A 57,313-nucleotide genomic window follows, 5' to 3' on the forward strand; every position below is an offset into this window, starting at 1 on the left:
ACGTCCCGGGCCCGCGGTCCGGTCGTCCCTCAGTCGTGGGGTACGACGGCGACGGGCGCGGGGGCGTGGTGGATCACGCCGTGGGTGACGGGGCCGATGCGCATGCCGAGGGAGGGCCGGTGCGTCCTGCGGCCGACGACCACGAGTGCGGCGTTCCGGGCGGCCTGGAGGACCACTTGCCCGGCGGTCGCGAGGTCGGTCCTGTGGACCACCTCGACCTGCGGATAGCGCTCCTGCCACGGCGCAAGGGCTTCCAGCAGCTCCTTCTCGACCCGGGCCTCCACACTGCCGTCCTCGTCGCCCGTGACCACAGCCCTGTAAGCGAACACCGGTGGACGGCTCCAGGCGTGCACGACGCGCAGTGTGGCCCCACGGGCGGCTGCGGCGGTGAAGGCGAACTCCAGCAGTTCCTCGGCGGGTTGGTCCCGGTCCTGGATTCCGACGACCACCTCGCCGCCGTCTTCGCCGGCCGCCTCGGCGCCCTCAGCGGCCCGGTGCTCTTCCGCGCGTACGAGCACCACGGGGATGGACGCCCGGGCCAGCACATGCTGTCCGACCGACCCGAGGAGGAAACCGGAGACAGCGCCGTGCCCACGCGAGCCCAGCACCAGCATCTCGGCGTCCTCCGCACTCTCCAGCAGCGCCCGGGGCGCCAGATCGGACACCTGCTCGACGGTGACCGGCAGATCCGGATACTTCGCCGCGAGGTCCTGCCTGGTCTCGTTCAGCAACTGCTGCGCCCACCGCTTCTGGGCTTCCGACTCCTGGGCCGAGGGAACCTCGGCCGGCCGCCAGATCCAAGCGGTGACCAGGCTCAATGGAAGACCGCGGGGCAGCGCCTCGCGGGCGGCCCAGTCAACAGCGGCGCGGCTCTCGGGGGAACCGTCAAGGCCGACGACGATGGGGGAAAACATATCGGACACCTCCGTATCCGCTCACGTCCGATGCGAGGGCCTCAGCGCACCCGCCGGCCCGGAAGACCCGGTGATCCCCGCGGCGTCTCATCCCGTCCACGTGGATCCATCGGCCCCTCCTCTCCGATCGTCGCGACGACCGGTCCGCGAGCCCAGGGGCCGCTGGTCCTCTCCCACGGCCACTCGGCCCCCTGCCGGGACCCGATCGGTCCCTCTGCCGCCTCGCCGCGGTCCGTCTGCCGCCTCGCCGCGGTCTCTCAGCGGCCTGTCGGCCGCCCCGCCCCCGAAGCCGGGCCGAACGTCCCCGTTCCCACCCCCGTACGGCCCATGCCCACCCGGTCCCCGCGCTCGCAGACTGACCTCCGACAGCAGGGCGCGACCGGGAGGACGAGGAAGATGACCGTGCGGGTGGGAATCAACGGCTTCGGGCGTATCGGGCGCAACTACCTGCGCTGTGTACTGGAGCGCGCGCAAAGGGGCACCGGCACACCGGTCGAGGTGGTGGCGGTCAACGACCTCACCTCCCCGGCGGCACTCGCCCATCTGCTGGCGTACGACTCGACGTACGGCAGGCTGCACCGCACCGTCGAGCACGACGGCACATCGATCACCGTCGACGGGCACCGCATCACCGTGACCGCCGAACGCGACCCCGCCGCCCTGGACTGGGCCGGCCCCGGCGTGGACGTCGTCATCGAATCCACCGGCCGCTTCCGCACCCGCGAGGACGCCGGACTGCACCTCAAGGCCGGAGCCCGCAAGGTGCTGCTGTCCGTGCCCGGCAAGAACGTCGACGCCACGGTGGTCATGGGCGTCAATGAGCAGTCGTACGACCCGGACCACGACCACGTCGTGTCGAACGCTTCCTGCACCACCAACTGCGTCGCCCCGATGATGAAGGTCCTCGACGAGGCCTTCGGCGTCAACAAGGGCGTGATGACCACCGTCCACGGCTACACCAACGACCAGGTGGTCCTCGACGGTCCGCACAAGGACCTCCGCCGTGGCCGCAGCGCCGCCGTGAACATCATCCCCACCAGCACAGGAGCTGCCCGCGCGGTCGGTCTCGTCCTGCCCCGACTGGCCGGCACGCTGGACGGCCTCGCGGTCCGCGTTCCCGTCGAAGACGGCTCGCTCACCGACCTGACCGTGGTGCTCGGCAGGGAGGTGACCGTGGACGAGGTCAACTCCGCGTTCCGGGATGCCGCCGCCAGGTCCCTGAAGGGGATCCTGCGGGTGTCCGACGCCCCGATCGTCTCCCGTGACATCGTCGGCGACCCCGCCTCCTGCGTCTTCGACGCCCCCCTCACACAGGCCCACGGCGACCTCGTGAAGGTCTTCGGCTGGTACGACAACGAGTGGGGCTACACCAACCGACTCCTCGACCTCACCGAGTACGTCGTCGCCCGACTCCCGGAGAGGTGAGACCGTCCCCGCGGGCGCGCAGGTGGCCGTCAGCGGAAGCCGCAACAGCAGCAGGTGGGCATCAGCCGTGCCCGGTCCTCCCGGACCGCTGCTGATTCCTGAGGATGTTGTGGTACGCGCGTCCCGGACGGGACCTTCAGCAGCAGGAGCGGGGGATGTGCTCCTCCCGGTGCCACCAGAAACGGTCGCGGGCCGGTTGTTGGGGTACGTCGGGCAGGGCGGCGTTGCGGACGGTAGTCCCGCTCGACTTCGTCGCCGCTCCCGTAGCCGCTCCCGTCGCCGTCAGGTCCGCGACGGTGTGCGGGACACCGCCGACGACGACCTGGCGTACGGCGGCTGCGGCGGCGATGTCCGTCGTCGGATCGCCCTCGACCAGGACGAGGTCGGCGAGCTTGCCCGGCTCCACGGTGCCGAGTTGGTCGGAGAGGCCAAGGGTGCGGGCTCCGTGCACGGTGGCGGAGCGCAGTGCCTCGTACGGGCTGACGCCGTAGCGGACCATGGTCTGCAGGTTGAGGTGGTAGTAGACGGCGGGCGGTACGAGAGGGCTGTCGGTGCCGACGGCGACATGGGCGCCTTCTTCGACCAGGCGGCGGACGGTCGCGCCGTGCCGGGCGACGAAGGCGAGTTCGGGGGCGGGCTCGTCGGCCAGCGCCGCCTCGATGCCCTCGCGCAGCTCCGCGTACTCGGCGGCTGTGAGGAGGGATGTCAGCCGCGGGTCGTCCAGGGCCCACTCCGCGTAGCGGTACAGGGCGGCCCGTACGGCGGGCAGGCCCAGGCCGGACAGGGCGAAGGTGGGTGTGAGGGCCATGCCGGACGCGGCCAGCGGGCCGGTGACGTCCTGGTAGCTGTGGCCGAGGTGGGTCTCCTTCTGGCGGCGGCCGTAGCGGCTGGTGCCGCCGAGGTGCTCGACGCCGTCGGCGCCCATGCCGAGCGGGCCGAACAGGTAGTGGGACGTGGTCCGCAGGCCGCTGCGGTGGGCGGCCCGGATGGCCTTGCGCTGCATGGGATAGGGCAGACGGACGTACGTCTTGACCATGTCGTGGCCGAGGGCCCGCGCCTTGTCGATCTCGCGTTGCAGCTGCTCGTCGTCGGTGATGGGGCGGCCCGAGGAGTAGTAGATGCGGGAGCCGTCGACGAGATCGCCGGCGGCGAACACGCGCGGACCGGTGCGGCGGCCGGAGGCGAGGGCCTCCTTGGCCTCGACGGCCCCGTAGTGGGCGGTGCCGGGCGAGCGCAGGGCGGTGACGCCGAAGGACAGCCACAGGCGCAGGAGTTCGCCCCGGTCCCAGGGGCCGTGCTCGTGGACGGCGACGAATCCGGGCAGCACCGTCAGACCGCGGGCGTCGACGACCTTGTCCCCGGGCCGGACGGAGCGCTCGCCGCGCGGAGTGACGGCGGTGATGTGGTGGCCGTCGAGGACGATGTCGACGTCGCGCCGCAGGCCGGGGCCGGTGCCGTCCCACAGGGCCCCGGCCTGGACGACCGTACGGCCGGTGGGGTGTGCCGGGCGCCAGCTGAGCCGGAGCGGTACGGCCGAGGTCTTTCCGGTGGGGGTCGTCAGGCGCAGGCGGCCGTCGGAGAGATAGAGCAGGCTGGCGGAGTCGGCGCTCCAGCTGGGCGCGTCCGCGGTCTCCGCGTTGACCTGCCGGGCGGTGCCCGTGGTGCGGCCCTCGGCGTCGAGGTCGCTGATGTGCAGGGTGCCGTTCGCGATGTACGCCGTCCTGGTGCCGTCGGGTGAGTGGACGGGCCCCGCGTCGACGCGGTTGGTGAGGGAGCCGCCGGGGACGGGCTCGCCGTAGTGGGCCTCGCCGGTGGCGAGTTCAACGGTGAGAATCTGGTTGTGGCCCTCGCGGTAGCGCGGGGTGACGGGGACGAGGACGGCGGTGGACAGACGTGTGCCGTCGGCGGTGAAGGTGGGGCGGCCGGGGGCGTTCAGCGGGCCGACGACCTTGCGGACGGCGCCGGTGGCGAACTCCAGGGTGGAGAGGGTGCCGCCCTCGGAGATGAAGGCGACGGTCGTACCGTCCGGGCTGACCGTCGGCGCGGAGGCCAGGAGGGCGGTGTCGGTGAGGCGGTGTCGGTCACCGGTGGCGAGGTCGTACCGCCACAGCGCGATGCCGCCGTCGCGGTCGCTGACGTACACGAGGCCACGGCCGTCCGGGAACCAGGCCGGGTCGGTGTTGCGGTGACCGTCGGCGACGACCGCCTCGGGGGCCCCGCCGCGGCGCATGATCCACAGGTCGCCGAGGGCGCCGAAGGCGACGCTGCGGCCGTCCGGGGAGAGCGCGGGACCGACGATGCCCTTGACTTGGCGGCTACCGGTGCCATCGAAGTCCCGTACCGTGGCGGGCCGTTCGGCGACCCTGGGTACGGTGACGCGGGCACTGAAGGGGACGTCCTCGACGGTGCCTTGGAGGGTACGGCGGCGAAGGCGGCCGTCCGCGGTGTAGAGCAGTTCGTCCGGGCCGGCCCAGCGGGCGGCGAAGGGGAACACGTCCTCGCCGTCGCCGGACACGGTCTCGCCGTCGACGACGAGTGCGGTGCCGGTCGTGGCGAGGTGGACGTAGGCGAGGTGGCTGCCGTCGGGCGAGAAGGAGGGCCCGGCGACGCGGCCGGCGGTGACCTTGGCGAGGGTGGTGCGGGTGCCGTCGGCGGTGACCTGGGCGATGGCCTGCGGCGCGTCGTTGGTCCCGCTGGTGAAGGCGATCGCCGTGCCGTCCGGTGTCCAGCAGGGCTGGCCCTCCTGGGCGGTGCCGGTGGTCCAGACGGTGGTGTCGCCGCTGTCGACGGCGATGACGTGGATCGCGTACCGGCCGTCTCTCTCGGCGGCGCAGGCGATGCGGGTGCCGTCGGGCGAGAAGCGTGGCTCGCGGTGGTCGGCGTCACCGGAGGTGAGTTGCCTGCGCCCGGTGCCGTCGGCGTTCATCAGCCAGAGGTGGAAGGTGCCGTCGGTGTAGGCCTGGTAGACGATCCGGCGGCCGTCCGGCGAGAAGTCCGGCTCGCTCGCCTCCTCCTCGACACTGGTGAGCGGCACGGCGTCACCCCCCTCGGCGGGCAGCGTCCACAACCGGTTCACCAGGTCCAGGACGACGGTCCGGCCGTCCGGGGCGAGCGCGGCGGAAGCGTTGGTGGCCTCCGTGACGCTCAGGATGACGGTCTGTGCGCCGGCCTCGCGGGCCACGGCCGGCAACGCCCCCGCCGGAGTCCCCTGACTGCCCAACACCCCTGCACCCGCAGCGAGTCCGGCTCCGCGCTTGATGAGCGCACGACGCGTCAGTCCCATGAGTTCACACCTCTTCCGCAGATTTCAGTGCACCCTACAGATGAAGACGGGCCCGCGGAATACCCGCTTCCGCTCGGTTCGCGACACGCAAAGTCCCGTTTACACAACGGAATTGAAGCTTTTACGGCAATCCATCAGGAGCCGCGCCCGATCATGATGACGCTGGCGACGACGATGACGGCGCGGAGGCCGGCGGCGATCAGCACGACCGCCGCCCCGTCGACCTCGGGAGCAGGCCCCGGTTGCGGGCCGCCGCTGCCCGGCCGCGGTCAGCGGCTCGGCCGCCCGCCGGCGCGACCACCCTCCAGTGCGGTGAGGTCGTCGCCGCACCGCCGAGCTTCGACGACCGCTTCCTGGTGGGGACGGTGCCGCGGGTCAGATGGACCGCGCTGCGATGCAGCGCCTCCCGGCCGGCCAGGCGCATCGTGGACCACCAGTGGGCGCCTGCCCGGTCGCGGACCTCCGCCCAGCCGCCCGTCAGGAACTCCTGCTCAGAATAGGAAGCGATGCCGCTGCTGCCGCCCGAGCCGGCCGTGCGCTCAACGGGGTCGAGATTGGCGTCGACCAGGACCAGGCGGGAGACCAGACGGGGGTGCCGGGCGGCCAGCACGATGGCGACCGAGCCGCCCATGCTGTGCGCGACCAGTTCGGCGCCGACGACATCCGCGCGAGCCAGGGCTGCGGCGAGCGCATCGGCATGTGATTCCAGCGTGTAGTCGAAGCCCGTCGGCCGGTCGCTGAGGCCGTGACCCAGCACATCGATCAGCAGTGAACGGCGGCCAGCCAGCAGAGGATGGGCCACGACCTCCGCGAAATAGGCCGGCGACGTGGCACCCAACCCGTGCACGTAGACACGGGGCGGCTCCTGCCCAGGCAACTCCACCACCGGATCTGGTCACCCTCGGGTGTCACAGCGGCGTTGCGCACGGTCGGCTTCCCTGCAATCACGATCGATGGAGTGACGAGAGTAGCCACCGTCTCCGCACTCACCCGATTTCGCTCACGACGCCGTCACCCTGTGACACGTTGCTCTGGAGCGATGAGGCACGGATCCGGGGAGAGAACCATGACCACCGCCCGCACTGTGGACGTGCCCGAAGGCACCTTCGGCGTGCTGGACGCCGGAGAGATCCCGGTTCAAACGGCAGACTGGAGTAACGACCTCGTAGCCCCCATGTCACACGGCGCTCTCGTCGTCACCGGCATCCACACCGGCCCCGTCCGCGTGGCTGCCGAAGCCCTCAGCGGCCCACCGAACACACCGACGGATGCCGAATGGGAGGAGGTCGTGGAAATCAGCGTGCACGCCCCCTCCGGCCGCCTTCGCGTCGATTCCCTTCAGCACGGGCCGACCCCTGGCCACCCCCTTCTCAGTCCGTCCGGACCGGGTTGGTACCGGCTCCGCGTGCATGCGCGAGGACGAGACATCCTTCCCGACAAGGCCGCTACCTCACCGGTGGAGGACTATCTCCTGCTGACCTGGCCATCCTCCCCAGCCGGCGTAGCCGTCCTACGTCCGAGGAGCCGCGTCGAGCAAGGGAAATCGATCCGTCAGAGCGGCGAGCCGGGGTCGCCGGGGCGGATGCGGCCGCGCCAGCCACCGCTGTCGCCACCGCCGCTCTCCACGTAGTCCTTGAACCGACGCAGATCTCCCTTGACCCGTCGGTCGATCATGCCCAGTGCGTCCGCGCCCTTCTCGGCGACGCCGGCGGGCTGGACGTCCATCGTCAGCTCCACCCTGGTGTGCATGTCGTCCAGCTGCTCGAACCGGACGGATCCCTGCTGCCGGGTGTCGCCACCGACAGACCGCCAGGTGATCCGGTCGTCCGGCAGCTGATCGACGATCTCGGTGTCGAACTCGCGCCGCACCCCGCCGATACTGGTGACCCAGTGGTTGTGCCGGTCGTCGAGTTGCCGGACCTCGTCGACGCCCTCCATGAAGTTCGGGAACTGCTCGAACTGAGTCCATTGGTCGTACGCCGTGCGGAGCGGAACCTCCACCTCGACCGCTTCCTTGACCGTACTCATGGGTTCCTCCTCGTCCAGTCCTCGCCTGGGCCGACCGCACCGGTGCGTGTGGCCGCCTCCTGCGCGTTCACCGCGCCGAGTACCCGAGAAAGCAGCACGGAGACATCTTTCAAGGGACGCGCGCCGGAGGCGTCGGGCTGCCGCCGCAACCCGCCGTCACCGGACATCCGTCCGCACGACCGGGCACATCACCGCGGTCGCGTGGTCAAGGGGCACGTGTGGCCGACGCTCGGAGTGAGGGCGCGGGACGGCCCTGCGGCGCTGGCGGAGATCTACCGCTCCGACAACGGCCGCGCGCTGTTCGGCCCGGAGTGACGGGCAAGGCAGCGCGCCGCTGACGAACGGGGCGTGGAGCGTCCGTGCCGACCTGCGGCTCCCCTGGTGGCGCCGGCCACGTGGCACGGCCAAGGCCCGAGCCGTTGAGGGCCGGTGGTTCGGGTACTCGAACCACCGGCGCGTACCGAATGGACGTGCACGACATGGCGAGGGGATGAATCATGACAGACCCCCACTTCGAGAGCGGTGCGTCCGCGGTCCAGCAGGCGCTGCGTACGGTTGTGGAGAAGGGTGCGGACGACGCGGCGCTGAGCACGCTGGCGAAGAGCGAGGTGCTGGTGCCCGCGGCGACGGACGCGGAGGGACCCGCTCCCAAGGCGCTGACTCTTCCCGTGTTCGAACAGGAGGACGGGACCGAACTGGTGCCGGTGTTCACCACGCAACAGCGGATGGAACAGGCTCTGCCACGGATGCGGCGGCATCGTAGCGTGCTGCTCGGCGCCCTCGCCCACGGCTGGCCCTCCGACAGCCTGTCCCTGGTCATCGACGCCGGCACACCCGAACAACTGGCGCTCACCGCACACGGTGTCAGGGCGCTGCTGGACCGCGACGACATCTGACGCGCGGCTGCGGCGGGGCCGCATCGCGGGGTGGGTCGCAGCGACGCGTTCACAGCCCGGCGAGTGGCCGGTTCGCAGACGGGTCGTAGACCGCTGGGTGGCCGGTTCGCAGACGGTTCGCAGACCGCTGGGTGGCCGGTTCGCAGACCGCTGAGTCGCCCGCTTTTCGGTCGGTGCGTGGCGGGAACCCGGTCACCGTCCGTGCCCGCCAGCGGCCAGGAGGCCGTCGTGACCGATCCGCAGCAGACCCAGCAGAACCCGGCCACCCAGCACCCGCGCCCCGAGTTCCGCTCGCAGGACCAGCCCCATCCCGGATGGACCGGGCCGATGGACCCGCCACCCGATCACGGCGAGGAGAGCTACCGCGGGGTCGGCCGACTGGAGGGCCGCAAGACCGTCATCACCGGCGGCGACTCCGGCATCGGGCGGGCGGTCGCCCTCGCGTTCGCCCGGGAGGGTGCCGACGTACTCTTCACCCACCTTGAGGAGGAGGCGGACGAGGCACGCGAGACATCCCGGCTCGTCGAGGACGCCGGCCGCAAGGCCGTCGCCGTCTCCTGCGACATCCGCGAGGAGGACAACTGCCGCGCCCTGATCGACCGTGCGGTCGCGGAGTTCGGGCGCATCGACATCCTGGTGAACAACGCCGCCTACCAGATGTCCCAGCCGGACGGCATCGAGGCGATCACCACCGAACAGTTCGACCGGGTCATGCGCACCAACCTCTACGGCATGTTCTGGCTGACGAAGTTCGCGGTACCGCACATCCGCGAGGGCGGCAGCATCATCAACTCGACGTCGGTGCAGGCTTACAAGCCCAGCCCGCACCTGCTGGACTACGCGACGACCAAGGGCGCGATCGTCACCTTCACCCAGGGGCTGGCCCAGATGCTCGTAGACCGCGGTATCCGCGTCAACGCGGTCGCCCCGGGGCCGGTGTGGACGCCGTTGATCCCCGCGACCCTGCCCGACACGGTCGAGTTCGGCAAACAGAGCCCCCTCGGACGCCCGGCCCAGCCCGCCGAGCTGGCTCCGGCTTACGTCTACCTCGCCTCCCAGCAGGCCGGCTTCGTCACCGCCGAGATCCTCAACGCGACGGGCGGGACGCCACTGCCGTAGACGACTTGCCGCCTGAGGTGCCGCCCGGCACTCGAACTCCAACGCCTCCGCCACCATCTCACCGGGTACGGCGACGGCTTCCCGTACGCCGAACCCAAGTACCCCTTGCATCTGCTCTGTTGAGTACAGGCGCGGGCACGAACTGAGTACGCGTGCTCAGGATCCGACAATCGTCGCCCAGCACAGTGGAGGCAGACCGAACCAACCGACAGGAGACGACCGTGACTTCCAGCAACAGCCGCCCTCGCCCCGCCTTCCGCCGCCGGGTCGGCGCCGCCGCGCTCATGGGAGCCATCACGGTTGTCGCACTCACCGGTTGCTCCGGTCTCTCCCTCCAGGACGCCATCTGCAGCGACGGCGAGTACCCCGTCATGACCGTCGGGGGCACCGGCTCCGCGTGCGTCAAGGACAGCGAGAAGACGCCGGAGGGATACACGCGCTACCCCGAGGGCAAGGTGCCGCAGCAGGTCGACGACGAGTGGGACGTGTACTGGCGCACCCACACCGTCGACGAGAAGGGCGGCATCGTCGCCGCACCGGACACGGAGTGAACACGGCGTGAACGCCGCCCCGCCCTGAACGCGCCTCGTCGGTGGTAGGGCGGGGGTCGGGACGGGGCGGCGGGGTGGCCTCGGCACCTCGGTTTCAACAGCGCGAAGTACGGCGGCACAACCGGCCGGAAAGCGCTTTCCCCACGCACCGGGAAACCTTAGAGTGTCCTGCGCATGCCAATGACAGCGGCGATCGCAACTCGTGTTCGCGGACTGATCGATCACGCTGCGTCTTCCAGGCCCCTCGCCCCCCACCCCACCCCCACATTCCTCTCCCCCACATTCCTCTCCCCCACATTCCTCTCCCCCACAGGAGGACCCCCAATGAGTCCACTACGGACCGAACGGACCCAGGTGCCCGCGCAGGGCGCACGCCGGCCCTGGCGCACCAAGGTGATCACGGCCGCATTGGCCGCCGCCGTACTGTCCGGACCCGGCATCGCGCAGGCCGCGCCGCAGGACCCACGTGAGGGTGCGCCGGCATCCCAGCAGCAGGTGGCGGCGGCCGAGATCACGTGGACCCTCGAACGGGCGAGCAACCCCACCCAGGACCAGCTGACGGCGTACGACCTCATCACCAGGGCCATGAACGCCGCGGTGGCCCGGTACAACAGCCTCAGCGACCTGGGCAAGAGCATCACCGTCCGCTACGACCCGGGCGTACCCACCGCCGATGGCAACATCAACGGAACCATCCGCTTCGGCAATCGCAGCTACATGACCGAGCGCACCGCTCTGCACGAGATCGCCCACACCATCGGCGTGGGCACGAGCTCGGGCTGGTCCAACCTCGCCGGTGGCGGAACCTGGCGCGGCGCACAGGCCACGGCATTGGTGAGGCAGTTCGACGGGTCGAGCGCCACCCTGTCCACCGGTGGCGGGCACTTCTGGCCCTACGGCCTGAACTACGAAAACGAGTTCTCGAACACCGCGGCCGACCGCCACGTCCAGATCGTCGCCGCCATGGTTCGCGACGGCCTCTGATCCGCAGCGCGGGTGCCTGAGGCACTCCCGTGCCCAGACACCCGCCCTCCCGCTTCGGCCCCCGCCGGGTGACGTGATCTACGACCCACTCCTGACCACGACCAGTCTGACCCGTCGGAAGAGCCGAGCCCTGTTCGCCGCTTTCACGCACCTGACGAACGGGGCTCTCCCGGCCGGACGCCTTGCGCCGGAGACCCGCCCACCTCCAGGCGCGGCCAGTCCGCGAGGTCCCGCAGCAGCTGGCGGTCGTGCGTGGCGACGACGGCGGCGCTCGTGTGGCGGATCGCGTCGGTGAGCTCGTCGACCAGTGCCGGTGACAGGTGGTTGGTCGGCTCGTCGAGCAGGATCAGCCCGGGCCGCCCGGCCAGCGCAAGTGCCAGGTCGAGACGGCGCCGCTGCCCCTGCGACATCCGCCCGACCGGCGTGCGCATCGCCTGCGGGTCGAGCAGTCCGAGTGCCCCGAGTGGGATGGCGTCGGCCTCGTGGAGCGCCCCGTGGGCCACCAGCCGTCCCACATGGTGAGCGTGCACCTCGTGCGCGGTGAGTCCGGGGTCCTGCTCGGCGGTCTCCTGGGTGACCCGGACGACCCGTGCGCCGTTCGCCGTCCGGACGTACCCGCCCGTGGGTTCGAGCGAACCGGCCAGCACGGCGAGCAAGGTGGACTTCCCGGCACCGTTCGGTCCGGTGACCAGCAGCCGGTCACCGCCGTCGAGGGTGAGGTCGACCGGATCGGCCAGCCGGCCTTCGACAGTGATGCCGTACGCCCGCAGCTGCGGCGCACCCGGACGGAGGCCGAGGTCCGGCCACCGCAAGGACGACGGTGGCTCCGGTACGTCGATCCGGTGCGCCTCCAGCGCTTCCTGCTGCCGGTTCAGGGCCTGTACGACGCCCGGTGCGCGGGACTGGCGCTGGTGCTTGCCGGTCCCCTTGTCCGGCCGCCAGCCGGTGGAGAGCCGGTCGCGGGCCTTCGACACCGCGTCCTTGAGCCGCCGGCGTTCGGCCAGCTGTTCCTCGTGCTCCTGCTCCCAGCGCTCGCGCTCACGGCGGCGGGCGTCCTGCCAGGCGTTGTAGCCGCCGGCGTACAGGCGCGGCCTCCCGTCGCGGGTCGGGTCGAGGTCGAGGAACCGGTCCGCGACGTGGCGCAGCAGCGCCCGGTCGTGGCTTACGACAGCGAGGCCGCCGTCGTGCTCACGCAGCCTGCGGGTCAGGAACTCCAGCCCGTCGGCGTCGAGGTGGTTGGTCGGCTCGTCGAGCAGCAGGACGTCGTGCCGCGCGCCGAGCAGGCACGCCAGACGGACGCGGTAGCGCTGTCCGGCCGACAGCGTCGACAGCGGACGGTCGCGTTCGGCGCAGGCACGGAGGGCTTCGAGGGCGACGTCGACACGGCGTTCGGCGTCCCACGCGTCGAGCCGGGTGGCGGCGTCGAGCGCGGCGGCGTAGCGGTCGTCGGCAGCGGGATCGCCGTCGGCCATGGCCAGGGTCGCCTCGTCCAGCGCGGCGAGAGCAGCGAGCGACGCGGTCAGCGCCTCCGATGTCAGGGTGCCTACGGTCGCGCCGTCCGGCACGGACAGTTCCTGGCGGGCCAGGCCGGTGGTACCGGACCGGTGCACGCTGCCCTCGTCGGGAGTGATCAGTCCGGCGAGGACGTGCAGCAGTGTCGTCTTCCCACGGCCGTTCTCGCCGACGACGGCGACCCGTGACCGGGCCGAGACGGTGACCGAGACGTCGTTCAAGACGCGCCGGGACCCGCGGGTGACGGTGACACCCTCGACGCGGATGTGCGCGCTGTCGCCCGCCTCGACGGACAGGGAGATGGCTTCGGGGGTGGGGTTGAGGTTCAACGGGTGCTCCGCAGCTCGCAGTGGAGCCGGGCAGCAAGGAAGGGCCGCCCGGCGGGAACCGGGACGGCGAGCGCTGATTCAACAAGGAGAAGGCGCCGCCGTCAGCGGGCGGAGCGAACCTTCTGCGACCAGATGCCTCGTGCCATGACGATCACGATAACAACGTCGGCGCCTGCGTTCCTCCGGATTTCTCCGGCGAGCGGAACCCCGTGCGTCGATTGCCGGGCTTCGGCTCCGCAATGCGACCGCCCTCGGCGCGCTTGTTCTTCCGCCGGCGGATCCTGCGAAGCCTCGTCATACGGGGCGGACGTGATCGGAGCGGTCGAGGATCTACTGGCCCACCCTTCCGTCGATGCACTCCCGCAACAGGTCGGCGTGGCCGCAGTGGCGGGCGTACTCCTCGATCCTGTGCACCATCAGCTCCCGGACCGATGTGCCGTCCTCGCCCAGACGCTCGCCGAGATCCGGGTGCCCGGCCAGCGCGGCGTCGGTCGCGGCCTGCTCACGCGCCAGGTCGGAGTACGCGGCGTCGACCTGGGCCTGGTCGGCGACGGCTCCGTCGAAGTCCGCGTCGCGCTCCCCGTACAGCTTCGGCAGCGGATCACCGTCGCTGATCCAGTTGCGCCAGTCCCGTTCCACCTCGGCGAGGTGCCGGAGCAGGCCGAGGAGGGACATCGTGGACGGCGGAACCGACCGCCGGGCCAGTTGCTCCGGGTCCAGGCCCTCGCACTTCATCGTCAGGGTCATGCGATAGCCCGTCAGGAAGTCCAGCAGCGTCGCCAACTCCCCGTCCGGACTGGCTCCTTCCTTGTCGCGGGGGTCTTCGTCCGGGTCAGCCCACATGTCGGGGTGGATGGTTGCCTGGCTCCAGCGTTCGGGGTGGTCATTCATGGGTGCCATGATCACCGGTCAGGGTCCAAGCCCGCCAGTGCCGCGTACGTGACGTGTTCTTCCCTGAGGGCACCGGCGAGGACGAGGCCGGCCGCCGGTGTCGTACTCGCTGCCGCCACAGCCGCCGGGCTGCGGATCGGCTTCCCGCACCACACGGTGGTGGTACGGCACACCGCCCCGGTACGATCGCCCGCCCCGGCGGACGAGACCGCAGCCGCGGATCACCGACGCCTCTGACAGGGAGTTCGACGCCATGACCACAGCACGGGACCTGCTCATCGTCACGCTGGACTCCACGGCCGCCGACCGCCCCGCCGAGCAGGGCGACGTCTCGCTGGCGCTCGCCGGCGCCGAACTGCTCGACCTCGCCGACGCCCAGGCCATCACCCTGGACGACGAGCACATCGTCCCCGGTCCGCAACACGACCTGGGTGACCGCCTGTTGAACGAGGCGGTGTCGGCCCTCGTACGGCGGGCCCCGTACGAGTCCGTCGAGGAGTGGCTGTGGCGCCGGGGCCGCGGCCTGCACGGCGCGTATCTCGCGGCCCTGGAGGCGGAGGGAGACATCATCCGGCCCCGCCGTCGCTGGAGTGCCGTCCGTAGCGACGGAACAGCGGTGCTCGACTCGCCGGCCCGGAGCCGCGCGGCCGAGCGCTGGGCCTCGGGCGAGCCCGTTCTCGTCGCTCTCGCGGACGCCGTCGGGATCCGCGACGAGCCGTCCGAAGACCTCGCGGAACTCACCGACGAAGCGGTCATCACCGTATTGGCGGCCGTGAGCGACGCGGTGACGGAGCTGGCGGCCGTACGGCAGCGGCGAAGCATCGAAGATGCGGCCTTCGACAACATCTGGCGGGGGCCGTGACCGGGGCCCGGACGGTGCGGCCGGAGGTACGAGGGCGGGGACGGCGGGCACATTGCTGATCAGGTGCGCCGGCAGCCCAGCGCGGTGATGCCCGGCAGGGCGGCGGTGCGGTGCCTTCGGGCACGACATTCCTGACAGCCGCGTCAGCCGCCGCGGCCCGGCCCGAGCCGGTCCGATGCCGAGTGCGCAGGGCCCTCACCCATACGAAGCGAGTACAGGCCCACCCGTTTCGGCGCACACGAGCAGCCAGTCAGAACCTCGCACCGAGGCGTCTCCGTGTCGCACGTCACACCCGACTCCCTGTCACAGGTCGCGTGCCGCTCCGGTCAACAGTGTGTATCCGCCACTCGGCCAGGAGATCAGGAGATCGGCATGGAAGCGCGTCTCGACTACTTCGGTCACCCCCTCGCGGGAAAGGTGCTCAAGCACATCAACTCGGCCGGCAAGGTGGTTTCGGACTCCACACTGCCCACGGCGACGCAGGAACTGGTGAAGATCCGCGCGAGTCAGATCAACGGCTGCGGTTTCTGTACCGACATGCACACCAAGGACGCCGCCGCGGCGGGCGAGACCGCGCAGCGCCTGCACCTGGTGGCGGCCTGGCGTGAGGCCAAGGTGTTCACGGACGCCGAGCGCGCCGCGCTGGAGCTGGCGGAGCAGGGCACCCGCATCGCCGACGCGGCCGGCGGTGTCACCGATGAGGCCTGGCGGAATGCGGCGAAGCACTTCGACGAGGACCAGCTCGTCGCCCTGCTGTCCCTCATCGCCGTCATCAACGCGTACAACCGCATCAACGTCATCAATCAGCAGCCCGCAGGGGACTACCAGCCCGGCCAGTTCGGCTGACCGGCACCCGGCGTCATCGGTTCCCCGCAGGCCTGGTCGAGAGGCTCATCATGACGGTTGGCCGGCGCCAAGGAGCAGGCGCATCGGCACACTTCGGCTCCAGCGGAGGCGACTCGGCGGCAGGATTGCACGCCCTCCCCCGTCCCGTCGCCGTGGTGGTGGGCGCCGGTGGCGTGCTGGGGGCGGCGCATGTCGGTGTGGGATACGCGCTGGAGCAGCGCGGATTCGTGCCGGACATGATCATCGGAACCTCGGTCGGCGCCCTCAACGGGGCCATCGCGGCCGCCCATCCCGACCGGGCCGCGCCGTGGCTGGACCACGTGTGGACGCAGTTGCGCCGCCGCGAGGTGTATCCGCTCGGCTGTCTGTCCTCACGGGCCAGCATCTTCACCGACCGCGGCCTGCGCCGACTGATCGCCCGCGCCGAACTGCCGTCGCGGATCGAGCAGTTGACGGTGCCGTTCACCGCGGTGGCCATGGACCTGGTGAGCGGCGCTCCGGCGCTGCTCGACCACGGGGACCTTGAGTCCGCGCTGCTGGCCAGCGCCGCCATTCCCGGGATGCTGCCGCCGGTGGATCGTGCGGGCCGGACGCTCGTCGACGGCGGGGTGGTCGCCTATGTCCCGGTACTGGCTGCCCGGCAGGCGGGGGCGGCCAGCGTGGTCGTCGTGGCGACGGGCCCGGAGAGCGCTCCGTTGCGCCCGGTCAATCCGCGCCGACGTGCCGGTGCGATCGCCGCCAGGGCCGGGCTGCTGCTGTTGCACCACCAGATCGAGCGTGACCTGCGTGAGGTCTCCCAGCACATCCCCACCGTCGTGCTGCCGACCGGGATCGAGGCCTGGCCCGCCCCGTGGGACTTCGGCCACTCCCAGCGGATGATCAGCACCGCGTCCCGCACGGCCGGGCGCTTTCTCGACGGGCTGCGCATCGATGGTCCGGGCCTGTACCGGGCCGACGACACCGCGGTGCCGTCCGCCGGTCCGGGCGAAGCATCCACCTCTTCCGAACGGAGGGTCGGTCTGTGAGCACCATCGCGTTCCTCAACATCGCCATGCACGGGCGTGTCAACCCGACGCTGCCGGTCGTGGCCGAGCTCGTCCGGCGCGGCCACTCCGTCGCCTACCACACCTCGCCCGCGTTCCGTGCGGAGATCGAGGCCACCGGCGCGACCGTGTGTCTCTACCCCGGGGGCGACCAGCCGCTCCCCGATCCTCCGACGCCGCTCACGATGCTGGAGGGGCTCGCGGGCACGGCTGTCCACCTGCTGCCCGCTGTTCTCTCCGACCTGCGTCGCGTCCGGCCCGACTTGATCGTCCACGACAACGCCTGTCCATGGGGCGCGGTCGCCGCCCGCGAACTCAAGGTGCCGGCGGCGTCGTCGTTCACCACGTTCGCCTTCAACCGGCATGTGCCCAGCCCTACCCGCGGCTCGTGGGAGATGCTGGCCGCGGCAACCGCCCGGCCTCGCAGCCTCCAGGGCTACGCGCGGTCCCGCTGGGCGCTGCACCGCCGCTACGACGCTCACGGGCTGCCGCTGCTCGACCTGGGGAACATCCGCCAGCCGCTCAATCTGGTCTACACCTCGCGGGCGTTCCAGCCCGCCGCCGAGGAGTTCGGCCGGTCCTACCGGTTCGTCGGCCCGAGCATCGGCGCCCGTCCCGCCGACCCGTCGTTCCCGGCCGACCGGCTCCAGGACCCGGTGCTGTACGCCTCGCTGGGCACGGTGTTCAACGCCGACCCGCAACTGCTGCGCACTTTCGCGACCGCGCTGGCCCCGCTGGGCGGCACCGTGATCCTGTCCACCGGGCAGACCGATCCCGACGCGCTGGGACCGTTGCCGGTCAACGTGCTCGCCCGCCGCTTCGTGCCGCAGCCGGAGGTGCTGGCCCGCGCGGCGCTGTTCATCACCCATGGCGGGATGAACAGCGTCAACGAGGCCATGTACGCCGGGGTTCCGATGCTGGTGGTCCCGCAGGGCGCCGACCAGCCGATGGTGGCCCGCCGTGTCGTCGAGCTGGGCGCAGGCCTGTCGGTCCGTACCGACGACGTCACCAGGGGCTCTGTGCGTGCCCTCGCCCGGCGCCTGCTGCACGAGCCCGGGTTCGGGGCAGCCGCGAGCACCCTGCAGGTCGCCCAGCACGAGGCGGGTGGGTATGCGCGGGCCGCCGACGAACTCGAACGGTACCTGCGAGCGGCCGGCCCGGTCCGTGCGTCGGTTCCCGTCGATCCGTCACCGGGAGGCTGAGCGATGTCACCTGTCATCGCCCTGCTGGTGTTCGCCGGGCTGTCGGAGGCCGCCGGGCGCATCCTGCCCCTGGTGTCGCGCCGGCCCGGCATGTCGCGGACCTTCGTGGCCGGGCTGCTGGTGGCCGCGGGCCTCGTCGAGGCTGCCGTGTTCGCGCTGTGGCCGCTGACCGCGTGGACCCTGGCCGAGCTGGTGCCGTCCTCTCCGACGCCGGGCGACGAGTTGCTGTGGACGCCGGGCCTGGTGGCCCCGCTGGTGCTCGCTGCCGTGCTTGCGTTCCCCTTGCTCGGACCCCTGCTCCACCTGCTGCTCCTGGTGGGGGTCGGGGCCGGTCTGGCCGGCCCGCTCGCGGCGGCGGCCGGGCTCGGCTGGTGGGGCGCCGCAGGCTGCGTGGCCGTCGCCGGGGCCGCTCTTGGGGTCGCGGTGGAAGCCGTACGGCGTCTGGTCGTGCGGATCAGTGCGACCCGGGCACCGGAGGTGCTCGCATGAACGGCTTCGTGCTCTGGGTCTGCGCGCTGGGGCCGGTGCTGCTCGCCGAGGCCCTGCTGGCCCGCTACGAGGTGCTCGCCTACAGCGCCGGCTGGCGGGCGCCCGTCACCGAGCTCCCGGAGGGCGTGCCCTACGCCCGAGGCGCGGCCCCCGAGAGTCCCCCGGACGCGTACCTGGTCTACCTGGACGGCATCGGGAAGCGCCGGGTCCGTGACACCCGGGACGGCGGCCAGCTGGTCAAGGCCGTGCTCGCCGGAGCGCCGGAACTGCGGGTGCTGGGTCAGGTGCAGCCCTACTCGCCGCTGGCCGACCCGCTCGCCGACCGGCCGGTGTGGGCGTGGCTGCGCCACCACATCGGGCTGCTGCTGTTCCTGCACAACGTCATGCAGGTCTTCGTCGCCGCCGACCACCGCTACCGGCCCCTGTACAACCGGGCCGTCGGCTCCCAGATCGCCACCCAGCTACGGCTCGCCGGCTACCGGCCCGACAGCGGCATCCCCGTGGTGCTGCTCAGCTACAGCGGAGGCGCGCAGGTCGCCACCGGCGCGGTGGACGAACTGCACACCCAGTTGCGCTGCCCGCTCCTGCTGATCACGCTCGGCGGGTTCCACAACGGCGCCAACGACCTCACCCACGCCGCGCATGTGCATCGGCTGACCAGCGCGAGCGACCGGATCGAGCGGGTCGGCACCTGGATCTTCCCCCAGCGCTGGCGCCTGTTCCGCCGCAGCGGATGGAACCGCGCCGCCCGCGCCGGGAAGATCACCGTGCACCGGCTCGACCCGGCCACTCACCTCGGGCCGCGCGGCTACATCAGCCCCGAGGGCAGACTGGCCGATGGCCGCAGCTACCTCGACCACACCACCGACACCGTGATCTCCATCATCCGGGCCCGCCACGGTACGACCCCGGCGACGGACAGCCCGTTGACATGACGCGCTGTTCCGGATCGGAAAGCGGCAGGTCAGGCGCTGGCTTCCACCTGGAGGGCGGCGGCGCGGTCGACGTCGAGTCCCGCGACCAGGCCGCGCAGTACGGGGCCGTACTCCGGGTGGGCGAGGCCGAACGCCATCTGGGCGACCAGGTAGTCGGCCGGGTTGCCGGTGTCGTACCAGCGGCCCTTGATGACCTGCCCGTACACCGCGCGGGTGGCGGCGTAGGCGTTGATGGCGTCGGTCAGGTAGACCTCGCCGGTCCTGTGCTCGTACCAGCGGCGGGTCTGCTCACGCAGTTCGTCGATGATGCCGGGGGTGATGACGTAGCCGCCGATGGCCGCGTACGACGACGGGGCGGCGGCCGGTTCGGGCTTCTCGACCAGCCCGGTGATGCGCAGCTGGCCGTCGCCGAGGTCTTCCTTGACGATGGGCACGCCGTAGCGCTGGGACTCGGTAGGGTCCATCGGCAAGAGGGCCAGCACCGGGCAGCCGGTCTGCTCGTACGCGCGGATCAGCTGCTGGGCTCGGGGGACCTCGGCCACGAAGACGTCGTCGGGCCACAGCACCAGCACCGGCTCGTCGCCGAAGGCGCGGGCGGCGTTCAGCACCGGGGTGCCGTTGCCGTACGGGCCGTACTGGTCCAGATAGGTGATGTGGCCCCGGCGGGCCAGCTCCGCGACCTCCTCCACCGCGTCCGCGTAGGCCGTCTTGCCGTCGGCGCGGAGTTGTTCGACGAGTGCGGGGTTGGGCCGGAAGTGCTCCTGGATGAGGCTCTTGCCGCCGGAGACGACGATGGTGATGTCGGTGATACCGGAATCCACCAACTCGCGGACGGTGTGCTCGATGACCGGCTTGTCGCCGACCGGGAGCATCTCCTTCGGTGTCGCCTTCGTCAGGGGCAGCAGACGGGAACCGAGTCCGGCGGCCGGGATCACGGCCCTGCGAATCGTCGGGGACATCAGGTCTCTCTCGGTCGAGCGGCACACCGCACCGGCCGGCACGGTACACGCCGACGCTACCAACGCCTCCGCCCGCCGCGCCGATCGCCCGTCCCACCCATCGCTGCCGTGAGCTGGGGTAGTGCCCGGCCCGCGGAGCACTCGGACGGGCCCGCCGGGACGCTTTCTGTCACACATGGGCCGCCGGGCTTGTCCTGGTTCACATGTGACGCGAGCCGGATCCGGACACGCTTCGACTACCGGGTACGGGACGAGGGACGCGTGCTGCGCGAGCACAATGAGACCTTCTGGGTGTGGCGTGAGGGAGGGACCGATGGACGCCGAGGACGACGCGGGCTCCCTCGACCGGGCCGCAAGGGATTTCATCGCGGCGCGTCCCCGCCTGTTCGGCATCGCGTACCGCGTGCTCGGCAGCGCCTCGGAAGCCGAGGACATCGTCCAGGAGGCGTGGTTGCGGTGGCAGAACACCGACCGCACCGACATCCATGAGCCGACGGCGTTCCTGGCTACGGTCACCGCGCGTCTGGCGATCAACTTGGCCCAGTCAGCCCGGATGCGGCGTGAGTCGTACGTCGGGCCCTGGCTGCCCGAGCCCATCGACACCAGCGTGGATCCGCAGTTGGGAGCGGAACGGGCGGAGGCGCTCGACCTGGCGGTGCTCTTTCTCCTGGAGAAGCTCAACCCCGTGGAACGGGCCGCCTACGTGTTGCGGGAGGCCTTCGACTACCCGTACAAGCAGATCGCGGCCGTCCTGGAGACGAGCGAAGCGAATACACGCCAGCTGGTCAGCCGTGCACGGAAGCATCTGACCGCGGAACGCAGGGAGCCGGTCAGCTCTGCCGATCACCGACGTCTGCTGGAGGTGTTCCTCGCCGCGGCACAGACCGGCGACCTCTCGGTGCTGGAGGAGCTGCTCACCGCGGACGTGGTCAGCTACTCCGACGGCGGAGGGATCCGCGGGGCATCCAGGATTCCGGTCGTCGGGCGTTCACGCGTCTCCCGGTACCTCGCCGCCTTCGCCCCGGCATTCTGGCCCCCGACCACCGTCCGCTGGGTCGAGGCCAACGGCAGGCCGGCCGTCCTCGTCTCGGCCGACGGCAAAGCCGTGGCCCTGCTGTCCATCGAAGCGTCAGCACACGGTGTCGAACGCATCATGTGGGTCATGAACCCGGCGAAGCTGGCTCCCTACGCGGCTTCACTGAACAGCTGACGACAGCGTGCCCGTTCCCGACCCGGACGTGTCACAGATTCCGGGACAGCCCGGTCGTACTGGGTGAGACCCAAGGCGATCGGAGCGGACCGTGGCCATCAGCGAACAACGTCTTTCCACCATGGTGCTGGTGATCGGCACCGGAGGAGCTGGGCTGCGAGCAGCCATCGAACTGGCCGAGGCCGGCATGGATGTCCTCGCGGTCGGCAAGCGTCCCAAGGACGACGCCCATACGGCACTCGCTGCCGGGGGAATCAACGCAGCCCTGGCCACGATGGATCCCGAGGACAGCTGGCGGCAGCACGCGGCGGACACGCTCAAAGAGAGTTATCTGCTCGCCGACCCCCGCACCGTGCGGATCGTCGCCCAGGGCGCCGCTCGGGGCATCGACGATCTGGAGCGTTACGGCATGGCTTTCGCCAGGGAGGAGGACGGCCGGATCTCCCAGCGGTTCTTCGGCGCGCACAAGTTCCGGCGGACCGCCTTCGCCGGTGACTACACGGGACTGGAGATCCAGCGCACGCTCATCAGGCGCGCGGACCAGCTCAAGATCCCGGTGCTGGAAGGCGTCTACATCACCCGGCTCCTGGTGCATGACGGTGCCGTCTTCGGCGCATACGGCTTCGACCTCACCGACGGGACGCGCTATCTGATCCACGCGGACGCCGTGATTCTTGCCGCGGGTGGCCACACCCGCATCTGGCGGCGCACGTCCTCGCGGCGCGACGAGAACACCGGGGACTCCTTCCGTCTGGCCGTGGAGGCCGGCGCCCGTCTGCGCGACCCCGAGCTGGTCCAGTTCCATCCTTCGGGCATCATCGAGCCGGAGAACGCGGCCGGCACCCTCGTCAGCGAGGCCGCCCGGGGTGAGGGCGGGATCCTGCGCAATGCCCTCGGGGAACGGTTCATGGCGCGCTACGACCCTGACCGCATGGAGCTGTCCACGCGCGACCGCGTGGCCCTGGCCGCCTACACCGAGATCAAGGAAGGGCGCGGGACGCCGAAGGGCGGCGTATGGCTCGACGTCTCCCATCTGCCCCGGCAGACGATCATGTCGCGGCTCCCCCGCGTCTACCAGACGCTGCTGGACCTGCAGATGCTGGACATCACCCGCGAGCCGATCGAGATCGCGCCGACCGCCCACTACTCGATGGGCGGAGTGTGGGTACGCCCTGAGGACCACAGCACGGACGTGCGTGGGCTGTACGCCATCGGCGAGGCGTCGAGCGGGCTGCACGGTGCCAATCGCCTCGGTGGGAACAGCCTCATCGAGCTGCTGGTCTTCGGCCGCATCACGGGCCGGGCGGCAGCCGCCCACGCACAGTCCCTGACCGTGCAACGCCGGTCGCCGTCAGCGATCGCGCAGGCCCGCGCGGAGATCGACGATCTTCTCGTCGCTGATGGAGCGGAGAACGTCCGCGCGCTGCAACGCGCCATCCGCAACACCATGACCGAGCATGCCGGAGTCGTACGCGACGAGGAGGGCCTTCGCGCCGGGCTGGCTGAGCTGGGCGTGATCGAGAAGAGGATGGACGACATGGGCATCCATCCCGACATCGCCGGCTACCAGGATCTGGCCCACGCCTTCGATCCGTCCACGAGAGTTCCCAGGATGTCGAACACGACCAGATCGATGTCAGCGCGCGCGGGCATACCGCATGGTAATCCACCCCGGCCATATCCGGATCCGCACGGTCGGGACGGATGCGGAGCCCGGCTTCTCGTGATTGCAGCGGGTGTGCCAAAGCGACGCCTATTCGCTTTCCGCGGGCGACACCGTCCCGCCGGCCGATTGCTGGTCGGCGTCCATGGAAAGGACTTTTTCCAAGCGCGGAAGGTCACCGGCCTGGGCTGCCGCGAAGAATGCCTGGACGAGCCGCCGGTATGCGATGGAGTCCACGGGCTGCTTGCGACGGTTCCCGGCGAGGCGGGACTGGGCACGGGTGACCTGCTGGCGCGCATTGACCACGCTGAGGTGCAGGATCTCGGAGATGCTGCTGTAGGGGTAGCCGAATCCCTCCCGCAGGACATACGCGGCGCGTTGCCGCGGCGTGAGTGCTTCCATCAGCAGGAGGACCGCTCTTTCGACGGCGTCGCGCCCTTCGGCTGCCGCTTCCGGGGTTGCGCGGGTGTCCACCGCTTCGGGGAGCCAGGGGCCGGCCGAGGACTCTCGCCGTCTCCAGGCTCCCGAAAACTGCTCGACTCGGTCGTCACGGGTCCGCTCGACAAGCGGGTGCGCGACCGCATCGTCGCCGAGACCCGCGGCAACCCGCTTGCGCTGCTCGAACTGCCCCGCGAGTTGAGCACCCTGGATCTGGCCGACGACTTCGGGCGCCCTGACGCGACGCCTCTGGCGAACCAGCTTGAGAAGAGCTTTCTCCAGCGTGTCCGGTCGCTCCCGGCCGAGACGCAACGCCTGCTGTTCACCGCCGCCGCCGAGCCGGTGGGGGACGTGACGTTGTTGAGGCGTGCGGCGGAACTGCTGGGCGTCGCCATGGACACCGCCGCGGTGAACGCAGAAGCGTCAGGGCTGATCACCCTCGGTGCCTGGGTGCGCTTCCGGCACCCGCTGGTGCGCTCGGCGGTCTATCGCATGGCGGGCCTGGACGACCGGCGCGAGGTCCACAGAGCGCTGGCCGACGCGACCGACGCCGAACTCGATCCCGACCGCCGGGCATGGCATCTGGCACGCGCGACGGCGGCGCCGGACGAGGCGGTCGCCGCCGAACTGGAGCGCTCGGCGGGCCGGGCGCAGGCGCGGGGCGGTGTCGCCGCGGCTGCCGCCTTTCTCGATCGGGCTGCCGAGCTGACCCCCGACCCGGCACGCCGCGGCGCCAGGGCGCTGGCAGCGGCGCAGGCCAAGTACCAGGCCGGCGCGTTCGAGGCCGCGCGAGAACTGGCGGACGCGGCGGAGCTGGGTCCGCTGGACGAACTCGGGGCCGCGCAGGCGAAACTGCTGCGCGGGCGGATCATGTCCGCGGCCCAGAGCGCCAGCACCGGTCTGCCCACGCTGCTCGAAGCGGCCAAGCGATTCGAGACGCTCGACGCCAGGATCGCCCGCGAGACCTACCGGGACGCGATCTACGCGGCTCTCACCGCCGGCCGGCTGCCGAGGGGCGGCGTCCTCGACGTGGCCAACGCCGTGCTCAGCGCACCGACGCCCGGTGAACCGACGCGTGACGATCTCCTCCTGGACGGCGTGGCGCGGGTGACGACGGACGGTTACGCCGCCGGCGCACCGCTGGTGCTCCAGGCGCTGACCGTATTCCGTACCGAAGGGGCCACCAAGGAAGAGGGACTCGGCTGGCTCCCGCTCGCCTGCCGCATGGCTCACAGCACATGGGACTTCGAGACCTGGTCCGTGCTCTCGGCGCGGTTGGTCGACCTGGCCCGCGAGACGGGCGCGTTGTCCATACTGCCGTCGGCTCTGCTGCTGCGTCTGTCGAACCGGGTCTTCGCCGGCGACCTCGCCCTGGCCGACTCGCTTGTCGTGGAGGCGTCCGCGATCGGCGAGGCGATCGGCAGCAGCTTCTTCGCGCACTACGGAGCGCTGGTCGTCGAGCCGTGGAAGGGCCGGGAGTCCTCGACCCGCCGGGCGATCGATGCCATCACCCAAGACCTTCTGCTCCGCGGGGAAGGCAAGGCGGTGACCGCCACGCAGTGGGCGGCGGCGGTGCTCTACAACGGCCTCGGTCGGTACGAGGAGGCCTATGCGGCGGCGAAGCGCGGCTGCGAGAACCTGTCGGAACTCGGCCTGTCGCTGCAGTCGATGGTTGAGCTGACCGAGGCGTCCGTACGCCTCGGGCGGCCGGAACACGCTGCCGAGGCGGTCCAGAGGATCGGCGAGATGGCGCAGGCCAGCGGCACTGACTGGGCTCTTGGCACCTCGGCCTGCGCCCATGCTCTGGTGAGCGACGGGCAGGTCGCCGACGCTTTGTATCGTGAGGCGATCGAGCGGCTCGGCACCACCGAGGTGCGGATGGAGAGCGCGCGCGTCCGGCTGCTCTACGGCGAGTGGCTGCGTCGCGAGAACCGCCGTACCGATGCCCGTGCGCAGCTGGGCGCCGCCCACGACATGCTCAGCGGCATCGGGGCCGAGGCCTTCGCGGAACGCGCGCGACGCGAGTTGCAGGCCACGGGAGCCAAGGTGCGCAGGTACACCGCCGCGACAGACGTGGCGCTCACTCCTCAGGAAGCGCACATCGCTCGTCTCGTCGGCGACGGCCTCACCAACCCCGAGATCGGCGCCCAGTTGTTCATCAGCCCGCACACGGTCGAGTGGCACCTGCGCAAGGTGTTCTCGAAGCTCGGCATCTCCTCCCGCAAGGAGATCCGCACCATGCGCCTCGCGGGCGAGGCTACGTCGGCCTAGGCCCTCCGGCCGCGACCGGATCTGCCGAGCCGATTCGGTTTCCATCGCAACCGTATCGAATGAATGGGGGCGGTACCGTGGCCCCATGACCACCGACGTTCCTCCCGAGACCACCGCCTCGCGTGCGACCGACCGGCCCGGGGACGCATCGCCTTTCGCTCTCGGCCTGCTGCTGCGCCGCGCGCACTGGCACGCGGCCACGGTGATGGCGGAGGCGCTCCGGCCCCTCGGAATCGAGCTGCGGCATTTCGCCGTGCTGATCGTGCTGGTCGACCGCGGGCCCACGGTGCAGCGGGACCTGGTCACGGCGACGGGGTCGGACAAGGCGGGGATCATGCGGGTCGTGGACGACCTGGAGCGTAAGGGGCTGGCCGTGCGCAAGGCGGTTCCCGGGGACCGGCGGGTGCGCGCGGTGGAGATCACGCCGCAGGGCATCGAGCTTTTCGACGCGGCTCATGTGGCGGCGATGCCACTGGCTGAGCATCTGGTTGCCGGACTGGGTCCCGGCGAGGCCGAGCAACTGACCGACCTGCTGACCCGGTTCGCCCATCCCCCGGGTCGGTGACCGACAGGCGCACCCGGACACGGGCCGGCTGCCGGGTGAGCCATGCCGTCGGCGGCGGGAACGCCGTGTGACGCCCTGGGGCGAGGCGTCACACGGCGACCATGTCCGGGGCTATGCGGCGAAGCGCTCCGCGAACTCCTTGGCCTTGGCGGTCGCGTCCTCGAAGGCCCGCTCGCGGGAGGCCTGGTAGAGGGGGACCAGTTCGGACATGGCCGGGTTGCGGGGCGCCATGGTGAGTTCCGGGACGATGAAGTGGAGGTCCAGGCGGAGGGTGCCCTTGAGGACGGCCTCCAGGTAGTTCTGGACGAACTCGAAGCCCTCGCGCGGGGTGCCCGGCGCGTAGGAGCCGCCGCGGCTGGCGACCACGATGACCGGAGTGCCCTGGGCGGACGGTGTCTCACCCGCGGTACGTCCGAGCAGCAGCACACTGTCCAGCCACGCCTTGAGCGTCGACGGAATCGAGAAGTTGTACATCGGGGCGCCGATCAGGACGGTGTCCGCCTGCTCCAGTTCCTCGATGAGCTCCACGCGCGCGGCGAACGCGGCGGACTGCTCCGGGGTGCGCTCGGACGGGGCGGCGTAGCCGGCGGACCAGGCGTCGGCGGTGATGTGCGGGACGGGGTCGGAAGCGAGGTCGCGGTAGATCACCGTGCCTTCCGGGTGCTGCTCCTCCCAGGCCGTGCGGAAGGCAGCCGCGACCGAGCGGGACGAGGACGCCTCGCCAGGGAACACGGACGAGTCGATGTGCAGCAGCGTGGCCATGGACTTTCTCCAGAGAGCTGTGCCCCGGGGCAGGGGCCGCGGGCGATGGATGAATACTCAACGTTAGTTAAACGCGAGACTGTATTGAATGATACCATCGTGAGTGCAACGGAGGGGGGAAACGTTGAGCACACGGGAGGTAGACGATCTTGGACGTCTATGAGGCGGTCACGAGTCGGCGCGCGGTACGTGGATTCACCGACCGGCCTGTAGCGAGGGAGGTACTGGAGCGCGTGCTGTCCGCTGCGGCCTGGACGCCCTCCGCATCGAATCTTCAGCCGTGGCACGCCTATGTGCTGACCGGCGAGCGACTGGCCGAACTCAAGAAGCGCGCCTGCGAGCGCGTGGATGCAGGCGACCCCTGGGACGAGCCGGAGTACGAGCAGTACCCGCCCGCGCTGAAGTCCCCGTACGCCGAGCGCCGTTCCGCCTTCGGTGAGCAGCGCTACGGCGCACTCGGAATTCCGCGCGAGGACCTGGAGGCACGCCAGCGGGCCGCGTCCGCGAACTGGGACTGCTTCGGCGCACCCGCCGCTCTGTTCTGCTACATCGACCGCGCCATGGGTCCGGCCCAGTGGTCCGACGTCGGCATGTTCCTCCAGACCGTCATGCTGCTGCTCCGCGCCGAAGCGCTGCACAGCTGCACGCAGATGGCATGGGCGAAGTATCACAAGACCGTCGCGGAGGTCCTGTCACCCCCGGACGAACTGGTCCTCTTCTGCGGCATGTCGATCGGGTTCGAGGACGCCACGGCGGACCGCACCCGTACGGGCCGGGCACCGCTCGACGAGACGGTCACCTTCGTCGACTGCTACTAGCCCGACCCGCTCCTCCTACCCGGCCGTCACCCGGTCGGCGGCGGGCATGGTGTCACGAGATCCGGGTGTGTCCGGTCTAAGGATTGAGACGGAAGGCTCGGCCGACGGACGGAGGATGCCGTATGGACCACCCGGACGCGGTGCCGATCGCGGAGTTGCTCGACGAGCGCCGGATTCTGCTGGACGTCGCCTACTGGATGCTGGGCAGTCCGGGTGAGGCGGAGAGCGTGGTCGACGAGACCTACCGCAGGTGGTACGGGCTGTCCGACGCTGCACGACAGGAGATCAGGACGCCCCGGTCCTGGCTGGCGAGCACGGCGGGCGGCATCTGTCTGGTCCGCCTGGCCCGCCCGGGCCGGGAGCAGGCCGGCCCCAGAGACGGTCACCGCAGGGAGGCGGCGGATGCCCAGGGAGCGCAGGCGGAGCTGGAGGCCGAGGTCAGCCGGGTTCTGCTGCACGCGCTGGATTCCCTGTCGCCTGCCGAGCGGGCGGTGTTCGTGCTCAATGACGTCTTCGGGATGGCTCCGGGCGCGGTCGCCGACATCGTCGGGCGCACCGAGCCGGAGTGCGCCGAACTCGCCGAGCGGGCACGTCGGTGTCTTCGCCGGCAGCGTTCACGCCCCACGACACCGCAACGGCACGATGCCCTTGCCCGCGCGGTTCGTGAGGCGTGCGTGAGCCAGGACGCGGAGCTGCTGGCCTCCCTGCTGTGCCCGGACGCCACGGCGTTCTTCGACGGGGGCGGCAAGGTCCGTGCCCTGACCGGGCCGGTCCACGGCAGTCGGCAAGTCGCCCACAGTCTGCTCACCCTCCTGGCCCGTCGCCCACGCACCACCGTGAACACCCAGTCCGTCAATGGCCGCACCGGCCTCGTCGCCCGCTACGACCACCAGGTCGCCGCCGTCATCAGCCTCGACATCGCCGACCAGCATGTCGCACAGGTCTGGGTCGTCCTCAACCCCGACAAACTGCGTTCCTGGAACCAGCCCCCCGCCACATAGCGAGTGCCCATGCTCTTACCGCACCGTTGGGGAGCACTCTGTCCCTGCCTGAGGCTCTGGAAGGAGAACCGGAGGACCATGGACCTCGACCCGCCTCCCACGACAGACAGCCTCGACGACGCCTTGGCTGTCTTCGTGCAGCACCGACCGCGCCTGTTCGGCATCGCCTACCGCATCCTCGGCAGTGCGGTCGAGGCTGAGGACGTGGTCCAAGAGGTATGGCTGCGCTGGCAGAAGACCGACCGCTCCGTCGTGGTCAGCCCGGTGGCCTTCCTCTCCACTACGACCACCCGCCTGGCCGTCAATGTTGCCCAGTCTGCCCGTGTGCGCCGGGAAACCTACATCGGACCGTGGCTGCCGGAGCCCATCGACACGAGCTCCGACCCGGAGGCCGGCGCGCAGCGCGCGGAGGCCCTTGAACTGGCGCTGCTGCTGGTCCTGGAGAAGCTGAGCCCCACCGAGCGCGCCGCGTATGTACTGCGCGAGGCATTCGACTATGCCTATCCCGAGATCGCCGAGATCCTTCGACTCAGCCTCGTCAACGTGCGGCAGATCGTCAGCCGCGCGCGCAGGCATCTGTCGGCCGAGCAACGGGGGAGCGTGGACACCGCGGAGCACCGGCGCCTCCTCACCGCGTTCGTCTCAGCGGCTCAAACGGGAGACGTGGCATCGCTTGAGGCCCTTCTCACCCCCGATGCCGTCAGCCTGTCCGACGGCAACGGCATGCGAGGCTGCGCTCGGCTGCCTGTGCTGGGCCGCGCACGTGTGGCCAGGCTGTCGACGTACCGGCAGTTGTGGCGGGAAGCGGAGCCCGAGTTCGTGGACGCCAACGGCTGTACGGGCGTGCTGGTCCGACGAGCGGGCCAACCGGTCGCGTTCATGACGGTCGCCGCCTCGGCCGAGGGCGTCCACAAGGTGCTGTGGCTGTTCAGCCCGAGCAAGATCATCGCTTTCCTGGATTCGCGTTCCCGCTTCGCGACTCGTCCCTGACCGGGTGATGCGTGGCTGCGGCAGGGCCGCGGAATGCCACACCGGCCGGCGGCTCTGTGCCGTCGCGATGTCAGTGCCCGCGGTCAGGTTCGCCCATGTCACCGTCGGCTGTCGCCTTGGGAGGCGTGATGCCCAACCGGCCGGGTCAGCCCCTTGGAAGGAGCCGAATCCGCCGTGTGAGGCGGTGCCCCGAATGGTTCGAACCCGGGGAGCCGCTCGCCAGAGGACGGCCGCCGCACCCCTGGTGACATCCCCCGTCATCGAGGTGGTCGTCGAACACATGGGCGTCGCGGTGGACGACAACACCGTCGAAGGCCCCTTGCTCAGCGTGGCTCAGCGTGGTGATGGAGAACGCGCGGGGCGGTCCGGTGCAGACCGCTGAAGTCCCCCGGGAGCCGATCCGGCGATCAGGTGGTCAGGTGGTCAGGTGACGTGAGCGGCGATGGTTCGCGCGCACAGCAGGGACTCGGTATGCGTCGTGTCCACCTCCACGTCGTAGCGCACCCCTTCGTGCACCACATCCGCCTGCGACACGGCCATCCCACGAACGCGGTCTCCGCGTGCCACCTCACGACCCGCGGCGACCGCACTCTCACATCTGACACCGGCCCACAACACGGCCAGCCCGTCCACAGACTTCTGCCATCGCTGCTGGGACCCCGCTCCGCCGAGGAACACGTCATCGATGATGACCCTGGCGCCCGCACGGGCCATGGCCGCGACACCGTCCATCCAGGCCGCCTGCAGCGCCATGAACTCCGCCCCGACGCTCACCCCGCCGTCCGCGGCGAACACGATGCCCTCGTCCGACGCCTGCATCCTCGCGGGCAGAGCGTCGACGAACGAGTCGCACCCGAACGCCAGCCATGGATCGGGCAGTTCGGCCTGGAGACACCGTACGATCCCGGACTTTCCCGAGCTCGAACCACCGTTGAGGATGATCATCTGAGTCGTCACCACGCCACGGTAGGGCGTTCTGCGATCCGCACGAAACGAAAGGGAGCCGTTGAATGCCTGGAGTTTCGATCATCATCTCGACATGGGTCAGGGGGCAGCGACGCCCGTGGGCGGCCGAACGGATGTCACACCTTGATCACGGCGCCCGCGAAGGCTCACCACCACACATGTCCCACTGGGACATCACCGGGGTAGCCTCGAAGTCATGAAGGCGACGCAGTCCACCGCCTCTCCGCCCCGCACCGCCCCGGAACCCGCCACCCCGGAAGACCGCCGGCAGCGCAAGGCCCGCCAGACCCGTAACGCCCTGGCCACCGCCGCCCTCGACCTGATCCTGGAGCGCGGCCTGGCGGCCACCACGGTGGAGGCGATCGCCCAGCGGGCGGATGTCACGCGGCGCACCTTCAGCCGGCACTTCACCGGCAAGGAGGACGCCGCCCTGGACTTCGTCCGCGGGGACGGCGCCCGTATCAACGCCCTGCTCCGCGCCCGCCCCGCCGCCGAGCCGCCACTGCTCGCCTACCGCAGGGCGGTACGGGACTGGCTGGCCGACGAGGAGAACCCCGCCCGGCACCTGCGCCCGCGGATGCGGCGGCTGCTGGCGCTGGTGGACCGCGAGCCCACGCTGTTCGCCGCGTACGAACGCATCAGGTCGACGCCCAGGAGGAGTCGGCCCGCATCATCGCCGACCGGCTCGGCACCGACGACGTCCGGGACGTGCGCCCGGCCGTGGTCGCCGAGCTGATCGCCTTCCTGCTGTCCGAGCGGGCCTCCTTCGTCCACGGCGGCTACCATCTCGTCGACGGCGCCTACACCGCCGTATGAGATCTCCGCCCTGCCCGACTTCGCGCAGAACACCGGAACGCCGCGGCGGGCACAGGTCGCCGTGGTCGTGTGCGGGGCCTGGGTCGGGCTCGCACACGGTGAGGTCGGTGACGGCGAACCGCAACGGCAGCGAGGCGATGGGCGGGTGGACCCGCAGTGTCTCCTCGACGACAGCAGGGCGTCGGCCGCGTCGCCGATGAGGTCGACCTAGCTGGACCTGGCCGTGGAGGTGGGCGTGTTGCGGCAGGTGCCGTCGTTCATCGCGTTCGACTCCGCCACCCACTTCTCCAGCCACCCTGCGAACTCGTCGGCCCGCGCAGGCCAGTTGAGTTCGGTGAGGGCCGCGTTGCGCCCCCGTCGCGCGGCGCGCAGCCGCAGTTCGGCGTCACTGCTCAGGCGCCGTATCGCGGCCGCGGCCGCCGCCGGGTCCTCATAAGGGACGACGAGGCCACAGCCGTGGTCCCGGACGAGTTCGGCGGCGAGAGGGGTCGGCGTGGTGACGACGGGGACGCCGTAAGCCATGTACTCGACGACCTTGGTGGGGCGTGAGTGGCGGTAGTTGGGCTGGTCGTGCAGGAGAGAGAGGCCGGCCGTGGCGCCGGACAGCAGGGCGAGGGCGCGGTCGTTGGGCAGGAAGTCGTGCCAGTGCAGGACGCCGTCGCGGTCGGCCTCGGCGAGCGCGTCGCGTACGTCGCAGTCCGCTGCGCCGATCACTTCGATCCGGACCGACGGGCCGAGCAGTCGGGCCGTCTCGATCAGGTCCAGCGCGCCGCGGGCCCGAGACAGATGCCCCACGTAGACGACCCGGTCGTCGCCGGGCGGAGCCGGCACGGCAGCCGGCACGGCGGCGAGGTTCGGCACCACCGGGTGGGAGCGGCGAAAGCGCGCCCGGTAGGCGTCCTCGGCGAGCAGCAGGCGTATCCGGCGCTCCGCCAGGCGTTCCGCCGCGCGCACCGCGAGCCGCAGGGGCGGGCGCAACGGCCCCGGCACCCAGCCCTTCATAACCAGTGCCGCCGCCGTGTCCTCGTGCACGTCCCACACCGTCACCGGAGACCGGCCGGTGCGCTGCCACCGACGCAGGGCGCCGGGGAGGGCCAGCAGCAGTTCGGGGTCGTGCAGCAGCACCAGATCCACTTCGGGCCCCCGTTCGGCGAGCAGGGCGCGGGCCGCACGCAGTGCCGCGCGGCGGCTGCGGCCCGCGGCCCGCGGCAGGTCCACCCCCTCGACGAACGGCCGCGGCGCCACTGAGCGGGCGGTGAAGGGGGCCGCGTAGACGATCTCGTGGCCGCGATCCCTCAGGGCCGTTATCTCCCTGTGCAGGATGCGAGCGTCCTCGGGGTGGTGCACGACGGTGACGACGAGTATCCGCATCAGGGCGCCTTTCAACTCCGTGGGACCGGACCGTGAGGAGGAGCTGTCTAGAGCTCCTCGATCCCCGGCCGGAAGATCCGCCCCCGGGTGTCGAACAGCAGTCGGGCCTCATCGGCGAGGGCGGGCAGGTCGTAGGCCGAGTGGTCCTGCAGCAGGATCGTCAGGTCGTGGTCCCGCGCGGCCGCGATGGCGTCGCCGACACGGGGGACGGCCACGCCGTCGACGGACCACTCGGGCACGTGGGGGTCGTGGAAGGAGATCTCCGCCTCCCGTTCCCGCAGCAGCCGGGCCACCGGCACTGCGGGCGACTCGCGTTGGTCGGCCACGTCGGGCTTGTAGGTGACACCCATGAGCAGCACCCGGGAGCCGTGCACCGGCCTGCCGACGCTGTTGAGGAGGTCCTGGGCGCGGCGCACGACGTACTCCGGCATCCGGCGGTTGATCTCCTGGGCGAGCCCGACGAAGCGGAACTCGTAGCCGAGCGATGAACGCACCTTGTACGACAGGTAGTTGGGGTCGATCGGAATGCAGTGCCCGCCCACTCCGGCACCGGGTCTGAAGGCTTGGAAGCCGAACGGCTTGGTGGCGGCGCAGCGGATGGCGTCCCAGACGTCGACGTGCAACTCGTGGCTGATGATGGTCAGTTCGTTGACCAGGGCGATGTTGACGTGCCGGTACGTGTTCTCGATGAGCTTGGCCAGTTCGGCCTCGCGGGTGCCCTTCGCCTGGACGACGGTGTCGACGAGCTTGCCGTAGAGGGCGACGGCGCGTGCCGCGCATGACGGGGTGCAGCCGCCGACGACCTTCGGGGTGTCGCGCAGTTGGTGCGTGGAGTTGCCGGGATCGATGCGCTCCGGTGAGAACGCCAGGGCGAAGTCCTCACCGACGCGCAGCCCGGACTCCTCCAGCAACGGGCGGACGATCTCCTCGGTGGTGCCGGGGTAGGTGGTCGACTCCAGGACGACGAGCTGCCCGCGCCGCAGCCGCCCGGCGATCGTCCGGGTGGCGTCGGTCACCGCGCTCAGATCGGGGCCCCCGTCCTGGCCCAGCGGGGTGGGCACACAGATGACCATGTTCTGTGCTCGGGCGAGACAGAGGTCGTCCGTGTATGCCGTGAATCCTGCCGCCCGCATGCGGCGGACGTCCTCGTCGGACACGTCGTCGACGTGCGAGTGCCCGGCGTTCAGCGCGGTGACGACGTCGGCGTTCCGGTCGAGCCCCACGACTCTCAGGCCGACCGAGGTCGCCTCCCGAGCGAGGGGCAGCCCGACGTAGCCGAGTCCGAGCACCGCGAGTTCGACGTCGTCGGTCTCTTCTTCGTGCCCGAACGGTTGGCTCGCATCCCCGAGCGGTTCAGTCTCGTCGACCTGCATACGGGTTCACCCGGCTTTCAGGGCGGGAGTCGGCATCCAAGCGCGCGATAGGCATCGCGGGTCATGGCGGCGACTCGGCTCCAGGTACGCGCCCGCGCGACGATGGAGCGGGCGTTCATTCCCATTTCAATTCGCCGATTCTGAGAATAAAACAGCTCTTCGATAACTTCTGCCCAGGTTTGCGGGGATTCAGAGGGAATCAGCTCACCGCTTGCACCGGGTTCGACCAGCTCCCTCATCGCGGCGAGATCACTGGCCACGACCGGCAGACCGCTCGCCATCGCCTCGACCGGCTTGAGTGGTGTCACCAGACGGCAGACGCGCTCGTCGGTGCGCGGCACCGCGAACACGTCCAACACCGCGTGATACGACCGCACTTGGTCGTGCGGCACCCGTCCGGTGAACAGGGCGCCTCCGTCTGACAGACCGAGCCGGACGGCCAGCGCCCGCAGCGCCGCCCGCTCCGGGCCGTCGCCCACGATCAGCAGCCGTACGGGGACGCCGCGGCGGCGCAGCTCGGCACCCGCATGGAGTAATGTGCCGATTCCCTCGTATGGAGTAAGACTGCTGACGGTGCCGACGACGAAGTCGTCCGGCGGGATACCGAGGCGGGCGCGCAGCGGCGCCCCGTCCGGCAGCGGAGCCAGGAAGTCGTCGGCCACCGCGTTCGGCGCGATCAGGACCCGTTCCCCGGGCACTCCACGGGCCACGATCTCGGCGCGCATCGCCGCACCCAGCGTCAGGACCAGATCGGCCTCGCGCATGCAGTACGTCTCAAGCGCCCGCCGCGTGCGGTAGGTCGGGGCGTCCGGGCTGCGCCCCGGGGCCTGCGTCAGCCAGGTCTCCTCCAGAAAGCCCCGCACCTCGTAGACCACGGGCAGCCCGTAGGTCTCGCGCAGAGCGAGTGCGACCCGTCCGTTGCCGTGGTCGGTGGCCGCGTGCAGGACGGCGGGCCGCAGCCGCTCCACCAGCCGCCCGGCCAGCTCGGCGTTGCGGGCCAGCACGGCCTCCTGCCCGTACGGCAGCCGCGACGGCAGCAGTCGGTGCTGCGGTACGCCGCCCACGATCTGCAGCGGGCGGGCATCCAGCACGCCCTGCGCCACCGGGAAACCGACGCGCGTGACCACGTGCGGATCGAGTCCGTCCGCCCGCTGGGCCTCGGCGAGTTTCTGGGTGCGCACGGTGTAGCCGGCGTGCTTGAACGGCAGCCCGTTGGTGACCAGATGGAGTACCCGGCCCGGCACCGGAGTAACGGCCCGCCCGGTGGGGGCGGGCACCCGCGCCGTACCGGACGGAGTGGCGGTGGGCCCGGCCGTGCGGGCGCGGGCGGCGAGCCGCCGTTCGACGGCCCTCAAGCGGCCCCCGACGGGGGTCGGCAGCAGCCGCAGACCGAGCAGTGCCGCCCGGACGGGATCCTGGCGCAACTCGCCCCACGCCACGGAGGCAGCCAGACTGAGAGCACGAGGGACATGACGTGACATACCGGCACATTAGGTCGACAGAGCGGAGAACCGACACCATGACCGGCCGCGTACTCCATGTCGTCGGCACCCGGCCCAACTTCGTCAAGGCGGCGCCGGTGGTCGCCGCCCTGCGCTCGGCCGGATGCGAGCAGGTGCTCGTCCACACCGGGCAGCACTACGACGAACGCCTGTCGGACGTCTTCTTCCGGCAGCTCGGCCTGCCCGCACCGGACACCGACCTCGGCGTCGGCTCAGGCAGCCACGCCCGGCAGACCGCCGAGCTGCTGACGGCGCTGGAGGCCGAACTGACGGCCCGCGCACCCGCTCTCGTCCTGGTCTACGGCGACGTGAACTCCACACTGGCCGGCGCCCTCGCCGCCGCCAAACTGGGCATACCGGTCGCGCATGTGGAGGCGGGCCTGCGCAGCTTCGACATGACGATGCCGGAGGAGGTCAACCGGCGCCTGGTGGACCAGCTGGCCGAGCTGCTGTTCGCGACCAGCCCGGAGGCCATCGGCCATCTCACCCGCGAGGGGGTGGACGTGGACCGTGTCCACCTCGTCGGCAACCCGATGATCGACACCCTGCTCACCCATCTGGACCTGTTCGACCCGGCCACCGCGCGTGCCGCTCACGACCTCCCCGAGCGCTATGGCGTGGTCACGCTGCACCGCCCCTCGAACGTCGACGATCCCGAAGCGGCCCGGGCCGCCGCCCTCGTCCTGACCGAGGCGGCCCGCCACCTCGACCTCGCCGTGCCGCTGCATCCGCGCGGCCGGCGGGCGCTGGAGGCAGCCGGCCTCTGCGGCGCTCCGGGCGTGCATGTGCTCGAACCGCTGGGATACGTCGAGTTCATGAGCCTGGTCCGGGGAGCCGCCGCGGTGATCACCGACTCCGGCGGTGTTCAGGAGGAGACCACCATCCTGGGCGTGCCGTGCCTGACCCTGCGCACCACCACCGAACGCCCGGTCACCGTCACCGACGGCACCAACCGCCTCGTCGGGCACGCCGAGTTGATTCCCGCGCTGTGCAAGGCGCTGGACGGCGGGCAGACGGCACGCGGAGAGGGCCCACCGCTGTGGGACGGCAAGGCGGGCGCCCGGATAGCCCGGATCGTCACCCAGTGGCTGGATCACCATGACTGACCCCGCAGCCACCCGGACGGCCGAACGCATCCGCGGGTACTGGGACTCCCGCCACCGCGAGCACGACGATCTCGCCTCCGGCGGTCACATCGGCCTCGACCACGCCGGGAACGAGATCTTCTACGCACAGCGGCTCGGCACCCTCCTCACCCTGATCGGCGACCTGTCCAGCCCGCAGGCACCGCTGTTCCTCCTCGACGCGGGGTGCGGCAAAGGGCACTTCGCCCGCGCGCTGGCCCGGTGCGGCCACCGCGTCGACGCCTTCGACGTGAGCGAGGAGGCCGTGACCCACGCCCGCGCCGACGGCGGTGGCCCGCGGTACGCGGTCGCGTCGCTCGCCGACTGGCGCAGCCCCTGGCCGTACGATGCCGTGCTCTGCGTCGACGTGCTCTTCCACGTCCTCGACGACACGGAGTGGTCCGCCGGACTGCGCAACCTCGCCTCCCTGGTCCGCCTCACCGGCCGGCTGATCGTCACCGACGAGGACACCGGGGAGCGCAGACCGCGCGGTGACTACATCGTGCACCGTCCGACGGCCGCGTACCGCGCGGAGCTCGAACCCCTCGGCCTGCGGCACACGCTGTTCCAGCCGTACGACTTCCGCGAGAACGAGGTCGGCTTCCACGTCTTCACAAGGACTAGATGATGCGCCTGACCGATCTGCTCCACCCACACCTGGACGGCGTCACGACGGTGGTCGACGCGACCACCGGCGGTGGACTGAACCTGGCGCCCTATCTGCACCTCCCGGACGGCGTCGCGCTGCGCGAGGCTGACGAAAGCCCCGTGGAGGCGGGCGAGTTGGTGCTGCTCTCGTACGGCCCGGACCCCGCTCTGCACGGCACCGAGGCCGACTGCCTCGCCGTACTGGAGCGGATGCGGCCCGGTGGGCGCGGCCTCATCGTGTTCGGGCACCCGGGGCCCGAACTCCCGTACCACCGCCTCCTGGACGCCCTGGTCACCCGGCACTGTCAGGTGCTGCGCGCCGTCCCGCTCGGCTATGTCCACCTTCGTGCGGGCGCCGTGTTCGCCCGCACGGACGAACTCCTGCCGCCGCACGACTGGTTCGGGCGACCGGTACCGTCCGAGGGCCTGCCCACGGCGCTGCGGACGGCGAGCGAGTACGTCCTCGCCGACCTGGCCGCCCGGTCCCTGCGGGTCCGCGTCCTGGACCTGGAGAAGGAAATCGAGGTGGCGGAACAGCGCCGTGTCGGAGCCCGGCAGGACGGGCTCGCCGACCGGCTGGCCGTCGCCGAGCGGGAGCGGGAGCGGCTGACGTCCGCGCTGCGCGCGGCCCGCGAGCGGGTCGATGTGCTGCGGGCGCGGGTGGCCATGCTGGAGGGCTCGACCTCGCTCCGGGTCGGGCGGGCGTTGGTGGCGGCGGCCCGTTCGCCCGGACGGGGGACGGCGCGGCTGCCCCGGGAGCTGTACGGGATGTGGCGGGGGCGGGCGAGGTCCCGGCCGCACGCGGCCGGGCGGAGTGCGCCGGGGACGGCGTCGCCGGAGGCGTTCGACGGCCGGTTCCACCTCGCCCACCGTGCCCTGGCCTCGGCGCCGCGTGACCGCCTGGTCGTCGCCGGCGTCCTCACGGACCGCACAGCCGAGGACTTCGCGGTGGACGCCGTGGTGAACCGTCTGCTGCCGCACGACGGGCGTCTGCTCGTGCAGCGCACCGATCCGGACGCCGTCGTCGTACAGCTGAGCGCCTGCACAGGCGACGGCCCCTGGTCGTCGGCGGGCACCGGCCTGGCGCCGGACCTGGACCGGCAGCTGGCCGAACTCCTCACCGAGGCACGGGCGTTGGGCCGGGCGGCCGTCCTGTGGCGGGACGCTCCCGCGGCCGGTGCCCCCGGCCTGACGCAGCTCGCCTGGGACGCCGTACTGGATGCGGACACCGGCGTACGTCTCGCCCGCCTCGATCCTCAGGTGTGCGGGCGGGACGGGCTCCGGGAGGCCTTCCTGCGGGACAGCACCCGGGGGCGGCTGGCGGAACTGGCGCGGCTGGCCGGCGGCCCGGACCCGCTGGCCGCGCGGCGCGTCGCCGTGCTGGCCGCGCCCGGCGACCGGGGCGAGGTGGCACGGCTGGCCGGCCAGGTGCTGGGGCAGATCCATCGCCCCGCCGAGGTCGTCGTCCCCGGTCCGGCGGGCGGCGTCCTCGACGAGCTGGCCGGCGCCGGTGTGACCGTCCGGGAAGGGCGGCCCACGGCGCCCTGGGTCGCGGACTGGACCGAGCTGTCCGTGGACCGTCCGGACACGCTGCTGCTGGACCTGATGTGCGCCCAGGAGCACTCCGGCGCCGACGCGGTCGGGCACACCGGGGCCGACGACGACTACGTCTTCGTACCGGCCCTGACCCCGCTGCTCGTCCGCCGGTCGCTGCATCTCGCCGGTACACCGCCCGAGGACTGGCTGGGCCTGGGGTACCGCCTGTTCGCCGTGCACGGGAAGGAGTCGTCATGAGCCGTACGCCACGTGCCCTCGTCTACGGCGATGTGGACCTCAACCTCATCGACGGCTCCGCGGTGTGGGCCCAGTCGGCCGTGGAGGCGCTGTCGGCGGCGGGCTGCGCGACCCGGCTGGTGCTCAAGGCCCCGGTGCGCACGGGCCGGCTGATCGACCCGATCGCCGGGCTGCCCGGGGTCGCGGTGGTCCGCCCGCACGAGGACCGTCTGCTGCCCGCCGTGCACGACCGCCCCCTGTCGCCGGTGCAGGCTTCGCAGGTGCTCGCCCTGCTCGACCGGGACGAGCCCTGCGATCTGCTGGTGCTGCGCGGCCGTCGGCTGGTCACGCGCGTGGTCGCCGACGGGCACTTCGACGGGCGGATCTGGGCCTACCTCACCGACATCCCGCAGTCGCCCGCCGAGATGACGGAGCAGGCCCGGGCAGATCTCACCCGTATCGCCGAAGCGTCCGCACAACTCCTCTGCCAGACCGAGGAGTTGCGCTGCTTCCTGGAGACCTGGGTGCCGGAGGCCTGCGGTCGCTGCCTGCTCACCCCGCCGGCCGTGCCCGACCCCGGCTTCACCGTGCCGGAACACGACCGCCCGCACGACCCCTTCCGCCTCGTCTACACCGGCAAGTTCGCGCCCCACTGGAACACCCTTCCCATGACCCGGCTGCCGGCGCTGCTCGCGGAGCGGGACATCCGAGCCGAACTGCACACCGTCGGCGACAAGATCCACCACGACCGCGCCGATCCGGGCTTCAGGGCGGCCATGGCACGGGCCCTGGACGGCGGCACCCCCGGCGTCACGCACCACGGCGGGCTGCCGCGTGCGGAGGCCATGCGTATCGCCGCCGACTGCGACCTGGGCCTGGGCTGGCGCGACCCCGTCCTCGACGCCAGCCTCGAACTGTCCACCAAGGTCCTGGAGTTCGGCACGCTGGCGCTGCCCGTCGTGCTCAACCGCACGCCCGCCCACGAGGCACTGCTCGGCTGCGACTACCCGCTCTTCGTGCCCGGACGTGCCGGACTCCCGGACGCGGTCGAAGCCGTCGCCCGTGCCGTGCGTGAGCCCGGGTCCCGGCTGCTGGCGGCCGACCGCTGCCGTCAGGCCGCCCGCCGGTACACGCTGCGGGGCGCGGCGGAGCGCTGGCGTGCCCACCTCGACCGGGCGTTCCCGGCCACGCCGGCCGCCGTCGCCCGCCGGTCGCGACCGCTGCGGGTCGGGGTCGCGGGCCACGACCTGAAATTCCTCACCCGGCTCCTCGACCACTTCCGCGCCCTGCCCGGCCTGGAGGTACGGCTGGACAGCTGGCCCGCGCTGGCCCGCCACGACCCGGCCGCGAGCCGGGAGCTCGCCGACTGGGCCGATGTGATGGTCGTCGAATGGTGCGGTCCGGCCGCCGTCTGGTTCAGCCGCCACAAACGGCGCGGCAGCCGGCTCGTCGTCCGGCTGCACCGGTTCGAGCTGGACGGCGACTGGCCGCGGCAGGTCGACATCGACGCGGTCGACCGGGTGGTATGCGTCAGCCCGTACTACGCCCGCCGCACCCGGGAGGTCACCGGCTGGCCCGAGTCCAAGATCACCGTCATCCCGAACTGGGTCGACACCGACCAGCTCGACCGGCCCAAGACGCCCGGCGCGCACTTCCGGCTCGGCATGATCGGCATCGCGCCCAGCCGCAAACGCCTCGATCTCGGCATCGACGTCCTGGAGAAGCTGCGGGCCCGAGACCTGCGCTGGCATCTGTCGGTCAAGTCCAAGCCGCCGTGGGAGTACTGGTGGATCTGGAACAAGCCCGAGGAACGCGAGCACTACGACGCCGTACTGCGCCGGATCCAGACCGCGCCGCTGCTCGAAGGGGCCGTCGTCTTCGACACGTTCGGGCCGGACGTGGCGAACTGGCTCCGGCGCGTCGGGCATGTGCTGTCGACCAGCGACGACGAGAGCTTCCACCTCTCCCCCGCCGAGGGCATGGCCTCCGGCGCCGTACCCGCGCTGCTGCCGTGGCCGGGGGCGGACGAGATCTACGACCGGCGCTGGATCCACGACAGCCCGGAGGCGATGGCGGAGGCGATCGCCCGGCTCGGGGAGCCGGAGCCCTGGCGGTCCGCCGGGGAGCTGGCCCGCACCCAGGTACGGCAGGCGTTCTCGCTGGAGCGGGTGGCGCGGTCCTGGTCCGACCTGCTGGTGAGCGGCTGACTCGGATGGCCACCCTGTGGGAGCTGATGCGCGACTGCATTCCCGGCGACCATGCCCGCCAGGTGACCTCGCGCCACTACCTCGACGAGGCCATGCGCTCTGCCGACGCCCCGGACCGGGTGATCGATCTCGGGTGCGGGCGCGGCGCCTCGGCCCGGCTGTTCCGCCGTCACGATCCGAAGGTGCGGTGGGTGGGGGTCGACATCCGCGACTCTCCCGAAGCGGCCCAGCGGCCGCCCGGAGACGACCCGGTGGTGTATTACGACGGCGTCCGCCTGCCCTTCCGCACGGACGGCGTGCCGTTGGTCTACTCGCATCAGGTCTTCGAGCACGTCGCGCGCCCGCGCGAGCTGCTCGCCGAGATCGGCCGGGTGCTGCGGCCGGGCGGACTGTTCATCGGCAGTACCTCGCAGCTGGAGCCGTACCACTCCTACAGCCTGTGGAACTACACACCGTACGGATTCCGGGTCCTGGTAGAGGAGGCCGGGCTGGCGCTGGAGGAGGTGCGGCCCTCGCTCGACGGGGTGGCGCTGATCATGCGGACCTACCACGGCCGGCCGTCGGAGTACGGGCGGTACTGGGAGGAGGAGTCCCCGCTCAACACGGAGATCGACACCTGGGCACGCCGGAGCCGCCGCCGGACGGCACTGGTGAACCTTCGCAAGCTCACTTTCTGCGGCCAGTTCGCGTTCCGCGCCCGCAAACCCCGGTGAGTCCGCGGCAATTCGGTCGCAGACCCCCGCGTGGCCGCGCGTCCCGGTGAGGGCGGCACACCGCCGAGTTCCGAGCCTGCGCGGACACCTCGGCGTGACGGCATAAGCTCGGCGGATGGCGAAGTACTTCGACGTGCACCCCGACAACCCCCAGCCGCGCACCATCACTCAGGTCGCCGACAGCGTCCGCTCGGGTGCGCTGATCGCTTACCCGACGGATTCCTGCTATGCCCTCGGCTGCCGGCTGGGCAGCCGCGACGGCATCGAGCGGATCCGTACGATCCGCCGGCTGGACGACCGGCACCACTTCACCCTCGTGTGCCAGGACTTCGCGCAGCTCGGGCAGTTCGTGCGCGTCGACAACGACGTGTTCCGCGCGATCAAGGCGTCGACGCCCGGCAGCTACACCTTCATCCTGCCCGCGACGAAGGAGGTGCCGCGGATGCTCCAGCACCCGAAGAAGAAGACGGTCGGCGTGCGCATCCCCGATCACGTGGTCACGCAGGCCCTGCTCGCCGAGCTGGGTGAGCCGCTGCTGTCCAGCACGCTGCTGCTGCCCGACGAGGACGAACCGATGACGCAGGGCTGGGAGATCAAGGACCGGCTGGACCACATGCTGGACGCGGTCGTGGACTCCGGCGACTGCGGGACCGAGCCGACGACGGTCATCGACTTCTCGGGCGGTGCGGCCGAGATCGTACGGCGGGGGGCGGGGGACCCCTCGCGGTTCGAGTAAGAAGCGGGTGAGGACCTGCCACGGGTCGCCTTAACCCAGCGTGCGACGATGGCCGAGGCCGGCCCCTCGCGCGGACCGGCCCCGCCGACTCCCCCATGCAGAGAGGCAGCCTCACCATGACCGCCGTACAGGGAACCATCGTCGACATCCCCACCGAGGACGGCACCGCGGACGCGTATCTCAGCCACCCGGTCGACGGGGGCCCGCATCCGGCGGTCCTGCTGTACATGGACGCCTTCGGTCTGCGGCCGGGGCTGAACGCCGTGGCCGACCGGCTGGCCGAGGCCGGATACACGGTGCTCGTACCGAACGTGTTCTACCGGCATGGGCGTGCGCCGGTCGTCGAGTTGCCGGAGTTCATCGACCTCGCGACGCGTCCGGAAATCTTCGAGCGCCTCCTGCCGATCATGCAGTCCCTGACGCCCGACGCGGCGATGGCTGACGCCGGCGTCTGGCTGCGCTGGCTCGCCGACTGCCCCGCGGCGGCCGACGGACCGGTCGCGATCACCGGGTACTGCATGGGCGCGGGTCTGGCTCTGCGCACCGCCGGAGCGCATCCGGAGCGGGTCGCGGCCGCAGCCGGTTTCCACGGCGGACGGCTGGCGAGCGACAGCCCGGACAGTCCGCACCTGATGGCCGAGCACATCACCGCCGAGCTGTACTTCGGCCACGCCGACGAGGACCCGGCGCTGCCTGCCGAGCAGATCAGGCGCCTGGAGGACGCGCTGACCGCGGCCGGCGTCCGCCACCGGTGCGAGGTCTACCCGGGCGCACGGCACGGGTTCACCCAGGCCGACACCTCCTCGTATCAGCGCGAGGGGGACGAGCGGCACTGGGCGGCGCTGCTCGACCTGCTCAAGCGCACCTTCTGAGGGCCTCTGTCTGAGGACGTCTTTCCCGAGGGCGCCCTGGACGCCTTTCCCGAGGACGGCGGCACGCGCGCGTGCCGCCGTTTTCCGCGCCAAGTGTTGACATGCCCGCGTCGCAGCGCAACGCTGAGAGCGCTCTCAGAACAGGTACAGACCAAACACCCCACACCGAGACTCCCCGATTCCCCTCAAGTGGCCCCCACACACGGAGGTGGAGAGTGCTACGACGTCCAGCCCACCGGTTCCCGGCCCTGGCCGCGACGGCCGCGCTGCTCGGCGCGCTGCTCGTGTTCGGCGCACCGTCGCCCGCACGGGCGGTGCCCGACACGATCCCCCTGAACATCACCAACGACTCCGGCCGCGGCGAGCCGGTCTACGTCTACAACCTCGGCACCTCGCTGACGACGGGCCAGCAGGGCTGGGCGGACGCGAACGGCACGTTCCATCCGTGGCCCGCCGGCGGCAACCCGCCGACGCCCGCGCCGGACGCCTCGATCGCCGGACCTGCCGCGGGTCAGTCGATGACGATCCGGATCCCCAAGTTCTCGGGGCGGATCTACTTCTCGTACGGACAGAAGCTCGTGTTCCGGCTGACGACCGGCGGCTTGGTGCAGCCGGCCGTGCAGAATCCGAGCGACCCGAACCGCGACATCCTCTTCAACTGGTCCGAGTACACACTCAACGACTCCGGGCTGTGGCTCAACAGCACCCAGGTCGACATGTTCTCCGCCCCGTACGCGGTGGGCGTCCAGCGCGCCGACGGCAGCACGAGCACGACCGGGCACCTCAAGGCGGGCGGTTACGACGCGGTGTTCGACGGACTGCGCGGACAGGCGGGCGGCTGGGCCGGTCTGGTCCAGACGCGTTCCGACGGCACCGCGCTGCGGGCCCTGTCTCCCGGTCACGGGGTGGGCACCGGTGCCCTGCCGGCGACCGTGATGGACGACTACATCGATCGCGTCTGGCAGCGGTACACCGGCTCCACGCTGACGGTGACGCCGTTCGCCGACCAGCCGGACACCAGGTACTTCGGACGGGTCTCGGGCGGAGTCATGAACTTCACCGACGGCTCCGGGGCCGTCGTCACCAGCTTCCAGAAGCCGGACGCGGACAGCGTCTTCGGCTGCCACAAGCTGCTCGACGCTCCCAACGACCAGGTGCGCGGGCCGATTTCACGCACTCTGTGCGCGGGCTTCAACCGTTCCACGCTGCTCGTCAACGCGAACCAGCCGGACACCTCGTCGGCGAACTTCTACCAGGACGGGGTGACCAACCACTACGCCCGGATCATCCACGCGCAGACGGCCGACGGGAAGGCGTACGCCTTCGCCTTCGACGATGTCGGCCACCACGAGTCACTCGTCCACGACGGCAATCCGCAGCAGGCGTATCTCACGCTGGATCCGTTGAACTGAGCCCAGCCCGGCGTCGGGCTCAGCACCCGGCCGCCTCACCGGAACCACGAAAAGCGGGGCCCGTGGCCGGTTTTCGGTCATTGGTTACGGGGGTCAACTACCGGTATTCCAGAATCGACGAGCGAACCGCCGGTAAGGGTTGCTTTTACGTGCCCGTTACCCGTAGACCTTGCCTCCACAATCACCGTGACTCTGGGGGGAGTTAGGGAATGGAAGGCACGGTTGACGGGTTCCGCTACGGTGCGGTGACCCCGGTGGCGGCCTATGTCATGGCCTGCCTGGGAGGGGCGCTGGGGCTGCGCTGCATCGTCCGGTCCCTGCTCAACGGAGAGTCGTGGAAGCCGGGTTGGCTGGCGCTGGGCGCCGCGTCGATCGGCTGCGGCATCTGGACGATGCATTTCATCGCCATGATCGGCTTTCAGGTCGAGGAGATCCGGATCGGCTACGACGTGGGTCTGACCGTTCTCAGCCTCGCCGTCGCCGTTGTCGTCGTCGGCATCGGCGTCTTCATCGTGGGCTACCGCGGCGCCGGCAAGGTCACGCTGTCGGTCGCGGGCGCCATCACCGGTCTCGGGGTCGCCGCGATGCACTACTTGGGCATGGCCGCGATGCGGCTCAACGGCAGCCTCCACTACGACGCTTTCACCGTCGTCCTCTCCGTACTGATCGCGATCTTCGCCGCGACGGCGGCACTGTGGGCGGCGGTCACCATCCGGGGCTTCCTCGCCAGCCTCGGCGCGAGCCTCGTGATGGGCGTGGCCGTGTCCGGGATGCACTACACGGGCATGGCCGCGGTAGGTGTCCATCTGCACGGCAACCCCGAGGCCTCCTGGGCCGGCGACTCGCCCACCTCGCTGCTCCTTCCCATGCTCGTGGGGCCGTTCATCTTCCTCGTGCTGGCCGGAGTGGTCGTGATGTTCGACCCGCTGCTGGTGCTGGGCGACGGCGAGTGGAACCACCCGACCCGCAAGGAGGCCGCCGCCCCACCGAAGCCCGCAGCGGCACGCCCGGACCCCTTCGCCGAGGCGCGGGAAGGCCCCGTACGGCACCGCCCGGAACCCCAGGTGACCCCGCCCAGCCGCCGCCAGTGGTGAACGGCGCCTGGACGGGGGCGGGTTCGGGCCGGAACGCCGGCGGCCGGCTCCCCGTCGCGCACACAGCCCCGGCACACGACAGCGCTTTCGATACACCGCCCCGATCATTGTTACGGTTCACCGGTGTCTGACTCTTCACGCGATACCGCCGAAGGCGCCGGCTGGGGCAGCGCCGAACCCGGCCTGTACCGGCGGCTGATGCCGTCCAAGGTCGAGAAGATCTCGTGGCTCGACCCGAGAATGCTGTGGGCCGCTCGCAACGGTGTGCTGGCCTCCTGGTTCGGTGACCCGACGGGCGGGACCCGCAGCCGATGGGTGGCGCAGCGGGCGGCGGCCGGGGTGCCCGCCGACAAGGTGATCCGGCGCGACGATCCGGACCGGTTCTCGTTCCTGGTGATCGGCGACACGGGTGAGGGCGACGATCCCCAATACGCCGTCGTACCGGGCCTGTTGAAGGCCGGTCAGGACACGCGGTTCGCCGTCGTCGCCAGCGACGTGATCTATCCGGTGGGCAGCGCCGACGACTACGGCACGAAGTTCTTCCGCCCGTACCAGGACTACCAGGCACCGATATACGCGATACCCGGCAACCACGACTGGTACGAGGACCTCGCCGCGTTCATGCGCGTCTTCTGCGACGACGCCCCGCCCCTCACGCCCGAGCCGCGGCCCCGCCCGCTCAGCCGGGCCTGGCTGCGGTCGCTGCTGTGGCACCGGCCCCGCCCGAAGGACGGCCAACGCCTCGCCGAGGCCAGGACGTTGCGCTCCTCCCCCGCCCAGCAGGCCGTCCAGCCCGGCCCGTACTGGGCGATCGACACCGGACCGGTGCGGATCATAGGCATCGACACGGGCCTGCTCGGCACCCTCGACGCCGAACAGGGTGCCTGGCTGCGGGAAGTGTCCCGGGGCCCCCGCCCCAAGATCCTCGTCACGGGCTCGCCCCTCTACGTGGACGGCGAGCACGAGCCCTGCGCGATCGACGGCGGCGGCACGGTCGACGACATAGTCCGCGATCCCGCCCATCACTACGTCGCGGCGATCGGCGGCGACATCCACAACTACCAGCGCTACCCGGTGCCGGTGGACGGCCGCACCATCCAGTACATCGTCGCGGGCGGCGGCGGTGCCTTCATGCACGCGACGCACACCATCCCGCGCGTCGACATCGCAGGCGTCACCGAGAACGAGTTCCGCTGCTACCCGCTGCGCGGCGACTCCCTGGCCTTCTACAGCAAGCTGTACGGGCGCCGGCTGCGCCTGCGCCGCTTCTTCACCCTCACCGAGGCCGAGGCGACGGCCGTCGTCGCCGAGCGGCTGGAGTTCCGGCCGGGGCGCGCAGCCGCGCCGGAGATCCGCACCACCCGGCGCACCCGTCTGGTCGCCGGGCTGCTGGGCACCGGGAGCCGACCGGACCGGGCCAAGCGGTTCCGTCTCCCGGTGCGGAAGATCTACACGCAGCTGTTCTCGCCGAGTTCGGCGACGTACAGCCCGCCGTTCTTCAAGTGCTTCCTGCGCCTGGACGTCACCCCGGAGTCGGTACGGCTGCGCTGCTACGCCGCGACCGGCAACCGTGCCCAGGAGACCGACCCGCCGATCGAGGACGAGGTCACGATTCCCCTGCTCTGAGGCCCTCGGACGGGAACACCGCCGGGCGCGTTCCGGTTCTTCGACGCGGGCGGCATCTCGTCCCCCGCCGCCGTCCTGGCCGCCGCCTCGCAGCGCGCGCCCGCCGGATCGAGCGTGTTCGCGCCCGGCCTCGTCGGTACCGGCGCGGAGACCGCCGAACGGCCGCGCGCGCACGCCGCGTTCCGTGAAGTCGACGGGGTCGCGTTCGCGCTGCCGTTCGCCTTCGAGCACGAGGACTCACGAGGACTACGTCGGCCGCCGCCCGGCCTCACCAACGCCCGGGCCGGGTCCCGGCGATGGGCTCGGACGGCTTGCCGTCGACCCCGACCGGCACGTCACCGGCCAGCATCACCCGGTGCATGATCCGCGGGAAACCGAGGTGGGCGTTGTCGCTGGGCGCCAGGTGGATGGTGGCCCGGTTGTCCCAGAAGGCGACGCTGCCCGGCTCCCAGCGGAAGCGGACCGTGTACTCGGGCCGGACCGCCTGCTCCAGCAGCATGTCCAGGATCGCCCGGCTCTCGGCCCGGGAGATGTCCGCGATCTGCTCCAGGTAGTAGCCGTTGACGAACAGCACCCGCTCGCCCGTCTCCGGGTGGACACGCACCAGCGGGTGCACCGAGGCGACCTGATGATCCAGCAGATGCCGGACGTACGCGTCGTCGCCCGGCCGCGGCTGATACCCGACACCCAGCCGGTGCTCGGCCCTCAGCCCGTCCACGAACTCCCGGACCGGCGCGGACAGTCCGGCATACGCGGCCGCCAGGTTGGACCACGTGGTGTCGCCCCCGTACGGCGGGACGGCCTCGGCCCGCAGGATCGTCGCGGCGGGCGGGTCGACACGGGCACCGTGGTCGCAGTGCCAGCCCCGCAGCAGGGTGTGCCGGCGGCGCTGCAGCCACTCCTCGTGCTCCATCCCGAACCGTCCGCCCAGCTCCAAGCGGTCGGCGGTCGTCTCGATCTCCGGGACATCGGGCGGCGAGGCCTTCCCTCGCCGCCCGAGCACGACGAGTTCACCGAACCGCCGTGCGAACGCCACATGTCCGGCGTGGTCCAGTTCCTGCCCGCGGAAGAACACCACCTTCCAGCGCAGTACGGCCGCCCGGACCGCGGCCACCTGGGCGTCGTCCAGGTCTCCGGCCAGGTCGACGCCTGTGATCTCGGCTCCGATGTGTCCCGCGACGGGGTTCACCTCGATGCCCGCCGCGGTCCCGTCCGTGGTCCTGTCCGTCGTCATGCGCGCTCCGATGGTCGGTCGTTCGAGTCCGTCAAAGATCGTGACAGCATTTGCTGTGCGTGGCGACAGGACCTCGTACGGTCATCCGCGCGCCGTGCGTGCGGGTTTCGGCGCCGTCCGGCGGTGGATCGGGCCGCCGGGCGGGTACCAGCCCGCCTGCCTGCGCACCGCCGGCGACGGATCGTCGTCCCGTGCGCGGACCAAGGCGGCGCGGGCGTCCGGGCTGCTGTGCACCCGCAGGGCGCCGAGCTCGACCGCTCAGGCCCTGACCCGGGGGGCCGCGACGTGATGCAGGAATCCGTACGGCACGCGGCTGCACGATGTCGGCCGGGGGACGGCACACGACCGCGCCGGGCTCGCACCGCTCGCAGGACAGCGCGTGCAGGGCGGCCACGCGGACCGCGCGTCGGGGTCGCCGAGCAGGGCCGTCAGATTGTCCATCGCTTCGGGGACGACGAGTTCGCCGGCCATCCGGGCCGCGCCGGAACAGTTCGCGGAAAGCGTCGGGACGCCGTGGCTCGGAGCCGAGTGCGCTGACGAGGGCGTCGGCGGAGGTGCCGGCCGTCGCCATCTCCGTGCCCGACCCGGCGCGGAATCGCATACTGGCTGGTGAACGACACAGTCAACGGGAAGGTCCGACCGTGCTCAGCATCCCGGCGCACACGCTCAACGACGGTACGAAAATCCCCGCCATCGGTCTGGGCACCTGGCCGATGAACGACGCGCAGGCCGAGCAGGCGGTCGGCACCGCGCTGGAGATGGGCTACCGGCTCGTCGACACGGCGACGAACTACCGCAACGAGACCGGAGTCGGCCGGGGCGTCGCGACCAGTGGCGTGCCCCGTGCGGAGGTCGTGGTGACCACGAAGCTGCCGGGACGGCACCACGGCTACGAGGAGACCCTCGCCTCCTTCGAGGAGTCACGCAGCCGGCTCGGCCTGGACTACGTCGACCTGTATCTCATCCACTGGCCGCTCCCCCGGGTCGACAAGTACGTCGATTCGTGGAAGGCCATGATCAAGCTGCGCGAGGAGGGCCTCGTGCGGTCGATCGGGGTCTCCAACTTCACGGCCGGGCACATCGAACGGCTGGAGAAGGAGACCGGGGTCCTGCCGTCCGTGAACCAGATCGAGCTGCATCCGCTCTTCCCGCAGGAGGACCTGCGGGCCTTCCACGCCGGGAAGGGCATCGTCACCGAGAGCTGGAGTCCGCTGGGCCGTGGCTCCCAGCTGCTGGACGATCCCGTCGTCACCGGCATCGCCGCGGCGCACGGGGTGCGGCCGGGCCAGGTCGTGCTGCGCTGGCACACCCAGCTGGGCGCCCTGCCCATCCCGAAGTCGGCGAGCCCGGAGCGGCAGCGCGAGAACCTCGACGTCTTCGGCTTCGCACTCGATGACGCGCAGCTGGCGGCACTCGCCGACCGCGCTCACCGGCGCCTGGGCGGGGACCCCGAGGTGCACGAGGAGTTCTGAATCAGCTCCGTCGAGGAGGGGTACTCGGGCCCGTGCGCCGCCGCGGGCCGCGCGGTGCGGGGTGTCCGGGAAGGAGTCGCAGGTGGGAGAGCACGAACGGCTGCGGGACTACCGCGGCAAGCGCCATTTCGACCGGACCCGTGAGCCCGAGGGCCGCCGGGCGCCCTCAGGCGGGGAGCCCCGGTTCGTCGTCCAGATCCATGACGCGAGCACCCTGCACTTCGACTTCCGGTTGCAGGTGGACGACGTACTGAAGTCGTGGGCGGTGCCGAAGGGGCCGTCAGCGGATCCCAAGGACAGGCGGCTGGCCATGCCGACGGAGGACCACCCGCTGGAGTACGAGGAGTTCGAGGGCGTCATCCAGGAGGGCGAGTACGGCGGCGGGGCCGTGATCGTGTGGGACCGCGGCACGTACGAGCCCCTCAGCCACGACCGGAAGGGGAGGCCCGTGGACTTCGAGGAGTCGCTGGCGCGCGGTCACGCCACGTTCCGGCTCAACGGCTCGAAGCTGCACGGCGAGTACGCGCTCACCCGCTTCCGCGGCAGGAAGGACGACGGCGAGGGGGAAGCCTGGCTCCTGGTGAAGGCGTCCGGCGGACGGGCCCGTGGGCACGGCACCCCGGATCCCCGCCGGGCCCGCTCGGCCCGCACCGGCCGCACTCTCGCCCAGGTCGCCGCGGACGGCCGTGAGGAGTGAGCGGGGTGAGCGGGGGTGCCCGGCCTGGCGGATCAGATCTCCCGCTACGGCGGGTTCACGACTGAGCCGATGCCCGATGAGCTGGAGCAGTTCTTCCGCCTTGACCGGACGACGGTCCCGGCGGACGCCACCCGGGCGGTGGGGTGAACGTGCTGACCGGGCCCGGTCGGACTCGGCATCCGCCGCCTCGCCGTACTCGGCGAGGCGGCGGAACTGCTCGTCGTCCCGCGCTTGTTCAGACACGAACAGGAACGGGCGTCGGCTTCAGCCGGGCGACGGTCACGACGTACAGCAGCAGGCCGGCGGTGGTGAGAACGAAGCCGGCCCAGACGGTGGACAGGGTCCCCCAGCCGGCGTCGAGAACGACCGCGCCGCCGATCGCGCCGAGAGAGTTGGCCAGGTTGAGGGCGGCCAGGTTGAGCGTTCCCATCAAGGCCGGGGCGTCCGGTGCGACATCGGTCAGCCGGACCTGGATGGTGGGGATCGCGAACATCATGGTGGCACCGACGCCGAACAGGCAGGGCAGCAGAACCACCAGGTCGCTGCCGGCCACGCCGATCAATGCCAGGAGCGCCAGAACACCCCCGTAGCCCCAGATCAGACCGCGGCTCTCGTACCGGTCGGCGACACGTCCGCCGACCTGGTTGCCGACCGCCATGCCGAGGCCGAAGACGGCGAGCGCGATCGGGATGAGCGAGGAGTCCCGCTGTGCCGCGTCGGTGACGAAGGGGCCGATGAACGTGTAGACGGCGAAGATGCTGGAGATGCCGAGCGCCGCGACGGTGACCATGAGCCAGACGGCCGGCCGTCGGAGGGCGCCCAGTTCGCTCGTGATGGAGCTGCCGCGCAGGTCGTCGGTGCGCGGCAGCCAGGCCATCAGGGCTGCTCCGGCGAGCAGTCCGACCGCGACCACGGTCCAGTACATGGCACGCCAGCCGGCGTTCTGGCCGATGAAGGTGCCGAGTGGCGACCCGGCGATGGTGGCGACGGTGAGGCCTCCCATCACGGTGGCGAACGCCTTGCCGCCCCTGCCCGGGCCGTACGCGTACGCGGCGACGACGGCCCCGGCGCCGAAGAACGCCCCCTGCACGCTGCCTGCGACGAACCGGAAGGCGACGAGCAGCGCGATGTTCGTCGCCAGGGCGGAGAGCGCGTTGCCGATCAGGAACAGCACGATCAGACCGAGCAGCAGAGTGCGCCGGTTGACCCTGGCCGCCAACAGGGTGATCGCCGGAGAGCCGACCATCACCCCGAAGGCGTATGCGGTGATCGCGTATGTCGCGACCGGAACAGACACGTCCAGGTCGGACGCGATCAGCTGGATGATGCCGTTGCTGCCGAACTCGCCGGTGCCGATCGCGAAGGTGCCCAGCGCCAGCGCGAACAAGGTGAGCTTGGGATTGCGGATGGTCGAGGCCGCGGAGGTGTGCCGGTTCTCCTCGGCGGCGCACTGCCCGTCGTACGCATGGTGGTGCATCGGCTCGTCCTTTCCGGTCCAGGGAATCGACTGTCGGGCGTGTGGGGCCCACCGCCGTACGGTGGCTGCCTCCTCGGCCGGATCAGCCTGCGGCGCGCTTGATGAGGTCGGCCGTCACGGCGGGGTGCGAGATCATCGCGACATGCGAGGCGCTGACTTCCCGGACGTGCGCGTCGGCCCGCTGCGCCATGAACCGCTGCGCCACGGCGGGCAGTACCCGGTCGTTGCGGGCCACGAGGTACCAGGACGGAATGGTCCGCCAAGCCGGGGCCGCGGAGGGCTCTCCCAGGGTGCGGGTGTCGGCCGGTCGCTGGCCGGCCCACATCAGCTCGGTGGTCGCCCGCGGCACGTCGGCGGCGAAGACGTCCCGGAAGACTTCCCTCTTGATGTAGCCGTCGACCAGGCCGCCGCCGTAGGGACGGAAATCGAGCGCGGCCTCGTTGAGCCGGCTTCCCGGGTACCGGGTCTGCAGGTCCAGCAGCGTCTCACCGTGATCCGGCATGAACGCCGCCACATAGACCAGCGCCGTCACGTTCGCGTTGCCGGTCGCGGCGTTCGTGCTGACGATGCCTCCGTAGGAGTGCGCCGCCAGCACCACCGGTCCGTCGATGGTGGCCAGGATCCCGGCCAGGTATGCGGAGTCGGAGGACACGCTGCGCAGGGGGTTGGCCGGTACGAGGACCGGGAAGCCGTCGCGGATGAGCCGGTGGGCGACGTCGTTCCAGCCGGAGGCGTCGGCGAACGCGCCGTGCACGAGCACGATTGTCGGCTCGGGGCCGTGCGCCGAGGTGTGTGCCTGCGCGGCCGTCGTACTGAGCACACTGCCGGCCGCGATCGCGGCGGACCCGGCCAGCAAGGTACGGCGAGTGGTCGTCATCAGTACACGCCCCTTTGGATGAACTGCTCCGTGAAGTGATGGTGGGTGAGCGTAGGGCGGGGTTGTTGACGTGCCCTGGACGGTGCCTGGGGGCGTGTGGAACGGCACGTCCACGCGCAGTCCAGTCCTCGTCAAGTGGGTGGACCGGGTCGTGCCGTGTGCGCCGGTCGGCTCACTCGCCGACGGCCGACGTCATGAACGCGGATGTCAGCGGGATGTGCTGTCCGTCAGGCCGGCCATCAGTTCCTCGGCGCGGTGGGTGAACAGGTGGGCCTCGCGCTCGACGGACAGTGCGTGCGCCCGCTCGGCAACGGCCCGAAGGGTGGCGACCGGCTCACCACGTGCCTGGAGCACCCTCGCCCGGAGCAGAAGCAGCAGGCTTTCGGCGTAGCGCTGGCCATACTTGTCGATGGCCGAGTCCGCCCGGTCGAGCGCGGCGACGGCCTCGTCGAGCTTTCCGGCCGCCAGCCACATCTCGCCGAGGAGGCCGTACCAGGTGGCCAGGCCCGAGCGTGGCGGGTCGGAGAGCGACCGGACGATCAGGTCCTGCGCCTCCGCGGCGGCGCCGGCCGGGTCCTCGCCGGTCACGGCGCGCGCCCAGCAGCGGGCCAGCCGTTGGTAGCCGCCCAGGAAGCCGAACGAGAACGCGGGGTCCACGGCGATCCCGCGCTCGGCGGAGCGCAGCGCCCGCACCGGGTCGCCGATCAACGCGGCGACCCTTGCGGAGTAGGTCGCCCATACCGTGATCACGTAGGGATCGTCTCCCGCGGCGGCCTCCATCGTGTCGAGCAGGGCCAGCGCCGCGTCGGTGTCCCCGTGCAGCGCGGTCATCATCGCGAGCATCCCGACCCCGATCAGCCGCAGATCACGCCGTAGCGGGTCCTCCTCCTGATGGGCCAGGTCGTCCAGCACGGTCCAGTTGGTCCGGCTCAGGTACCGGAACGCCTCGCCGATGTTGCCGACCCCCCACTGGTGGATGCCCCAGGCGTACCAGCCATAGGTGCGCACGGCCGGGTCGTCGGACGCCTCGCCCTGCTCCAGCAGCCGGCGGGCCAGCCGGCCGGCGCGGTCCAGTTGCAGGCCTTGGGCGTAGGCGGCCCAGCGGGAGTAGAGGAAGGCGGCGGCCTCCCGTTCCCGGTCGAGTCCACGGGAAAGGTGTTCGGCCCGCTCCAGCAGGTCGACCGCCGAACCCACGTATCCCGCCCGCATGCCGTCCACCGCGGTGAACAGTGACAGGGCAGTCAGCTCCAGCTCCGCCAGGCCCGCCGTCCGTGCCACCTGCGCCGCCGAGTGCAGCTGGCGCGCGGCTGCCTCAAGGGCCAGCTTGGCCGCCGCGCAGCGGCCGGCACGGACGAGCGCGCCCGCGGTTCGGGCCGGATCCGCGAGCGGGCCGGCGGACCACAGGTGATGGGCGAGGCGCTCGGCCACCAGCTCGGCGTCCGCGGCCCTCTGCTCCAGGGAGTCGGCGACCAGCAGGTGCAGCCGGGCCGCGCGCGGCGGCGATATGTCCTCGGCCACCGATTCGCGTACCAGGTCGTGCGGAAAGCCGAACGAGTACGGGTCCCCGGGCAAAGGTTCGAGCAGGCCGAGCCCCGCGCACGACTCAATGCCGTTCAGACACGTCTCGTAGTCCAGACCGGCGGTGCGGGCCAGGAGAGCGAGGTCGACGGTACGGCCGATCAGCGCGGCGATCTGCAACAGGTTCCTGGCGTCCTCCTCCCCCAGTGCGGTCATCCGGTCGCGGACGACGTCCCGGACGGTGGCCGGCACCGCGGTCCGGGCCGCGCCGGCCTTCGTGAGGACATCGCCGTCGGCGAGAAGCCGGGACAGCTCGCGGACGAAGAAGGGGTTACCCGCGGTGCGGGTGTGGATGAGGCGGGTGACACCCGGGCCCGGGTCCCGGCCCGTCTCACGGCGGATGAGTTCGGCCACCTCGGCCGGGACGAGCGGGCCGAGCGGGATCCTGCGGTGACGGGGCAGCCGACTCGCCGCGGCGAGCATCCGCCCCAGGTCAGAGCTCGGCGCGGGCGCACGGTCACGGAGCGCCCCGATCACGACGGTGCCGTCCGGCAGCCGAGTCATCAGGTGACTGAGCAGATCCAGCGAGGCGGCGTCGGCCCACTGAAGGTCGTCGACCACGAGCACCACAGGTCGCCGCGCCGCTGTCTGACGCACGAGCGCGACAGCCTGCTCGAAGAAGCGGAACTGGACGCCGCTGTCCGGCAGCACCGACGTCGTGTGGCCGCTGCCGTGCGGTGTCACGAGACGACCGAGTTCGCCCGCGTGCCAGTCCTCCCGTGCTGCGGCCGGCATGTCGTCCAGGAGTGCGCTGACGACCTGCACCCACGGCCACATCGACGGCGTGCCGTCCCCCGGCAGGCAATGGCCCCAGACGACGAGCGCGCCACGCCGGTCGGCCTCGGCACCGGCTTCCTCCAGCAGGCGCGTCTTGCCCACTCCGGGTTCTCCCTCGACGACCACGAGCCCCGTCGAGCCGGCGAACGCCGATTCCACCGCATGCCGCACCATCGCCAGTTCCTCGCCCCGGCCGACCAGGCAGTCGGCGGTCGACGCCGCGGGGGTGGGTGCCGCCGCCCGCTCGTGGGGCATGTGCTCAGCCGGCGCCCGTTCCAGCACGCGCAGGTGGGCGGCCATCAGCGCCGGGCCGGGATCGATGCCCAGTTCCTCGGCCAGCCGGGCGCGGACGGTCCGGAACGCCGACAGCGCTTCGGCGGGCCGGCCGGCGGCGGCCAGGGCAGCGATGAGACTCGCCTGCACCGTCTCGTGCAACGGCGCCATCCGGGCGGCCATGTGCAAGGACGGGAGCACACGTTCCGGCCGGCCGAGCGTTATCGCCAACTCGGCCGCCGCCATGCAGGCGTGGCGGAACTCGTCGTCCAGCCCGGCGAAGATCGCCATCCCGGTCGAACCGTGGGCGACCCCGTCTCCGGCCGAGCCGTGCCAGAGCCCCACGGCCTCCAGGTACCCGTCGAGCGCCGCATCGAGCCGCTGCTCCACGACGCCGCGCCCGGCGGCGTCGACGAGTTCACGGAACCTGACGACGTCCAGTGTCCCGGAGTCGGCCACGAACAGGTAAGCGCTACCGCGACGCTGCAGATACGAGCCGGCTTCACGCGCGGGCAGCGCCGGCTCCAGCAGCCGCCGCAGCGCGCCGACGTACTTCTGGAGAATGTTGACCGCCGAGGCCGGGACGCCCTCGGCCCAGATGAGGTCGAGCAACTCGCTCATGCTGACCGGCTCGCCCGCACGGGCGAGGAGAACGGCGAGCAGATACGCCTGCTGCGGAGGCCCGGCGTCCAGTTCCACACCGTCGCGC

At 71.2% G+C, this 57,313-nt stretch carries 47 protein-coding genes and 3 pseudogenes (1 of these 50 cut by a window edge); 33 read left to right on the top strand and 17 right to left on the bottom strand.

Annotated features, from left to right (window positions below; all coding sequences use genetic code 11):
* Positions 1-29: 29 nt before the first annotated feature.
* On the bottom strand, positions 30-914 hold the full coding sequence (locus GFH49_RS17115) for a universal stress protein (RefSeq protein ID WP_155056761.1): 885 nt from the start codon (positions 912-914) through the stop codon (positions 30-32).
* 396 nt (positions 915-1,310) lie between these two features.
* Between GFH49_RS17115 and gap the strand changes: the two genes are divergently transcribed.
* Positions 1,311-2,339: a type I glyceraldehyde-3-phosphate dehydrogenase gene (gap, locus tag GFH49_RS17120; protein ID WP_155056762.1), complete on the top strand. Its 1,029-nt coding sequence runs from the start codon at positions 1,311-1,313 to the stop codon at positions 2,337-2,339.
* Positions 2,340-2,475: 136 nt separating this feature from the next.
* Here the strand turns inward: gap and GFH49_RS17125 are convergent, their stop codons facing one another.
* From GFH49_RS17125 to GFH49_RS17135, 3 genes are all read right to left on the bottom strand, one after another.
* Positions 2,476-5,622 (bottom strand): amidohydrolase family protein, encoded by a 3,147-nt coding sequence (locus GFH49_RS17125; RefSeq protein ID WP_155056763.1) that lies wholly within the window; start codon positions 5,620-5,622, stop codon positions 2,476-2,478.
* 199 nt (positions 5,623-5,821) lie between these two features.
* Entirely contained in the window at positions 5,822-6,508 is a 687-nt protein-coding gene (locus tag GFH49_RS17130) for an alpha/beta fold hydrolase (protein ID WP_230396343.1), read from the bottom strand.
* A gap of 665 nt (positions 6,509-7,173) precedes the next feature.
* A complete protein-coding gene (locus GFH49_RS17135; protein ID WP_155056764.1) occupies positions 7,174-7,650 on the bottom strand; it encodes an SRPBCC family protein in 477 nt (158 codons plus the stop codon).
* Positions 7,651-8,147: 497 nt separating this feature from the next.
* Between GFH49_RS17135 and GFH49_RS17140 the strand changes: the two genes are divergently transcribed.
* The 4 genes from GFH49_RS17140 to GFH49_RS17155 all read left to right on the top strand — a co-directional run bounded on the left by GFH49_RS17140 (position 8,148) and on the right by GFH49_RS17155 (position 11,200).
* On the top strand, positions 8,148-8,546 hold the full coding sequence (locus tag GFH49_RS17140) for an SseB family protein (RefSeq protein ID WP_155056765.1): 399 nt from the start codon (positions 8,148-8,150) through the stop codon (positions 8,544-8,546).
* A 228-nt stretch (positions 8,547-8,774) separates the two neighbouring features.
* A complete protein-coding gene (locus GFH49_RS17145) occupies positions 8,775-9,665 on the top strand; it encodes an SDR family oxidoreductase (RefSeq protein WP_155056766.1) in 891 nt (296 codons plus the stop codon).
* A 284-nt stretch (positions 9,666-9,949) separates the two neighbouring features.
* Positions 9,950-10,216, top strand: a complete 267-nt coding sequence (locus tag GFH49_RS17150) for an SCO0607 family lipoprotein (RefSeq protein ID WP_155056815.1) — start codon at positions 9,950-9,952, stop codon at positions 10,214-10,216.
* A gap of 324 nt (positions 10,217-10,540) precedes the next feature.
* A complete protein-coding gene (locus GFH49_RS17155) occupies positions 10,541-11,200 on the top strand; it encodes a hypothetical protein (protein WP_155056767.1) in 660 nt (219 codons plus the stop codon).
* Positions 11,201-11,343: 143 nt separating this feature from the next.
* Here the strand turns inward: GFH49_RS17155 and GFH49_RS17160 are convergent, their stop codons facing one another.
* Both GFH49_RS17160 and GFH49_RS17165 read right to left on the bottom strand, forming a co-directional pair.
* Positions 11,344-13,041: an ABC-F family ATP-binding cassette domain-containing protein gene (locus GFH49_RS17160; RefSeq protein WP_155056768.1), complete on the bottom strand. Its 1,698-nt coding sequence runs from the start codon at positions 13,039-13,041 to the stop codon at positions 11,344-11,346.
* Positions 13,042-13,371: 330 nt separating this feature from the next.
* A complete protein-coding gene (locus GFH49_RS17165; RefSeq protein ID WP_155056769.1) occupies positions 13,372-13,932 on the bottom strand; it encodes a DinB family protein in 561 nt (186 codons plus the stop codon).
* 253 nt (positions 13,933-14,185) lie between these two features.
* Here GFH49_RS17165 and GFH49_RS17170 point away from each other — a divergent pair, with 253 nt between their 5' ends.
* The 6 genes from GFH49_RS17170 to GFH49_RS17195 all read left to right on the top strand — a co-directional run bounded on the left by GFH49_RS17170 (position 14,186) and on the right by GFH49_RS17195 (position 19,309).
* A complete protein-coding gene (locus GFH49_RS17170) occupies positions 14,186-14,794 on the top strand; it encodes a GOLPH3/VPS74 family protein (protein WP_155056770.1) in 609 nt (202 codons plus the stop codon).
* A gap of 372 nt (positions 14,795-15,166) precedes the next feature.
* Positions 15,167-15,640, top strand: coding sequence for a carboxymuconolactone decarboxylase family protein (locus tag GFH49_RS17175; RefSeq protein WP_155056771.1), 474 nt, complete (start codon positions 15,167-15,169; stop codon positions 15,638-15,640).
* 125 nt (positions 15,641-15,765) lie between these two features.
* Complete coding sequence (locus GFH49_RS17180) at positions 15,766-16,665, top strand: patatin-like phospholipase family protein (RefSeq protein WP_230396344.1); 900 nt, start codon at positions 15,766-15,768, stop codon at positions 16,663-16,665.
* Positions 16,662-17,885, top strand: a complete 1,224-nt coding sequence (locus tag GFH49_RS17185) for a macrolide family glycosyltransferase (protein WP_155056773.1) — start codon at positions 16,662-16,664, stop codon at positions 17,883-17,885. Before GFH49_RS17180 ends, GFH49_RS17185 begins: the two co-directional genes overlap by 4 nt.
* A 3-nt stretch (positions 17,886-17,888) precedes the next feature.
* Positions 17,889-18,374 (top strand): hypothetical protein, encoded by a 486-nt coding sequence (locus tag GFH49_RS17190; protein WP_155056774.1) that lies wholly within the window; start codon positions 17,889-17,891, stop codon positions 18,372-18,374.
* Positions 18,371-19,309, top strand: a complete 939-nt coding sequence (locus GFH49_RS17195; protein ID WP_155056775.1) for a hypothetical protein — start codon at positions 18,371-18,373, stop codon at positions 19,307-19,309. Before GFH49_RS17190 ends, GFH49_RS17195 begins: the two co-directional genes overlap by 4 nt.
* Before the next feature lie 29 nt (positions 19,310-19,338).
* Here the strand turns inward: GFH49_RS17195 and GFH49_RS17200 are convergent, their stop codons facing one another.
* A complete protein-coding gene (locus GFH49_RS17200) occupies positions 19,339-20,268 on the bottom strand; it encodes a UTP--glucose-1-phosphate uridylyltransferase (RefSeq protein ID WP_155056776.1) in 930 nt (309 codons plus the stop codon).
* 313 nt (positions 20,269-20,581) lie between these two features.
* On the opposite strand from GFH49_RS17200, the gene GFH49_RS17205 reads away from it, so the two are divergent.
* Positions 20,582-21,478 (top strand): RNA polymerase sigma-70 factor, encoded by an 897-nt coding sequence (locus GFH49_RS17205; protein ID WP_155056777.1) that lies wholly within the window; start codon positions 20,582-20,584, stop codon positions 21,476-21,478.
* A 121-nt stretch (positions 21,479-21,599) separates the two neighbouring features.
* Positions 21,600-22,685: pseudogene (locus tag GFH49_RS41530) on the top strand (FAD-dependent oxidoreductase); the annotation flags it as partial.
* Between the two features lie 546 nt (positions 22,686-23,231).
* On the opposite strand, the gene GFH49_RS41535 reads toward GFH49_RS41530, so the two are convergent.
* Positions 23,232-23,543, bottom strand: coding sequence for a sigma factor-like helix-turn-helix DNA-binding protein (locus GFH49_RS41535; protein ID WP_155056816.1), 312 nt, complete (start codon positions 23,541-23,543; stop codon positions 23,232-23,234).
* 2,010 nt (positions 23,544-25,553) lie between these two features.
* On the opposite strand from GFH49_RS41535, the gene GFH49_RS41540 reads away from it, so the two are divergent.
* On the top strand, positions 25,554-25,850 hold the full coding sequence (locus GFH49_RS41540) for a helix-turn-helix domain-containing protein (protein WP_230396347.1): 297 nt from the start codon (positions 25,554-25,556) through the stop codon (positions 25,848-25,850).
* A gap of 85 nt (positions 25,851-25,935) precedes the next feature.
* Complete coding sequence (locus GFH49_RS17225; RefSeq protein ID WP_155056778.1) at positions 25,936-26,415, top strand: MarR family winged helix-turn-helix transcriptional regulator; 480 nt, start codon at positions 25,936-25,938, stop codon at positions 26,413-26,415.
* 111 nt (positions 26,416-26,526) lie between these two features.
* Here the strand turns inward: GFH49_RS17225 and GFH49_RS17230 are convergent, their stop codons facing one another.
* Positions 26,527-27,177, bottom strand: a complete 651-nt coding sequence (locus GFH49_RS17230; RefSeq protein ID WP_155056779.1) for an FMN-dependent NADH-azoreductase — start codon at positions 27,175-27,177, stop codon at positions 26,527-26,529.
* A 149-nt stretch (positions 27,178-27,326) separates the two neighbouring features.
* Between GFH49_RS17230 and GFH49_RS17235 the strand changes: the two genes are divergently transcribed.
* The 3 genes from GFH49_RS17235 (at position 27,327) to GFH49_RS17245 (ending at position 29,986) form a co-directional block, all read left to right on the top strand.
* Positions 27,327-27,995, top strand: a complete 669-nt coding sequence (locus GFH49_RS17235; protein ID WP_155056780.1) for a nitroreductase — start codon at positions 27,327-27,329, stop codon at positions 27,993-27,995.
* A gap of 122 nt (positions 27,996-28,117) precedes the next feature.
* The gene (locus tag GFH49_RS17240) at positions 28,118-28,996 is read left to right on the top strand and encodes a sigma factor-like helix-turn-helix DNA-binding protein (protein WP_155056781.1); all 879 of its coding nucleotides are present in this window, start codon (positions 28,118-28,120) and stop codon (positions 28,994-28,996) included.
* Positions 28,997-29,074: 78 nt separating this feature from the next.
* A complete protein-coding gene (locus GFH49_RS17245; protein WP_155056782.1) occupies positions 29,075-29,986 on the top strand; it encodes a sigma-70 family RNA polymerase sigma factor in 912 nt (303 codons plus the stop codon).
* 423 nt (positions 29,987-30,409) lie between these two features.
* Here the strand turns inward: GFH49_RS17245 and cpt are convergent, their stop codons facing one another.
* The gene (gene cpt, locus GFH49_RS17250) at positions 30,410-30,943 is read right to left on the bottom strand and encodes a chloramphenicol phosphotransferase CPT (RefSeq protein ID WP_196218027.1); all 534 of its coding nucleotides are present in this window, start codon (positions 30,941-30,943) and stop codon (positions 30,410-30,412) included.
* Positions 30,944-31,148: 205 nt separating this feature from the next.
* Between cpt and GFH49_RS17255 the strand changes: the two are divergent.
* Positions 31,149-31,768: pseudogene (locus tag GFH49_RS17255) on the top strand (TetR/AcrR family transcriptional regulator).
* A 207-nt stretch (positions 31,769-31,975) separates the two neighbouring features.
* On the opposite strand, the gene GFH49_RS17265 reads toward GFH49_RS17255, so the two are convergent.
* From GFH49_RS17265 to GFH49_RS17275, 3 genes are read right to left on the bottom strand one after another with little or no spacing between them, the layout of a single operon-like run.
* Complete coding sequence (locus tag GFH49_RS17265; RefSeq protein ID WP_196218028.1) at positions 31,976-33,139, bottom strand: glycosyltransferase; 1,164 nt, start codon at positions 33,137-33,139, stop codon at positions 31,976-31,978.
* A gap of 47 nt (positions 33,140-33,186) precedes the next feature.
* A complete protein-coding gene (locus GFH49_RS17270) occupies positions 33,187-34,512 on the bottom strand; it encodes a nucleotide sugar dehydrogenase (protein ID WP_155056784.1) in 1,326 nt (441 codons plus the stop codon).
* A 17-nt stretch (positions 34,513-34,529) separates the two neighbouring features.
* The gene (locus tag GFH49_RS17275; protein WP_155056785.1) at positions 34,530-35,993 is read right to left on the bottom strand and encodes a glycosyltransferase family 4 protein; all 1,464 of its coding nucleotides are present in this window, start codon (positions 35,991-35,993) and stop codon (positions 34,530-34,532) included.
* A 38-nt stretch (positions 35,994-36,031) separates the two neighbouring features.
* Between GFH49_RS17275 and wecB the strand changes: the two genes are divergently transcribed.
* The 11 genes and pseudogenes from wecB to GFH49_RS40170 all read left to right on the top strand — a co-directional run.
* On the top strand, positions 36,032-37,120 hold the full coding sequence (gene wecB / locus GFH49_RS17280; RefSeq protein WP_155056786.1) for a non-hydrolyzing UDP-N-acetylglucosamine 2-epimerase: 1,089 nt from the start codon (positions 36,032-36,034) through the stop codon (positions 37,118-37,120).
* Positions 37,113-37,766 (top strand): class I SAM-dependent methyltransferase, encoded by a 654-nt coding sequence (locus GFH49_RS17285; RefSeq protein ID WP_155056787.1) that lies wholly within the window; start codon positions 37,113-37,115, stop codon positions 37,764-37,766. The genes wecB and GFH49_RS17285 overlap by 8 nt, the downstream gene beginning before the upstream one ends.
* The gene (locus tag GFH49_RS17290; RefSeq protein ID WP_155056788.1) at positions 37,763-39,580 is read left to right on the top strand and encodes a hypothetical protein; all 1,818 of its coding nucleotides are present in this window, start codon (positions 37,763-37,765) and stop codon (positions 39,578-39,580) included. Before GFH49_RS17285 ends, GFH49_RS17290 begins: the two co-directional genes overlap by 4 nt.
* Positions 39,577-41,766 (top strand): glycosyltransferase, encoded by a 2,190-nt coding sequence (locus GFH49_RS17295; RefSeq protein WP_155056789.1) that lies wholly within the window; start codon positions 39,577-39,579, stop codon positions 41,764-41,766. Before GFH49_RS17290 ends, GFH49_RS17295 begins: the two co-directional genes overlap by 4 nt.
* Positions 41,767-41,771: 5 nt before the next feature.
* Complete coding sequence (locus GFH49_RS17300; RefSeq protein WP_155056790.1) at positions 41,772-42,479, top strand: class I SAM-dependent methyltransferase; 708 nt, start codon at positions 41,772-41,774, stop codon at positions 42,477-42,479.
* Between the two features lie 115 nt (positions 42,480-42,594).
* Positions 42,595-43,215, top strand: a complete 621-nt coding sequence (locus tag GFH49_RS17305) for an L-threonylcarbamoyladenylate synthase (RefSeq protein WP_196218029.1) — start codon at positions 42,595-42,597, stop codon at positions 43,213-43,215.
* 116 nt (positions 43,216-43,331) lie between these two features.
* Positions 43,332-44,087 (top strand): dienelactone hydrolase family protein, encoded by a 756-nt coding sequence (locus tag GFH49_RS17310; RefSeq protein WP_155056791.1) that lies wholly within the window; start codon positions 43,332-43,334, stop codon positions 44,085-44,087.
* 215 nt (positions 44,088-44,302) lie between these two features.
* Positions 44,303-45,499, top strand: a complete 1,197-nt coding sequence (locus GFH49_RS17315) for a glycoside hydrolase family 64 protein (RefSeq protein ID WP_230396345.1) — start codon at positions 44,303-44,305, stop codon at positions 45,497-45,499.
* Positions 45,500-45,708: 209 nt separating this feature from the next.
* Positions 45,709-46,593, top strand: a complete 885-nt coding sequence (locus tag GFH49_RS17320; RefSeq protein WP_155056793.1) for an MHYT domain-containing protein — start codon at positions 45,709-45,711, stop codon at positions 46,591-46,593.
* A gap of 123 nt (positions 46,594-46,716) precedes the next feature.
* On the top strand, positions 46,717-48,219 hold the full coding sequence (locus tag GFH49_RS17325; protein ID WP_155056794.1) for a metallophosphoesterase family protein: 1,503 nt from the start codon (positions 46,717-46,719) through the stop codon (positions 48,217-48,219).
* Between the two features lie 114 nt (positions 48,220-48,333).
* A pseudogene (locus tag GFH49_RS40170) lies at positions 48,334-48,456 on the top strand (LLM class flavin-dependent oxidoreductase); the annotation flags it as partial.
* Positions 48,457-48,487: 31 nt separating this feature from the next.
* Here GFH49_RS40170 and GFH49_RS17335 read toward each other — a convergent pair.
* Positions 48,488-49,453: a TauD/TfdA dioxygenase family protein gene (locus GFH49_RS17335; RefSeq protein WP_155056795.1), complete on the bottom strand. Its 966-nt coding sequence runs from the start codon at positions 49,451-49,453 to the stop codon at positions 48,488-48,490.
* A gap of 641 nt (positions 49,454-50,094) precedes the next feature.
* On the opposite strand from GFH49_RS17335, the gene GFH49_RS17340 reads away from it, so the two are divergent.
* The 3 genes from GFH49_RS17340 (at position 50,095) to GFH49_RS40995 (ending at position 51,769) form a co-directional block, all read left to right on the top strand.
* A complete protein-coding gene (locus tag GFH49_RS17340) occupies positions 50,095-50,925 on the top strand; it encodes an aldo/keto reductase (RefSeq protein WP_155056796.1) in 831 nt (276 codons plus the stop codon).
* An 82-nt stretch (positions 50,926-51,007) separates the two neighbouring features.
* The gene (locus GFH49_RS17345) at positions 51,008-51,622 is read left to right on the top strand and encodes a DNA polymerase ligase N-terminal domain-containing protein (protein ID WP_196218030.1); all 615 of its coding nucleotides are present in this window, start codon (positions 51,008-51,010) and stop codon (positions 51,620-51,622) included.
* 15 nt (positions 51,623-51,637) lie between these two features.
* Entirely contained in the window at positions 51,638-51,769 is a 132-nt protein-coding gene (locus GFH49_RS40995) for a hypothetical protein (protein WP_268867505.1), read from the top strand.
* A gap of 88 nt (positions 51,770-51,857) precedes the next feature.
* On the opposite strand, the gene GFH49_RS17350 is transcribed toward GFH49_RS40995, so the two are convergent.
* From GFH49_RS17350 to GFH49_RS17360, 3 genes are all read right to left on the bottom strand, one after another.
* A complete protein-coding gene (locus tag GFH49_RS17350) occupies positions 51,858-53,099 on the bottom strand; it encodes an MFS transporter (RefSeq protein WP_155056798.1) in 1,242 nt (413 codons plus the stop codon).
* A gap of 82 nt (positions 53,100-53,181) precedes the next feature.
* Entirely contained in the window at positions 53,182-53,976 is a 795-nt protein-coding gene (locus tag GFH49_RS17355; RefSeq protein WP_155056799.1) for an alpha/beta fold hydrolase, read from the bottom strand.
* Between the two features lie 207 nt (positions 53,977-54,183).
* Positions 54,184-57,313 carry the 3' portion of an ATP-binding protein gene (locus GFH49_RS17360; protein ID WP_155056800.1) on the bottom strand. The gene runs 56 nt beyond the window's last position, so only the last 3,130 of its 3,186 coding nucleotides appear in the window; its start codon lies beyond the right edge, outside the window — the gene reads right to left on this strand; the stop codon is at positions 54,184-54,186.

Source organism: Streptomyces blattellae (genome assembly GCF_009709555.1).
GTDB classification, from domain to species: Bacteria; Actinomycetota; Actinomycetes; order Streptomycetales; family Streptomycetaceae; genus Streptomyces; species Streptomyces blattellae.

Excerpts from the sequence above, each read along its gene's own strand:
- GFH49_RS17115 (WP_155056761.1), bottom strand. The coding sequence starts at position 914 with ATGTTTTCCCCCATCGTCGTCGGCCTTGACGGTTCCCCCGAGAGCCGC.
- gap (WP_155056762.1), top strand. The coding sequence starts at position 1,311 with ATGACCGTGCGGGTGGGAATCAACGGCTTCGGGCGTATCGGGCGCAAC.
- GFH49_RS17125 (WP_155056763.1), bottom strand. The coding sequence starts at position 5,622 with ATGGGACTGACGCGTCGTGCGCTCATCAAGCGCGGAGCCGGACTCGCT.
- GFH49_RS17135 (WP_155056764.1), bottom strand. The coding sequence starts at position 7,650 with ATGAGTACGGTCAAGGAAGCGGTCGAGGTGGAGGTTCCGCTCCGCACG.
- GFH49_RS17140 (WP_155056765.1), top strand. The coding sequence starts at position 8,148 with ATGACAGACCCCCACTTCGAGAGCGGTGCGTCCGCGGTCCAGCAGGCG.
- GFH49_RS17150 (WP_155056815.1), top strand. The coding sequence starts at position 9,950 with ATGGGAGCCATCACGGTTGTCGCACTCACCGGTTGCTCCGGTCTCTCC.
- GFH49_RS17155 (WP_155056767.1), top strand. The coding sequence starts at position 10,541 with ATGAGTCCACTACGGACCGAACGGACCCAGGTGCCCGCGCAGGGCGCA.
- GFH49_RS17165 (WP_155056769.1), bottom strand. The coding sequence starts at position 13,932 with ATGAATGACCACCCCGAACGCTGGAGCCAGGCAACCATCCACCCCGAC.
- GFH49_RS17170 (WP_155056770.1), top strand. The coding sequence starts at position 14,186 with ATGACCACAGCACGGGACCTGCTCATCGTCACGCTGGACTCCACGGCC.
- GFH49_RS17175 (WP_155056771.1), top strand. The coding sequence starts at position 15,167 with ATGGAAGCGCGTCTCGACTACTTCGGTCACCCCCTCGCGGGAAAGGTG.
- GFH49_RS17190 (WP_155056774.1), top strand. The coding sequence starts at position 17,889 with ATGTCACCTGTCATCGCCCTGCTGGTGTTCGCCGGGCTGTCGGAGGCC.
- GFH49_RS17195 (WP_155056775.1), top strand. The coding sequence starts at position 18,371 with ATGAACGGCTTCGTGCTCTGGGTCTGCGCGCTGGGGCCGGTGCTGCTC.
- GFH49_RS17200 (WP_155056776.1), bottom strand. The coding sequence starts at position 20,268 with ATGTCCCCGACGATTCGCAGGGCCGTGATCCCGGCCGCCGGACTCGGT.
- GFH49_RS17205 (WP_155056777.1), top strand. The coding sequence starts at position 20,582 with ATGGACGCCGAGGACGACGCGGGCTCCCTCGACCGGGCCGCAAGGGAT.
- GFH49_RS41535 (WP_155056816.1), bottom strand. The coding sequence starts at position 23,543 with ATGGAAGCACTCACGCCGCGGCAACGCGCCGCGTATGTCCTGCGGGAG.
- GFH49_RS41540 (WP_230396347.1), top strand. The coding sequence starts at position 25,554 with ATGCTCAGCGGCATCGGGGCCGAGGCCTTCGCGGAACGCGCGCGACGC.
- GFH49_RS17225 (WP_155056778.1), top strand. The coding sequence starts at position 25,936 with ATGACCACCGACGTTCCTCCCGAGACCACCGCCTCGCGTGCGACCGAC.
- GFH49_RS17230 (WP_155056779.1), bottom strand. The coding sequence starts at position 27,177 with ATGGCCACGCTGCTGCACATCGACTCGTCCGTGTTCCCTGGCGAGGCG.
- GFH49_RS17240 (WP_155056781.1), top strand. The coding sequence starts at position 28,118 with ATGGACCACCCGGACGCGGTGCCGATCGCGGAGTTGCTCGACGAGCGC.
- GFH49_RS17245 (WP_155056782.1), top strand. The coding sequence starts at position 29,075 with ATGGACCTCGACCCGCCTCCCACGACAGACAGCCTCGACGACGCCTTG.
- GFH49_RS17265 (WP_196218028.1), bottom strand. The coding sequence starts at position 33,139 with ATGCGGATACTCGTCGTCACCGTCGTGCACCACCCCGAGGACGCTCGC.
- GFH49_RS17270 (WP_155056784.1), bottom strand. The coding sequence starts at position 34,512 with ATGCAGGTCGACGAGACTGAACCGCTCGGGGATGCGAGCCAACCGTTC.
- GFH49_RS17275 (WP_155056785.1), bottom strand. The coding sequence starts at position 35,993 with ATGTCACGTCATGTCCCTCGTGCTCTCAGTCTGGCTGCCTCCGTGGCG.
- wecB (WP_155056786.1), top strand. The coding sequence starts at position 36,032 with ATGACCGGCCGCGTACTCCATGTCGTCGGCACCCGGCCCAACTTCGTC.
- GFH49_RS17285 (WP_155056787.1), top strand. The coding sequence starts at position 37,113 with ATGACTGACCCCGCAGCCACCCGGACGGCCGAACGCATCCGCGGGTAC.
- GFH49_RS17290 (WP_155056788.1), top strand. The coding sequence starts at position 37,763 with ATGATGCGCCTGACCGATCTGCTCCACCCACACCTGGACGGCGTCACG.
- GFH49_RS17295 (WP_155056789.1), top strand. The coding sequence starts at position 39,577 with ATGAGCCGTACGCCACGTGCCCTCGTCTACGGCGATGTGGACCTCAAC.
- GFH49_RS17300 (WP_155056790.1), top strand. The coding sequence starts at position 41,772 with ATGGCCACCCTGTGGGAGCTGATGCGCGACTGCATTCCCGGCGACCAT.
- GFH49_RS17305 (WP_196218029.1), top strand. The coding sequence starts at position 42,595 with ATGGCGAAGTACTTCGACGTGCACCCCGACAACCCCCAGCCGCGCACC.
- GFH49_RS17310 (WP_155056791.1), top strand. The coding sequence starts at position 43,332 with ATGACCGCCGTACAGGGAACCATCGTCGACATCCCCACCGAGGACGGC.
- GFH49_RS17320 (WP_155056793.1), top strand. The coding sequence starts at position 45,709 with ATGGAAGGCACGGTTGACGGGTTCCGCTACGGTGCGGTGACCCCGGTG.
- GFH49_RS17335 (WP_155056795.1), bottom strand. The coding sequence starts at position 49,453 with ATGACGACGGACAGGACCACGGACGGGACCGCGGCGGGCATCGAGGTG.
- GFH49_RS17350 (WP_155056798.1), bottom strand. The coding sequence starts at position 53,099 with ATGCACCACCATGCGTACGACGGGCAGTGCGCCGCCGAGGAGAACCGG.
- GFH49_RS17355 (WP_155056799.1), bottom strand. The coding sequence starts at position 53,976 with ATGACGACCACTCGCCGTACCTTGCTGGCCGGGTCCGCCGCGATCGCG.